This is a genomic window from Streptomyces sp. RPT161 (genome assembly GCF_027533845.1).
Classification (GTDB): domain Bacteria; phylum Actinomycetota; class Actinomycetes; order Streptomycetales; family Streptomycetaceae; genus Streptantibioticus_A; species Streptantibioticus_A silvisoli_A.
Map to the genome: position 1 here is coordinate 1 of NZ_JAPZVN010000004.1, position 57,671 is coordinate 57,671.

Annotated in this window: 46 protein-coding genes, 1 tRNA gene and 3 pseudogenes; 14 read left to right on the plus strand and 36 right to left on the minus strand. The window is 69.5% G+C overall.

Features of this window, described 5'->3' with window-relative positions; translation table 11 throughout:
* The 9 genes and pseudogenes from O5O46_RS11000 to O5O46_RS11040 all read right to left on the minus strand — a co-directional run.
* Positions 1–864: pseudogene (locus tag O5O46_RS11000) on the minus strand (IS256 family transposase); the annotation flags it as partial.
* Between the two features lie 287 nt (positions 865–1,151).
* A complete protein-coding gene (locus O5O46_RS11005) occupies positions 1,152–2,798 on the minus strand; it encodes a Shedu anti-phage system protein SduA domain-containing protein (RefSeq protein ID WP_269855168.1) in 1,647 nt (548 codons plus the stop codon).
* 147 nt (positions 2,799–2,945) lie between these two features.
* Entirely contained in the window at positions 2,946–3,173 is a 228-nt protein-coding gene (locus tag O5O46_RS11010; RefSeq protein ID WP_333482356.1) for a hypothetical protein, read from the minus strand.
* 132 nt (positions 3,174–3,305) lie between these two features.
* Entirely contained in the window at positions 3,306–3,836 is a 531-nt protein-coding gene (locus tag O5O46_RS11015) for a restriction endonuclease (RefSeq protein ID WP_269855169.1), read from the minus strand.
* Positions 3,833–4,717: a hypothetical protein gene (locus O5O46_RS11020; RefSeq protein ID WP_269855170.1), complete on the minus strand. Its 885-nt coding sequence runs from the start codon at positions 4,715–4,717 to the stop codon at positions 3,833–3,835. The genes O5O46_RS11015 and O5O46_RS11020 overlap by 4 nt, the downstream gene beginning before the upstream one ends.
* A gap of 999 nt (positions 4,718–5,716) precedes the next feature.
* Positions 5,717–6,406, minus strand: coding sequence for a pentapeptide repeat-containing protein (locus O5O46_RS11025; RefSeq protein ID WP_269855171.1), 690 nt, complete (start codon positions 6,404–6,406; stop codon positions 5,717–5,719).
* A 76-nt stretch (positions 6,407–6,482) separates the two neighbouring features.
* Positions 6,483–6,674 carry a multiple cyclophane-containing RiPP AmcA gene (amcA, locus tag O5O46_RS11030; RefSeq protein ID WP_269855172.1) on the minus strand — a complete coding sequence of 64 codons (192 nt, stop codon included), beginning with the start codon at positions 6,672–6,674 and terminating at the stop codon, positions 6,483–6,485.
* Entirely contained in the window at positions 6,671–7,828 is a 1,158-nt protein-coding gene (gene amcB, locus O5O46_RS11035) for a cyclophane-forming radical SAM peptide maturase AmcB (RefSeq protein ID WP_269855173.1), read from the minus strand. The genes amcA and amcB overlap by 4 nt, the downstream gene beginning before the upstream one ends.
* A gap of 197 nt (positions 7,829–8,025) precedes the next feature.
* Positions 8,026–8,250: a hypothetical protein gene (locus O5O46_RS11040; protein ID WP_269855174.1), complete on the minus strand. Its 225-nt coding sequence runs from the start codon at positions 8,248–8,250 to the stop codon at positions 8,026–8,028.
* 256 nt (positions 8,251–8,506) lie between these two features.
* Here O5O46_RS11040 and O5O46_RS11045 point away from each other — a divergent pair, with 256 nt between their 5' ends.
* From O5O46_RS11045 to O5O46_RS11060, 4 genes are all read left to right on the plus strand, one after another.
* On the plus strand, positions 8,507–9,772 hold the full coding sequence (locus O5O46_RS11045; RefSeq protein WP_269855175.1) for an XRE family transcriptional regulator: 1,266 nt from the start codon (positions 8,507–8,509) through the stop codon (positions 9,770–9,772).
* Positions 9,769–10,281, plus strand: coding sequence for an NUDIX domain-containing protein (locus O5O46_RS11050; RefSeq protein ID WP_269855176.1), 513 nt, complete (start codon positions 9,769–9,771; stop codon positions 10,279–10,281). Before O5O46_RS11045 ends, O5O46_RS11050 begins: the two co-directional genes overlap by 4 nt.
* A gap of 192 nt (positions 10,282–10,473) precedes the next feature.
* Positions 10,474–10,887 (plus strand): peptide deformylase, encoded by a 414-nt coding sequence (locus tag O5O46_RS11055; protein ID WP_269855177.1) that lies wholly within the window; start codon positions 10,474–10,476, stop codon positions 10,885–10,887.
* A 33-nt stretch (positions 10,888–10,920) separates the two neighbouring features.
* A complete protein-coding gene (locus O5O46_RS11060) occupies positions 10,921–11,415 on the plus strand; it encodes a GH25 family lysozyme (protein ID WP_269855557.1) in 495 nt (164 codons plus the stop codon).
* Positions 11,416–12,121: 706 nt separating this feature from the next.
* Here O5O46_RS11060 and O5O46_RS11065 read toward each other — a convergent pair.
* Positions 12,122–13,996: an ATP-dependent nuclease gene (locus tag O5O46_RS11065; RefSeq protein WP_269855178.1), complete on the minus strand. Its 1,875-nt coding sequence runs from the start codon at positions 13,994–13,996 to the stop codon at positions 12,122–12,124.
* A 322-nt stretch (positions 13,997–14,318) separates the two neighbouring features.
* Here O5O46_RS11065 and O5O46_RS11070 point away from each other — a divergent pair, with 322 nt between their 5' ends.
* The 3 genes from O5O46_RS11070 (at position 14,319) to O5O46_RS11080 (ending at position 17,365) form a co-directional block, all read left to right on the plus strand.
* Positions 14,319–15,212, plus strand: a complete 894-nt coding sequence (locus tag O5O46_RS11070) for a phosphorothioated DNA-binding restriction endonuclease (protein ID WP_269855179.1) — start codon at positions 14,319–14,321, stop codon at positions 15,210–15,212.
* 166 nt (positions 15,213–15,378) lie between these two features.
* Positions 15,379–16,137, plus strand: coding sequence for a DUF5131 family protein (locus O5O46_RS11075; protein ID WP_269855180.1), 759 nt, complete (start codon positions 15,379–15,381; stop codon positions 16,135–16,137).
* 100 nt (positions 16,138–16,237) lie between these two features.
* Positions 16,238–17,365 (plus strand): three-Cys-motif partner protein TcmP, encoded by a 1,128-nt coding sequence (locus O5O46_RS11080; RefSeq protein WP_269855181.1) that lies wholly within the window; start codon positions 16,238–16,240, stop codon positions 17,363–17,365.
* Here the strand turns inward: O5O46_RS11080 and O5O46_RS35465 are convergent.
* The 7 genes from O5O46_RS35465 to O5O46_RS11105 all read right to left on the minus strand — a co-directional run bounded on the left by O5O46_RS35465 (position 17,286) and on the right by O5O46_RS11105 (position 23,413).
* Complete coding sequence (locus O5O46_RS35465; RefSeq protein WP_443072461.1) at positions 17,286–17,654, minus strand: ADP-ribosylglycohydrolase family protein; 369 nt, start codon at positions 17,652–17,654, stop codon at positions 17,286–17,288. The two genes, O5O46_RS11080 and O5O46_RS35465, sit on opposite strands and share 80 nt — an antisense overlap.
* Before the next feature lie 19 nt (positions 17,655–17,673).
* A complete protein-coding gene (locus tag O5O46_RS11085) occupies positions 17,674–19,404 on the minus strand; it encodes a relaxase/mobilization nuclease domain-containing protein (protein ID WP_269855182.1) in 1,731 nt (576 codons plus the stop codon).
* An 8-nt stretch (positions 19,405–19,412) separates the two neighbouring features.
* Positions 19,413–19,577, minus strand: coding sequence for a MobC family plasmid mobilization relaxosome protein (locus O5O46_RS35300; RefSeq protein ID WP_333482357.1), 165 nt, complete (start codon positions 19,575–19,577; stop codon positions 19,413–19,415).
* Between the two features lie 53 nt (positions 19,578–19,630).
* Positions 19,631–19,969, minus strand: coding sequence for a hypothetical protein (locus O5O46_RS35305; protein WP_333482358.1), 339 nt, complete (start codon positions 19,967–19,969; stop codon positions 19,631–19,633).
* 408 nt (positions 19,970–20,377) lie between these two features.
* Positions 20,378–21,238 (minus strand): DUF2637 domain-containing protein, encoded by an 861-nt coding sequence (locus tag O5O46_RS11095; RefSeq protein ID WP_269855183.1) that lies wholly within the window; start codon positions 21,236–21,238, stop codon positions 20,378–20,380.
* A gap of 379 nt (positions 21,239–21,617) precedes the next feature.
* The gene (locus O5O46_RS11100; RefSeq protein WP_269855184.1) at positions 21,618–22,916 is read right to left on the minus strand and encodes a DUF3631 domain-containing protein; all 1,299 of its coding nucleotides are present in this window, start codon (positions 22,914–22,916) and stop codon (positions 21,618–21,620) included.
* Positions 22,917–23,182: 266 nt separating this feature from the next.
* Positions 23,183–23,413: a hypothetical protein gene (locus O5O46_RS11105; protein WP_269855185.1), complete on the minus strand. Its 231-nt coding sequence runs from the start codon at positions 23,411–23,413 to the stop codon at positions 23,183–23,185.
* A 94-nt stretch (positions 23,414–23,507) separates the two neighbouring features.
* Between O5O46_RS11105 and O5O46_RS11110 the strand changes: the two genes are divergently transcribed.
* Both O5O46_RS11110 and O5O46_RS11115 read left to right on the plus strand, forming a co-directional pair.
* Positions 23,508–24,188, plus strand: coding sequence for a helix-turn-helix domain-containing protein (locus tag O5O46_RS11110; protein WP_269855186.1), 681 nt, complete (start codon positions 23,508–23,510; stop codon positions 24,186–24,188).
* Positions 24,185–25,786: a tyrosine-type recombinase/integrase gene (locus tag O5O46_RS11115; protein WP_269855187.1), complete on the plus strand. Its 1,602-nt coding sequence runs from the start codon at positions 24,185–24,187 to the stop codon at positions 25,784–25,786. The genes O5O46_RS11110 and O5O46_RS11115 overlap by 4 nt, the downstream gene beginning before the upstream one ends.
* A 128-nt stretch (positions 25,787–25,914) precedes the next feature.
* Here O5O46_RS11115 and O5O46_RS11120 read toward each other — a convergent pair.
* A tRNA-Thr gene (locus tag O5O46_RS11120) sits at positions 25,915–25,988 on the minus strand.
* Positions 25,989–26,109: 121 nt separating this feature from the next.
* Between O5O46_RS11120 and O5O46_RS11125 the strand changes: the two genes are divergently transcribed.
* Complete coding sequence (locus tag O5O46_RS11125; RefSeq protein WP_269855558.1) at positions 26,110–27,585, plus strand: MFS transporter; 1,476 nt, start codon at positions 26,110–26,112, stop codon at positions 27,583–27,585.
* 11 nt (positions 27,586–27,596) lie between these two features.
* Here O5O46_RS11125 and O5O46_RS11130 read toward each other — a convergent pair whose 3' ends face one another.
* From O5O46_RS11130 to bldG, 10 genes are all read right to left on the minus strand, one after another.
* Positions 27,597–29,192 carry an alpha/beta hydrolase gene (locus tag O5O46_RS11130; RefSeq protein ID WP_269855188.1) on the minus strand — a complete coding sequence of 532 codons (1,596 nt, stop codon included), beginning with the start codon at positions 29,190–29,192 and terminating at the stop codon, positions 27,597–27,599.
* A gap of 118 nt (positions 29,193–29,310) precedes the next feature.
* Entirely contained in the window at positions 29,311–30,450 is a 1,140-nt protein-coding gene (locus O5O46_RS11135; protein WP_269855189.1) for a hypothetical protein, read from the minus strand.
* 147 nt (positions 30,451–30,597) lie between these two features.
* Positions 30,598–31,830 (minus strand): DNA polymerase III subunit delta', encoded by a 1,233-nt coding sequence (locus O5O46_RS11140; protein ID WP_269855190.1) that lies wholly within the window; start codon positions 31,828–31,830, stop codon positions 30,598–30,600.
* Positions 31,831–32,159: 329 nt separating this feature from the next.
* Entirely contained in the window at positions 32,160–35,225 is a 3,066-nt protein-coding gene (tmk, locus tag O5O46_RS11145; RefSeq protein WP_269855191.1) for a dTMP kinase, read from the minus strand.
* Between the two features lie 110 nt (positions 35,226–35,335).
* On the minus strand, positions 35,336–38,182 hold the full coding sequence (gene topA, locus O5O46_RS11150) for a type I DNA topoisomerase (RefSeq protein ID WP_269855192.1): 2,847 nt from the start codon (positions 38,180–38,182) through the stop codon (positions 35,336–35,338).
* Positions 38,183–38,360: 178 nt separating this feature from the next.
* Positions 38,361–39,992 (minus strand): DUF7059 domain-containing protein, encoded by a 1,632-nt coding sequence (locus O5O46_RS11155; RefSeq protein WP_269855193.1) that lies wholly within the window; start codon positions 39,990–39,992, stop codon positions 38,361–38,363.
* Between the two features lie 85 nt (positions 39,993–40,077).
* A complete protein-coding gene (locus O5O46_RS11160; RefSeq protein ID WP_269855194.1) occupies positions 40,078–40,791 on the minus strand; it encodes a small secreted protein in 714 nt (237 codons plus the stop codon).
* Positions 40,792–40,995: 204 nt separating this feature from the next.
* Positions 40,996–43,398 (minus strand): sodium-translocating pyrophosphatase, encoded by a 2,403-nt coding sequence (locus O5O46_RS11165; RefSeq protein WP_269855195.1) that lies wholly within the window; start codon positions 43,396–43,398, stop codon positions 40,996–40,998.
* A gap of 442 nt (positions 43,399–43,840) precedes the next feature.
* A complete protein-coding gene (locus O5O46_RS11170) occupies positions 43,841–44,308 on the minus strand; it encodes an ATP-binding protein (protein ID WP_269855196.1) in 468 nt (155 codons plus the stop codon).
* 118 nt (positions 44,309–44,426) lie between these two features.
* Positions 44,427–44,768, minus strand: a complete 342-nt coding sequence (bldG, locus tag O5O46_RS11175) for an anti-sigma factor antagonist BldG (protein ID WP_269855197.1) — start codon at positions 44,766–44,768, stop codon at positions 44,427–44,429.
* Positions 44,769–44,903: 135 nt separating this feature from the next.
* On the opposite strand from bldG, the gene O5O46_RS11180 reads away from it, so the two are divergent.
* Positions 44,904–47,267 carry a DEAD/DEAH box helicase gene (locus O5O46_RS11180; protein ID WP_269855198.1) on the plus strand — a complete coding sequence of 788 codons (2,364 nt, stop codon included), beginning with the start codon at positions 44,904–44,906 and terminating at the stop codon, positions 47,265–47,267.
* Here O5O46_RS11180 and O5O46_RS11185 read toward each other — a convergent pair.
* From O5O46_RS11185 to ssd, 7 genes and pseudogenes are all read right to left on the minus strand, one after another.
* A pseudogene (locus tag O5O46_RS11185) lies at positions 47,262–47,606 on the minus strand (Rv3654c family TadE-like protein); the annotation flags it as partial. The gene O5O46_RS11180 and the pseudogene O5O46_RS11185 sit on opposite strands and share 6 nt — an antisense overlap.
* A complete protein-coding gene (locus O5O46_RS11190; protein ID WP_269855199.1) occupies positions 47,603–47,986 on the minus strand; it encodes a TadE family type IV pilus minor pilin in 384 nt (127 codons plus the stop codon). The gene O5O46_RS11190 and the pseudogene O5O46_RS11185, both read right to left, overlap by 4 nt.
* Complete coding sequence (locus O5O46_RS11195; protein WP_269855200.1) at positions 47,973–48,206, minus strand: DUF4244 domain-containing protein; 234 nt, start codon at positions 48,204–48,206, stop codon at positions 47,973–47,975. Before O5O46_RS11195 ends, O5O46_RS11190 begins: the two co-directional genes overlap by 14 nt.
* A 120-nt stretch (positions 48,207–48,326) precedes the next feature.
* Complete coding sequence (locus O5O46_RS11200; RefSeq protein ID WP_269855201.1) at positions 48,327–49,109, minus strand: type II secretion system F family protein; 783 nt, start codon at positions 49,107–49,109, stop codon at positions 48,327–48,329.
* Positions 49,106–50,038, minus strand: coding sequence for a type II secretion system F family protein (locus tag O5O46_RS11205; RefSeq protein WP_269855202.1), 933 nt, complete (start codon positions 50,036–50,038; stop codon positions 49,106–49,108). The genes O5O46_RS11200 and O5O46_RS11205 overlap by 4 nt, the downstream gene beginning before the upstream one ends.
* A complete protein-coding gene (locus tag O5O46_RS11210; protein WP_269855203.1) occupies positions 50,035–51,231 on the minus strand; it encodes a TadA family conjugal transfer-associated ATPase in 1,197 nt (398 codons plus the stop codon). Before O5O46_RS11210 ends, O5O46_RS11205 begins: the two co-directional genes overlap by 4 nt.
* A complete protein-coding gene (ssd, locus tag O5O46_RS11215) occupies positions 51,228–52,277 on the minus strand; it encodes a septum site-determining protein Ssd (protein ID WP_269855559.1) in 1,050 nt (349 codons plus the stop codon). Before ssd ends, O5O46_RS11210 begins: the two co-directional genes overlap by 4 nt.
* A 1,062-nt stretch (positions 52,278–53,339) precedes the next feature.
* Between ssd and O5O46_RS11220 the strand changes: the two genes are divergently transcribed.
* On the plus strand, positions 53,340–54,164 hold the full coding sequence (locus O5O46_RS11220; RefSeq protein ID WP_269855204.1) for an HAD family hydrolase: 825 nt from the start codon (positions 53,340–53,342) through the stop codon (positions 54,162–54,164).
* Between the two features lie 502 nt (positions 54,165–54,666).
* Here the strand turns inward: O5O46_RS11220 and O5O46_RS11225 are convergent.
* Positions 54,667–55,524 (minus strand): oxidoreductase, encoded by an 858-nt coding sequence (locus tag O5O46_RS11225; RefSeq protein WP_269855205.1) that lies wholly within the window; start codon positions 55,522–55,524, stop codon positions 54,667–54,669.
* 101 nt (positions 55,525–55,625) lie between these two features.
* Here O5O46_RS11225 and O5O46_RS11230 point away from each other — a divergent pair, with 101 nt between their 5' ends.
* Both O5O46_RS11230 and O5O46_RS11235 read left to right on the plus strand, forming a co-directional pair.
* Positions 55,626–56,642 carry an ATP-binding protein gene (locus tag O5O46_RS11230; RefSeq protein ID WP_269855206.1) on the plus strand — a complete coding sequence of 339 codons (1,017 nt, stop codon included), beginning with the start codon at positions 55,626–55,628 and terminating at the stop codon, positions 56,640–56,642.
* Positions 56,643–56,868: 226 nt separating this feature from the next.
* Positions 56,869–57,636: pseudogene (locus O5O46_RS11235) on the plus strand (carbonic anhydrase); the annotation flags it as partial.
* Positions 57,637–57,671: the final 35 nt, after the last annotated feature.

Below are 57,671 nucleotides of genomic sequence, written 5' to 3' on the forward strand. Positions count from 1 at the left end.
TCGGTGTCGGGCTGTTCGAAGACGGTCCGCAGCAGCGTGGCCACCCAGGGCTGGGCCGTCTTGGGGACCTGGCTCAGCAGGTTCCTCGCGTAGTGGGTGCGGCATCGCTGCCACGATGCTCCGGGCAGCACCGCACCGATGGAGTCGACCAGGCCAGCGTGGGCGTCGGAAATGACCAGTTGGACGCCACCCAGGCCGCGGGCGATCAGTGAGCGCAGGAAGGCGAGCCATCCGGCGCCGTCCTCGGCGGTGGCGACGTCCAGGCCGAGGATCTCGCGGTGGCCGTCCGCGTTGACGCCGACCGCGATCAGTGCGTGGACGTTGATGATGCGGCCGCTTTTCACGGACCTTTTGGGTCAGCGCGTCGACCCAGACGAACGCATACGGCCCGGCGTCCAGCGGCCGGTTGCGGAAGGCTGCGACCTGCTCGTCCATGTGCCGGGCCATCGCGGAGACCTGGGACTTCGACAATTGAGTGACGCCGAGGGACTCGGCGAGCTTTTCGACCCGGCGGGTGGAGACACCGAGCAGGTAGGCGGTGGCGACCACCGAGATGAGGGCCTGCTCGGCCCGGCGGCGTCGTTCCAGGAGCCAGTGCGGGAAGTAACTGCCCTGCCGCAGCTTAGGGATGGCCAGCTCGACGGTGCCGGCGCGGGTGTCCCACTCGCGCGGACGGTAACCGTTGCGGTGGTTGACTCTCTCGTCGCTGACCTGCCCGTACTCGGCACCGCACAGAGCGTCGGCTTCTGCCGACATCAACGCTTCGGCGAACGTCTTGACCATCGCACGCAGCAGATCAGGACTCGCCACGGCCAGGTTGTCTTCCGCGAGGGCGTGCAGGGGCACACTGTCAGGTGCGGTCATCGTGCTGATCTCCTTCAAAGACTTGGTCGTCTTGAAAGATCAGCCGGTGGCCGTTCGTCTATGCGGGCCTCACCCCGACGCCGGAGCAAACCCCCGGATCAGGTCGAACCCGTACACCACTTCTCAGGACGCAACCTGACCTGCGGGAACGCGGCTTCCCGATTCAGCAGATGTTTGACGGTAGGGTTCGATCGACTCGACCGAGATGGCGCGAAACATCGTCGGCGCAGCGCCTCCATGCCGGGCGTGGCAACGATCGAGTCCCCGCCATCGCACCCACCCGCTCGCTAACTGCCTGCAGTTGTCAGGTCCAGTGCTCGCTGCGCATTGTTGATCAGCCAATCATAAGTGGTCACGCTCACCCGGGTCAGGTGGGAGTTGTAGGTGCGGACAGCCTCGTCGATCTCTGCTGGAGTGGCACCATTGGCGACGAACGCGCTGTGTCCGATTACCACTGTCATCGAGGCGCGGCGGGAGTCGATACCCAGGTCAACTAGTAACTGGGGCCGCTTCTCGTCCAACTCACGTAGGTAATTCATGGCCTGACCCACTGCCTTGTTGACCTCGTTGCCAACGACCAAGTGGTTTCGTTGTCCGATCACCAAGCGGTCGATGTTGGCCTTCTTGAGCTCGACGCCGTGCAGAGTGCCATCGGGCCGGAGCAGCGTCAGGTCGAGCTGGTCCCGGAGGGTGAGGTTGCGGCGGGCGGTGCCTGGAAGGAAATGGCCGCCGAAGATCCAGGTCATGCGCTGGATGAGCTTTTGCAAGTCGCCTTCACTGCTCTTGGGGTCCTCGACCGCCGCTCGGAGCGCCGCCAAGTCCGCTTGGCGGCGGGCACGTTGGACCAGCGCGGCGAGTAGCTGTGCCTCGCCTAGTCCGTTCAGCGAGGCGGCGATTGCGGGATTGCTCTCCAGCATGGTCAGCAACCCACGGATTGTCGTGGCGACTGGCTGGTCACTGGCAGGGTGCAGGCTGAGGCTGATCCGGGGAGCGCCTTGGAAGGCGTCGGTGTGGTCCATGTCGGCTCGCGTGCCGTTTAGAAGGCAGAGCCGGAAGATTGGCGTCTGCACATCCCAACAGAGCTCGTGGTCCAAGACGTGACATTCCCGCTTGCCGGTCACCACCCAGCGCTCAATCGGCTGCTCGGGATCGATCGCGAACTCACCGACGTAGAGGCATTCGACACCTCTCATCATGAAGACCCGTACCGGTATGCCGCGCCGCAGGTGGGCGAGCACTGCCAGATTCTCCAGGGACACCGAGTCCCCATATTGCCCCTGCCCGGGAGCCAGCAGTACGGACCCACTCCAGCGAGGTGCGAGCTCTCGCGTGCGGCTGGTATCAAGAAAGAGAAGCGCGTTCGGCGTCTTCGCGCTGGAGCCAACAACAAGCCTCGGATTGCCGCCGTAGACCTCATGCAACTCAGAGCGCTTCACTACAGAACCAGGCGGGATGTTCCACATCGCGGGCCAGTTGGTTGGCGGATCCGCCTGGTCGGCAAGTTGGACCAACATCTGCCACTGATCGCCCGTCAGCCCGAGCATCACGAGTTTGCGATTACCGCCGGCCGATCGCGCCCGCTTCACTATTTGTCCGAGGCCCACCGCACGAAGCCGGTCGGCCGAGATCGGGTTGGCCAGCATGAGATTCTGGAGGTCCACGAGGAATCTCATCCGGGCAGGAGCTGAACCATCTTCATCCTCCTGTGTTCGGGCGAAGCCAAGCAGGCGGCTCGTGGGTGTGCCGGTCTTGCTGGCAATCTTTCCCATAGCCACAACACCACTGCCGCGTCCGCTGCGCCACAACAGGACGGTGTCACCCACCTCGGCCTCGGGACCGGCGATCGCGGACACGGACGATTTCCAGCCCTCCAGACTTCGCGCTACCTCGGACGAAGCCGCTTTGTCCTCGGCGATCAGCACCCAGTACTTCACAAGCCTTCCCCTCCTCATCCCGTGCGCCGCCATGATGCCCGAGGGCTCTGACAGAACTGTCAACAGCAGCAAGGGATACGAGAGCCTATGGGTGTGATGTGAGAGAAGGCTGACCGGACGGCAGCTATGTGAGTACTCTCCGGCCGTTCAGCTCAGCTGATCCAGGACCTCAGTGACGATGCGTTCGAAGACGGTGAGGTCGGAGTCGAAGGGGGCGGGGATGGGCCAGTGCGGGACGATCTCGGTGATGCCCAGTTCCCGGCTGCGCCCGGCGTAGTCGGCGAAGGCGCCCAGGAGTTCAGCGGCTGCTCCTGGGTAGACCCCGAGAGCAATACCTTCGCCAGCTCGGCCGGGGCGTGGCCGATGTCGGCGCATGCCTTGGCCCGCTTTTCTTGCCCGGGTCAACGGGTACGTCGAGGTTCTGGGCCGGATCGCCCTCGACAAGGAGCACGTCGGCGCAGGCTCCCCCACGAGCTGTGCGGACGTGCCAGGACACGGAGCACCTGGTCACAGGTGACCGGCCCCCACGGTGTTCAGTAGGCGATCACGGAGAAGGACTTCGAAGTCCTCTGTCGTCTTCACTTGCCGCAGATGGTCGAGTGTCACGACGACGATGCGGCGGCCCTTCGACTGTTGCACCTCGATGATGTGGTGGGCCGATGCCAAGTCCTCTTTGTCGCCGGTGATCCCATTTGCAGCAACGAGGACGCCCAGCTCGACGTATCGCATCTCCAGCTTGCCGGCGAACGCGAGCACGCTCTGGCTGTTGACTGGCTTGTCCCAGTTCTTGCACTCGACGAGGAAAAATGTTGGATACGTCTTAAGCCATCGGGCCTCCCGGATGTTCGCGACGACAAGGTCGACTTCACAGCTCTTGAAGCGGTCGACTACCTTGCGGTTCGCAGTCACCCCGGGCAGCGCTTCCAACAGGTAGCAGAAGAGGTCTTCAAGCGCGTCGCCGCGGGCCTGGGCTGTCAGGCTCTTGTCGAGGCCCTTGGCGATGCATCCCTGGATCTCTGTGGCCGAGTAGTCGGTCACGAGGCCACCGATCCGCGCTGGGCGACAGCGAAAGCGATGACCTCCGGGAGGCTGCGGGTACCGAGTTGTTCGATCAAGTCCTCTAGCCGCAGTCGGACGACCGCCGCCCCGGTTGTATACCGAGCCGGGAAGCCACGGCCTTTGAGGTCGTAGTAAATCAGAACGCCCAGCTGGGCGCGGCTGGCGTCGACACGTCCCTGCAGCCGGACCTCGGCCGCGACCAACTGGTCCTCAGTCAGTTTGCCAGCTTTCACCTCTATCAGCATGACGGCGGAGGAGTCTTCCGATGGGATGAACGCCAGATCGGTCTGCGGTGGGGGCTTGAGGAGAGCAGCACCGGCCTCCTGGAAGAGTTTCGCCACCAGTGACTCAACACCCAGATAGAACCCTCCTGTCGACTCGCGGGGGATGCCCTCAAGGCGGCGCAGGAATGATGTTGGGTCGATCCGACGTTCCAGTGCCACTTTCTCTGGGGCGCTCGGTTCCTCGGTGGCACGGACCGTGGACGCAAAAGCCCACACGTGGTCTGCGAGCGCTTCTCGCTGGTCCAGTGGGCAATGCGCTACGACCGTGCCTGCGACCGGCGAGGCTACGTGCAGTGGAGGGGGAGCGATGATCAGCGTTGGTAGGCCGCGCCCGGCGGACTGACCGGCGCGCATCATCACGTCCAGGTTGGTGAACCCCTTGGGGCTCGGGTCTGTGCGCTCGATGTTCTCTGGGTCCAGGACGCAGATGATCAGGTCTGGCCGGGGTTCGTCGAACATGAACCTGTCGCCAGCGGCGTTTCCAAGTACCCAGGCATCGCTGACGCCCGTGCCCTTGAGCGTGTCCAGCAGGATCCTCAGGTCCATCCCGCTCGCAGCTACCACGGTGGCATGCATGGCTGCACGCTACTCCGTACGGCCGACACTGCGGGCCCCACAGCTGAGACGCGGCGACTGAGCTGTGGCTCATAGGCGCTGCCCGTGATTGCGACCGTTGCTGGGCCGGCCGTCAGTCTCGCATAGAGGAGTGACAGTAGATCTAGACGCTTATCGGCCCTCGGGGGGCTTCCCTTCAGCTCCTTTGTGGCTACTTTGCGGCCAGCGACAGTTTTAGAGAGGCGACCCGAGGCGGATCAGCCGTCGTTGGTCCGAGGCCAGTGCCCGAGCCAGAAGGCGGCCTTTGACGGTAGGGGCTGGCCTTCGGTTGATCCGTCGTGGGGTATCAGCTCTGTGGGGGCGATGTATCCCTCACCAGGGGCCAGGTGTATGCGTAGGCATCGGAGCGGGCGGCCTTCGGCGACGTAGCGTCGTACGTCGTCAGTGTGCGGGTAATGGTGTTCGTGATCTTGGTGGATCGCCTGACTGATGCCTCGCGTGTCGCGGTCTCCGAGCAGCAGGTAGCGGCTGCCGGGGCCGAGGTTAAGGCAGAGTCGGCGGCGGGATTGGTGTCTGGTCCCGCAGGGCAGGCGGTCCCAGTTGTCGATGTGGAGGCCGATGCGCCGTTGGCTCGCTGGATTGACCGTGGTGGTCAGTGTCTCTGGTGGGCTTGCGACGTAGCCCAGGTACTGGACGTCACTGCGGCCTGGGAAGTGACCAGGGCGCAGTGCGGAGACGGGGACGTCAGCAACTTCGTCTCGGGCGGGTAGCTCGTCGGTTGGGAGCTGGACCAGCTCGACCAAGCTGCTGTCCGGTGTCGATGCTGTCGGTTTTAGTCGCTCCGCCAAGCCGGGGTCGAGTGGACGCCAGTCTCCGACGGGGACGACTGCTCCCTCTTCGTATTGGGATTCTCGGGTGGCTACGCGTGTGCTGCCGACCTCGCAGCGTTCGTGGAGGTCGAGGTACTCCCGGAAGGCGATGTGCAGGTTCACGACGGTTCCTCCCCCTCTCTGGCCTGTCTTACCTGCGGCCGTCCAGGTCTTCGCCGTAGGTGACATCCAGCTCGGCGGTGAGCGCCTCGGCAAGTTGCGCCTGCTGGGCACGGTCGATGATGACCCTTCGTAGCTCGGCGACACCACGGACCGCGGAGAGGTCGTTGCCGCGCAGGTCGCAGTCCTGGTATGTGCCACGTGCGAACTCCGTGAGCCGCAGGGTGCAGTCGTCGAAGACAACGCGGCTCAAGTCGCAGTTGGTGAAGGTGGCTTCGGACAGTACGCACTTGGAGAAGACGAGGGGGCCGGTGGCCCGGATGTCGTTGAAGGTGGCGTAGTCGAGCTTGCTGTTGTCGAGCAGGACGTTCTCTGCGGCGATGCTGCTCAGGGCGGCGCCCATGAGCTTGCAGTTGCGGAAGACCACTCGTGACAGCTTGCTGTCGGTCCACTGCATCGGGCCGAAGTCGCTGCTGTCGAATTCGACTGAGTCAACCCGCACGTCGTGAAAGCGGGTCCGCTGGGCGCGCAAGCCCGTCACCCGGCCGGAGAGGAGCCGGGCGTTCGACAGGTCCAGTTCGCGTAGGTCTGCGTTCGCGTAGTGGAAGTCTTGGACGGTGCCCCTGCCGCCTTCGAGTGAGGTGACGTTGGACAGGTAGACGCCTGGCTCGCCGAGGCTCGGAAGGATGACGTCGATCTGACCGAAGGTGCGGGTTTCCATGGGTCTCCGTTTCATCGTGTGGAGGGGGTTGGGAGGGGCGCGCCCGATGGCGGACGCGCCCCGAGGGCACTAGGGCTTACCTCTTCTTGTTCCAGTTGTCCCAGGTGGGCTGGTTGTTCCACGGATTGGCGGGGGCCTTGTTCCAGTTGTCCCAGGTCGGCTGGTTGCCCCAGTCCGAACGGACCGGTTGGGCCTGTGGCGCGTGGGTTGCTATGAGGTCGGCGATGACGGGTGCGTCGGTGGATGCGAGTTGTTCCAGCAGCGTCATGCGGCGTGTTCCTTCCTCGCGGTATCGGACAGGGCCATGACCAGGGCTTGTTGGGAGACGCGGCAGTAGTTCGTCTCGGTCGTGGCCAGGCTGCCGTTTTCGAAGTAGCGATTCCCCGCCTGCGCTCCTCGGCAGAAGTCGAAGAACGCACAGGTGGCCTCGCACTCGTCCAGGCCGGTCAGGAACTCCCGCACGTACCGGAGCCGGTGCGCCCGGTCCAGCATGGCGGGGATGGACTCCTCCAGCACGTTTCCGGCCCGGAAGTCCTCGTACGTCGGGGCGGTGGTGTCGGCCAGCTCGGGTGAGAGCAGCACGACCTCTCCGCTCACGGAGATGGTGGGGATGGGATCGATCCGGCGTTCTTGCCAACGGGCGCGCTGACCACTGCGGACCAGGTGCAGATAGTCGCCCAGCCGGTCCAGCTCCCGGATCGTCGCGCCATCGGGATGACGGCGGCTCCAGTCGATGGTGCGCCGCCAGAATTCGATGGCCTGCTCGCGGGTGGGCGGCTGTCGCTTGGTGTTGACGCCCTCGGCTTCCTCGATGTTCAGGCCGATGGATTCGCAGCCCAGGTCGGAGAGGAAGTCGAGGAGCACCTCGGGCTGGTCGATGCTGTCCTGGTTGACGACCGCGATGACCGAGAAGGGGATGCTCCGGCTGCGTAGCCGGTCGATGCCATTCATGGTCCGACGGAAGGCAGGTTGGCCTCGGCGGTTGATGCGCTGCGAGTTCAGTGCGGCCGGTCCGTCGATGCTTACTGCGATCCGGAAGTCATGCTCGAAAAGCAGTTCGCACCATTCGTCGGTGACGAGCGTGGCATTGGTCTGCATGTAGTGGCGCAGCAGCCCTGCCTCCAGCAGCGGCTCGAAGGGGGCAAGCAGGCTGGTGAAGCGGCGGACTCCGAGCGCCATCGGCTCGCCTGCGTGCCAGACGAGGCCCAGGGGCTGGCTGCCGTCCTCCCTGACCACCTGTGCGGCCGAGCGCGCCACCGCACGGGCGACCTCGATCGGCATATGGCTGCGCTGGTCCCGGTCGCGGAGATAGCAGTAGGTGCAGTCGAGATTGCAGAACTTGGTGGGCTGGACGACGAACGTCGAGGGCCGGGTTGCGATGCGCTCTGCGTATCGCGCAGGCCAATCGTGATCGTGCAACATCTCAGCGACTTCCTTGTCGTCTCTGGGGCTTCCGGGCCGCGATACCTTTCGCGCGTGCCCCGCCTCCGGAGCAGGCTCAGGACTCATCGCGGGGTAGTCCGTGGAAGGCGGCGGGGCACTCGGAGCGGCCCGCGCCTGGAAGGGGCGACCACTCGCTTGTGGCGCCGGGCGATGGGTGTTGCGGGGCTGCCGGAGCACTACTCCACGGGTACGTCGGCGTCTGCTGCGGTGACGGGCACATTCGGTGTCGCGGCGTGCGCCGGCTGCTCCAGCGCGCTGACTCCGAGCAGGCCAACAGCGACGATGTTGCCGAGCACCCACACCACGCCGAGAAATGTCCCGACACGGTCTGCCTTCAGAAGCAGCGGCTGGATCGTCGTCGTGTTGCCTGTGCGTTGGGCCGGGTGTCGCGCTTGATTCATCGGAATCTCCTTCGGCTCAAGAGCGGCACCGCCCTGGGTGGGAGAGGACGGTGCCGCCGACCTTGGCTCGGCCGCTCGGAGCTCGCGTGCAGGTGGGGGAACCCCTGCTTCCGTGGCCTGCGGGCTCCGAGCGGCTGACAGCAAGTCAACGAGCGGCAGCGGCCCGAAGGGGACCCCAGAAGGTGACCTCAAGATGGAGTCACCCTGTGATCAGCGGGCGTAGCATCGAGTCACGCCGCCCCGGGGGGAGCCGTTGATGGACCGCCAGTCGCAGGACCCGCGCCAGGTCACTGCAGGGCTGCTCAACGACGAGCGTTTCCTCGCCGCTTGTCAGCAGCGGGACATGGGAGCCCTCTTCCGGCTGCTGAATCACCGGGGAGTCAGCACACGCCGTATCGCCGCTGCCGTAGAGATCAGCCAAGGGCGCCTGTACGACTACATGAACCGCCGAACACGAGTGGAAAAGCTCGTGCTGTTCGAGCAGATCGCCGACGCCTTCCACATCCCCGGTCACCTGCTAGGACTCGCCCGCCGTGCATGGGAGCCACAGATCACCGAACGACATGACAAGCCGGGTACGTGCCCGCGCGTCGATGGTGATGATCTGGCGGCCATGGATGCGTTTCGCAGCGCCGACCGGCAAACCGGGGGAAGCCGGTTGTACGGCGCGGTGGTTCGCCATCTCGGGGAGAAGGTGGCGCCCCGTCTGGTCGACACGGCCAGTGGACTTCAGATCTTCGCGACCGCGGCGGTCCTGACGGAGATGGCGGGCTGGATGGCACACGACTCAGGCCGCGATGGCCTGGGAGCGCAGCACTTCGCTCGCGCCTTACCGTTGGCGCGCACCTCGGGTGACTTACCCCTGGCCGCCAACATCGCGGCCAGCAGAAGCCACCTCGCCCTCCACACCGGTGATCCCGCGTCTGCCGCGCATTGGGCACACATGGGCCTGTCCCTCGCGGGCAAGGGTCCTCGCATCGCCACGCTCACGGCGCGGCTCCATGCGATGCAAGCCCGGGCCTTGGCGGCGGGCGGTCAGCACACAGCCGCACGTCGGGCGCTGGACGCGGCGCACAGCGCTCTCGAAGCCCCCTCGGACGCCGATCACCCGTGGCTCAGCCCGTTCGACGCCGCCTCTCTGGCCAGCGAGTCGGCCCTCGTCATGCGGGACCTCCAGCAGTACGAGGCCGCCCTGCATCATGCCGAGGGCGCCATCGCACTGCGCGAGGACGCCCGGGCGCGCTCATTGGCCTTCAGCCGGATCACCCTTGTACGCATCCACGCACAGCGTGGCGATCTCGAAGCCGCCGTTCACGTGGGCCGCGAACTCCTCAATACGAGCCCAACCCTCGGTTCGGTTCGAGTCATTCACCAACTTGACGACCTACGCAGGCTGTTGGAGTCGTACCGTGCGCATGCGCCAGTGCGGGACTACCTGGCGCACTTCGACGCCGCCATAAGGTCCAGAATGCTGCTGCTTGCCGACATCATCACGTCGTCCCGGGGAGGCACGCCGACATGAGGCCCACACCCGCTGATCCGGTCGCTTGGAACGCGTATCTCGCCGAAGGCAACGCGACACAGGCACGCAAGCGCGTCTCCGCCGATGTCCTGCTGCGCGACCCGTCCGGCCGCGTGCTACTGGTCAAGCCGACGTACAAGCCCGGCTGGGACCTACCGGGCGGGATGGCCGAAGCCAACGAACCCCCGCACGAAGCTGCAACACGCGAGCTGAAGGAGGAACTGGGCCTCGCAGTGGCCCTCCACGACGTACTGATCGTCGACTGGGTCGCCCCTCACGGACCCTGGGACGACCAGATTGCCTTCATCTTCGACGGCGGCACCCTCAACGAGGCCCAGGCTGCTGACATTCGGCCGCACGACGAAGAGTTGTCCGAGGTGGCGTTCCTCTCCGCGGACCGGGCCGGTGAACTTCTAAGGTCACGGCTACACGACCGGTTCCAAACCGCGATACAGGCGCTGACCGACGGACGCCCAAGGTACCTCCACGACACACGGCCCATCTGGTAGGCGAGTCCGCGGTAGCCAGTCCTCCAATAGATGGTGCAATCAACGGAATCGGCACAGGCCAAGGGGAGTTCAGGTGATCGACCTGCGACCCAGCCAACGCATGCGTGACCTCGGCGTCGTCCGCGCCGACGTACTCGGCACCCCCGCCCGCGCTTTCGACCTGCCACCGAGCGGGAAGAGGCCGAACACATCGTGGACGAGCTGTTCGCCGCCATCGAACGGATCGGGCAGGTCCACCCCTTCGCCAAAGGCATGGGCATCGCGGCCCCGCGGATCGGCATCGCACGGTCTGCCGCCGTCGTCCAACCGCCCGGCGACGCGCCCGCCACCGTCCTGCTCAACCCGCGCATCACCGAACGCTCCGACGAGATGGACGAGCAGTATGAGGGCTGCCTGTCGTTCTTGGTGCTCGGTCCGCTGGAGATCAGGGTCGAGACCACGATGCTGACCGGCGAGACCGCGACCACCGTGCACGAACGCGGCCTCGCCCGCCTCGTCCACCACGAGATCGACCACCTCGACGGACTGCTGGGGCCGTATCCCATTCACGGGGTGGATACCTCCCACCGCGATCACGACGACCACGGCGGTCGGCCCTTCGACTAGTCCGCTCTCTCCGCCCATAAGCAGTTCATCTCGATCAAGGCGACTCAGGGCGAGCACCACGAAGACTCGTGGCTGGGGAGGGACCTAGCCGCTGCCTCCTCTACCGGAATGATCCACACCGTCTTCCATTGGCTCGACGCGAGCGAGTCCGGCACCAGCCAGGCCGAGTTCTTCCTCAAGACCGTCCACCGCTATGGATTCACCGGCACCCATTCTGGAGAGCTGGCACCGGAACTGAATGTGGAGGAATGCGTACGGGACGGGCAACATCTGACCGTGCAGCAAGTGAGCGACTTCATGGAACGGGCCCGTGCCGACACCGGAGAAGCGCCGACCCTGTACATCCGGCGGCCTTTCGTCGAAGAGTGCCTGGGCGGCACCAGGGCCCTGGCCAAGTATCCGGTACGCTCGCCCGCTACCGCTCCGGCTCCGCCGAACCAGACCCGCTCCCTGGCGGCAGTGGCTGGGACTTCTGGCAGTACAGGGAGGACGGCGCCGTCGACGGTATCGGCAGGGGGTATGCCTTGACGTCTTCCACGACGACCTCGCCGCGCTCAAGCGTCCTGCGCACCTGCCCGGCCGCTGAAAGGTTCGCCGCCGTCTCCGCCGTATAAAGCCCGGCGTCTTCGCGCACCGGCTCGGCGATGGGTACCCCACCCCTGCCCTGCCTCCTTCGCCACACGCCCCCTTTCGAGCTCTTAGAGCTGACAGCGAACTCGGCATCCTTGCCGAAGAGACCGAAAGCGGGCTGACGATGCTCATGGTTCCCATGCACCCACGCACCGGCCACCCTGGCATCTGACCCGTTTCCGCCTGAGGGACGGTGCACGAAGGACAGCCGACACGCAGTGCGATGCAGCTGAGACCGAACGAGCACTGTCAATGCCGCGCAGATAACAGGCTCGGTTCCGGTAGCCCACCCATTTCACCCGGTTTAGCATGGAATACACACCGCTCTTCAGATAGGGGTGATGTCAGTGCCATAGGGAAGACTCTGAGTGTGGGGGAGGGAGACTCATGACTGACCAGCAAAATGGCTCTGACCAGCGCATACCTGCTCCGAATGGTTGCCGATGGTGTGGGCTTGAGGCGCGGGAGCATGCGCAGCGCTGGAAGCCTCCGGTGGGCTGGCACAAGTGGGAACCGCCGACATTAGAACAACGCAAGGAACGCATGCTCGCACGGCGGCGGCGCTGCGGCGGTACAAGTGAGACTAGGTCAGCGCTGCGCGCTCTTACCCTGCGGCCAGCTTTCTGATCTCGCCGAAGATCTCCCGCAGCTGTGCGGGCACCTGATCAGGGCTGGTGAGCATGCTCACCAGCCCGAACATCATGTCGGGTTTGCCGCTGGGCCCGTTCGGGCTGTCGTTGCGGAGCATGTTCAGCACTTCCTTGCTGAACTTCTTGCCGCGCCGAGCGGTGAAGTCGTCCGTGGTCCACAGCGCACCGTCCTTCGGCCAGAGTTCGTTGGCGGTCGCGGCCCACAGGTCGTCCGGGAACAGTTCCTCCAGCTCATTGAAGGCGTCTGGCTCGCCCACGAAACGGACAACGTCGCTGAAAGCACTGCCAAAGAACTGCTGGAGTCGGGCTTCCTTGAACAGCCCCTTGGGTAAGGTGCGACTGTCGGCGTCCACCATGAGCATCACGGAGCGGCCATGCACGACCAGGTAGTGAGCGAGGTGCAAGGCCCCCTCATTGTTGAAGCACGCCCACAAGGCGATGCCGGCTGACTGGAGAGACTGGCCCTCCGACAGCCGGAACAGCATGGGGATCACCCGCTGTTCGGTGTCGCCCTCGACAGCCAGAAAGCAACGCTCATGCAACAGAACGGAGTTGCGAAGGCCAACCGCTGCGGCCATGCGCCCAAGGTGCACGTCGATGTCGTCGTGGGTGTCGGCCCCCAGCCGCTCGATCACCGTCCGTCCGTGCTCCAGTCGCAGATGCACGACGTCGGCGATGTCGACACCGTCGATAAGGTTCATGGAGTGGGTGGCGACGATTACGTTCACGTGGGGCAGCGCGCTCTGGTCACGGATGAGCTGCATGATCTTGCGCTGGTGCCCGTAGTCGAGGTGCGTGTCCGGCTCGTCGTAGATCACGATCGTATGTACCGGAGGCGGGACATCGGCGGTGGCCTCAGGGTCAGCTGAGGAGTCGACGTCGGCGAACTCCTCGCGCGTGAGCAGCTGGCTGTTCCACTCCCAGATCGCCAGGGAGATACGGCGTGCGCTGCCTAGGCCGGAACGATCCAGGCCCACGGTCTCGCCCTTCATACGGGCAATTCGCAGCGGCGCACCCCGGAAACCGTGAGTGAACGAGACCACAGGCTCGACATCAACGTCAGTGAGGTCGTCGCAACGGCTCTGAATGTGCTCGCACAGAGACCGGGCGTCGTCCTGAAGTCGCTCCTTGATCCCGGCCTCGATCGACTGCAACTGGCCTTCAAGCATGGGGTCCGCCATATGGGCCTGATAGCGGCCCATCAGCGCGGTTTTCACCGCAGCGTCGGGATCGGCCGACTTCCCGTCGAACGGCATCAGCCGGGGCATGCGGCGCTCCATCTCCTTGGGAGCAGGAACCCAGCCCGACGTTGAGGCGTGGACCATGCCATACCTGCATAGGGCTGGCTCGATGTCGCCGCGCTTTATGGACGACAGCTCAGGGAGCAACTGCTTGGCGAGGGCTCTCACCTCGTTGAGGGACAGTTTGGAAGGGTCACGCAGTCGTTCGTCGTCCGCGAGCGGCGCCCAGCACTCAAGGACGGGGTCCTCATCGTTGACAGCACGCCGCCGTACGCGCAACTCCTCGGTCGGGAAGCCGAATGTTTCCAACTCCCAAGAGTCGAGGGTGAACTGCCCCTCCACCCATGTGGTCGAACACCGCAGGAGAGGCGCCGAGTCATCGACGTCCACGCCATCGGAAGAGCCGAGCTCGTACGTACGATCGTCCTCGGTCAACTGCTCATTGCCCACGAGGAACGTCAGCGCGGCAAGCACTGCGCTCTTACCGCCGTCGTTCTGGCCGGCGAGGATGGTCGGTGCGCTGACCGGTATGTCACGGACGTCCTTGAGGGATCGGAATCCGCACACGGTGAAGCTGTGCAGGTGCACCGTTCTCAGCCGCTCCGTTCCCTAGCGCCTCGGGGCAGGCGCAAGCCATAAGAGGCGCCTCGCCCCAGACTTTGACCCGGGCAACAGCCAACCCAGACGCATCATCATATGTCTTGCGAAGACAACCTGTTGGCGCCGTGAACGGATCTGATCGATTCAGACCGACACCGAGCGAAGCCTGCCTGCCTCGGGCTCAACGTCACGGCTGACGGCACCTTCATCGCCCACGAACCGCACCACGCGCGCGTCCTGTTCCCAGGCATGCAGATGTCCTGAGCAGTGTCCACACGTGTGCGGGCAGGCCCGTCTACGATCAGCCGCCATGGACTGGCTGGAGCGGATCGCGAAGCTAAGGCAGTGGACCAGGAGCGGTACCCGCGCTCCACACAAGCCGTTGCTGCTCCTATACGCCCTCGGCCGATTCCAGGATGATGCCGACGACGGCCTGGGATACACCGCGGTGGAACAGGACCTGCAGCGCCTGCTGACCGAGTACGGCCCACCCCACAAGACGACACCCGCTTATCCCTTCCACCACCTGGTCAGCGACGGCGTGTGGGAAGTGCACACCGATCGCGGACCGGGCAGCCCCGGCAGCGGAGTACGGGACCTCCGCGAGACGGGCGCCACCGGGCAGCTCGCGCCGGACTTGAGAGCCGCCCTGCGCCGTGAACCGGACCTGCTCGGCAGAATCGCGCGGCTGTTGCTCGACCTGCACTTCCCACCCTCACTGCACAGCGAACTATGCGAAGCCGTCGGCCTGGAACTCGAGCCGGCGGAGGCCGAGCAGTTGTCTGCAACGCGCAGGCAGCGGGATCCACGGATGCGGGAGCTGGTCCTGACCGCCTACGAGTACCGGTGCGCCTTCTGCGGATACGACGGCAGAATCGGCGCGGTACCGGTCGGGCTGGAGGCCGCCCACGTGCGCTGGAGGGCGTTCGGAGGACCCGACGAGATCGAGAACGGACTGTGCCTGTGCTCGCTGCACCACAAGCTCTTCGACAAGGGCGTGCTCGGCGTGGGGGACGACCAACGCATCCTGGTCTCGCAACGCTTTGTCGGTCACAGCCCCGTCGCCCGCGAGCACGTCATAGCCCTCGCAGGCCGCCCGCTCGTCGGCCCACAGCCCGGCGCACGCCCTGTTGCCGCAGCTCACCGCGACTGGCACGCCCGACAGGTCTTCCACAGCGAACCGCGCCCTGCCACGGCTGCCTGACCCCGACAGCCACCCACGAGACACCCCCTTCACAGAACGTGCGTTCGGCCTGAAAGATGGGCACGGTCGCGTGCCAGTTCGGTACGTCGCTCGTTAGGCAGCGCAGTCGAAACGCAGAGTGGGCAAGCGCTGGTGGGCCTTGCCCAACTGCTACCGGAGGGGACCCATGGGCGATCGCAGCACCATCGAGTGGACTGAGGCGACCTGGAATCCCACCACCGGTTGCGATCGCATCTCTCCCGGGTGCGACAACTGCTACGCCCTGACGTTATCCAGACGCCTCAAGGCGATGGGGGTGGCGAAGTACCAAGCCGACGGTGATCCCAGGACATCTGGTCCCGGCTTCGGCCTCACCTTCCATCCGGACACGCTGGCCATCCCACGTCAGTGGAAGACCCCCCGCATGGTCTTCGTCGACTCAATGAGCGACTTGTTCCACGCGAAGGTGCCCTTGGACTTCATAGAGCAGGTCTTCCAGGTAATCGCCGACACCCCACAGCACACCTATCAACTACTGACGAAGAGGGCCCGCAGGCTCCGGCGGCTGGGAGGCCAACTCGACTGGCCTCCCAACCTCTGGATGGGCGTCTCCGTCGAGAACGCGGATCACCTCGATCGCATTGACGACCTGCGGCAAGTGCCAGCCGCAGTGCGGTTCTTGTCTTGCGAACCACTGCTCGGCCCTCTGACAGGTTTGCGCCTGGACGGCATCGGCTGGGTGATCGCAGGTGGCGAATCCGGCCCCCAGCACCGCCCCGTGCAAGAGGGATGGCTGGTCGAGATCCGCGATGCCTGCAATAGCGCCGACGTGCCGTTCTTCTTCAAGCAGTGGGGGGGCCGCACTCCCAAGTCCGGAGGCCGTGAACTCGCCGGCATCACGTGGGACCAGATGCCACCCCGGCTGCGCGTGGCAGCAGCGCAGTAACGGCCAATCTCCGACGGGAGCCGTACGCGCTCTGGTGGCATATGGCAACGGTGTGTGACCCTCTCCCCAGCGGGGTCGTATTGGAGCAGGGGGAGCGGTCATGGCCGTACCGAAGGATGCCGTGTGGGAACGCGATCCGCACACGGCCGCCAAACACGACTTACTCAAGCGGTACTTGGAAGCGTGGGCGCCGATTCTGCTGTCGCGGAACGACGTGATCACCTACGCGGAAGGGTTCGCGGGCGCCGGCGTCTACAAGCAGGGCGAGCCCGGATCTCCCGTCGTCGCCTACGAGGTCTTCGCCCGCGCTCTGCACCGTTTTCCGAAGCGCGTGCGTCTGATCCTCATGGAGGAAGACCATCGACGGGTAGAAGAATTGCAGCGCCGGATGGCCCTCGCTCAATCGAGGCACGCGGACGACATCACTGCACGTCTGTCGGTCGACATCGGACAAGGAGACTTCCACCCGGCCCTCCTGAGGAAGCTGCAGAGTACCGGCAGGCTGGGCAAGCCCCTCTTCGTCCTCTTGGACAGCTTCGGTGGGCCCGACGTCCCATACTCGCTCCTGCATGAACTCGGTCGCTACCGAAGCACGGAAGTCATGGTGACCTTCGAGCCCGCCTTCCTCACTCGGTTCGCCGAGAGACACGACGGCCACCGGCAACTCGGCGACGAAGCCTTCGGCGGCCAGGAGTGGCAAGACGTATTCCGGCAGCCTCCCTCGCACAAGTTCACGTTCCTGCGCGAGCAATACCGGGCCACGCTGCGCCAGGCCGGTTTCACGCACACGCTGTACTTCGAGATGGTCGACGAGGGCGGCAGGAAGCTCTACCTGATCTTCGGTACCCAACACGAGCGGGGACTGGAGAAGATGAAGGACGCTATGTGGAAGGTAGACCCTTCCTACGGCGTCCGTTACCGCGACCCCAGGGACACCGAACAGCAGGTGCTGGATCTCGTATTCGAACCGGATACGGCTGCGCTACGACGGATACTGTACGACTTCCTTGCCGAAGCGCCCAAGGGGCGAACCGTCGGGGAACTCCAGCGCTACACCCTCTTGGAGACCGTCTACCGGCCCGCCCAAGTGATCACGGCTGTCCGACAGCTACGTGAATCGGGTGCCGTGGCGGCGGAATCTCGTGCCATCAACACCAAGACCCGAGTGAGCGCGGCGGCGATCCCGCCCTCTGCCGGTGCGTCAGCCGAGCAGGGTGCCCTCTGGTGAGAAGCCCGAGGATGGTCCACAGGGCGTACGCATGTACCAACGCACCCAGCAGCGCTCGTGGGTGCCCATGTGTCGTCGTGGCGTCACGGACCACGTCGGTAGCCAGGTCACCAAAGGAACCCTCGTGGTGGACTATGACGTGCGGCGCGACGCGCATGGCCGCGCCGTTGGCCTCGGTACTGAAGCACTTCTCCTGGTCATCGGCCCTCTTGCCCCAGGCCGATTCATGCCTGAGGCACCATAGATGTGTTCGGCGATGTCGACGGGGACTCTGTCGTTGATCTGCCACAGGGCCCCGCCTGACGCTGCTATCGACGCTGTCGGTTCTGCTGTCCGGTGGACGTCGTGGCCGCAGGAGGCCGGGGAGTTTGTACGTGCTGGGCGGGGACTCCGACGGCGAGCGTCGAGCGTAGGCGGGCGGCTTCGGCACGGCGGTTGGTCACCGGGTTGCGGGCCGTGTGTTGGATGCGGGTGAGGAGGACCCGAGCCGGGAGTCGGGCGGTGTCGAGTTCACGTTGTGAAGCGGCCTCGTTGAGGAGTTGGTGGGGTGTGTGGCCGCCTGCTTCGGCGTCGGCGAGGACGGTGGCGAGGGCGGGCCAGTTGGGGTCGGCGAGAATGCGGGCCGCATGGTCCGGAACGGCGGCTTTGACGTCGGCTGCGAGGGTGTTGCGGGTTTCCTGCCTGGGTTGGCGGCGGGTGAGTTCGGCCAGTTGCTCGGCTGTGGCCTGGTCGTAGGCGGTCTGAAGGTGCTGGACGGCCTGGTGGGCGGCTGCGCTTTGCTGGGCGTGGCTGCGGGCTTGGTGCCAGCGTTCGGCGAGGACGACCGACCAGATCATGGCTTCGAGGAGCACGGCGAGGGCACTGCCGTCCTTGCCGGTGCCCGCATAGACGATGTCGCGGGCGGCGGTGCGCAGGCTGGCCGCCGCTGCGTTCTCTGCGCGGATCTGGGAGCGCTGGGCTCGGGCGAAGGCTCGTGTCGCTGCCTGGAGTTCGGCGCGGACGTGGTTGGGTGCGGTTTGGGCGGTGGCCTCGATCAGCTCTCCCAGCGCGGCGATGTGCGCTTGGGCCGTCGCGTCACCGCCGCCGTCGTCGGTGTCGGTGAGGTGGATGGTGAGGGTGTCGAGGGTTTCGGTGGCGCGTTGCCAGGGGGTGCTGGGCCGGTTGCGGTGGGCGGTGGGGTACTCCTCGGGCGGTGTGGTGGCCAGGCGGTCGCGGAGCTTGGGCAGGGACAAATCGGGGGCGATCTTTCCGCCGGGGTGGTAGATCTGCTGGCCGTTGTCGTTGACGTCGCCGGGCCGACCGACGGCGTAGCCCAGGAGGTCACCGGACGGTCCGCGGCGGGCCTTGACCTCGACGCCGTCGGCTTCGAGATAGGCGAGGAGTTCCGCAACGGTGGCGGCGTGCGGGATGGCGGCCCGGATGCGGTCCTGGAGCCATTCGCGACTGGTTTGCTCCCAGCCGAGGCGTTCGGCCTTGTGCATCTCGCCCTGCGTGGGGCGCCTTGTGGCGGTGCCGTCGCCGGGGTTGAGTTGGCGTAGGCCGTAGTGCTTTTCGATCTGGCGGCATTCCTCCCCGGCGCGGACGCCGCTGTTGTGGAGTTTGGGGCGGCGGCCGTCCTCGCGGACGGTGGTGGCCAGGATGTGGATGTGGTCGTCGGCATGGCGGACGGCGATCCAGCGGCAGGCCAGGTCGTCGCCTTCGGGGGCGATTCCGGTTGTTTGGACGATGCGCTCGGCGATCTCGGCCCACTCGGCGTCGGACAGGTAACGGTCTTCGGGTGCGGCGCGCACGGGGCAGTGCCAGACGTGGTCGGTGAGTTGCTTGCCCGCTTCGCTGATGCGCAGCCGGACCGGTTCATCCAGGTAGCGGGCGAGTTCGGTGAGGGTGGCGCTCTCGATACGGCCGGGGTCGGGCATGCCGAGCATGGCAAATCCGGCGACGATGTGGGGGTCGTGGTGTTCGTCGTGGCGGCCGGGGCCGTAGAGGTAGGCGAGCAGTCCGCGGGTGTTGGAGCCGGGCTTCTTGATGGCGGCGATCACGAGGTCGTTCAGGCTTCCTGGTCAGCGGGCTGGCGGAGGGCTTCGGCGATCTGCGTGAGCAGGTGGTGGAGTTCGTCCACGGTGTGGCGGATGTCGGCGGCCGGTTCGTAGCCCCCGTTGAGAGCGCGGGCGATCTGGTTGATGTTGTTGGCGATGCCGTTGAGCTGTCGCATGACCTTGGCGCGGAACTCGTGTGTGAGGCGTCGTTCTTCCGCGAGGGGCAGGTCTATGAAGAACCAGCCGTCGATGAAGGCCAGGACGACGTCGGCGGCGAACCCGGACAGACCTCGGTAGCCGTTGGCGGCAGCAGCTCACTCAGCCGGGGATGCTCCTCGGGCTCGAACCGCAAAGGCCCGACCCGCTCCGCGCGCTTGACGCCAGTGAAGCGGCGGTTCTTCAGCTCGTCGCCCTCGTTGGCGACAGGGCCACTGTCGTCGGTGGCCTCGGTCGGGCGGAGGCTGTCGAGGATCTGCTTCTGGACGGCGTGGAGTTCATCCGGGTCGGGGCCGCCCTCGGCCACGGCCTTCTGGTCCGGCGCGCCCTCGCGCTGAGCCGTCTCCGCCACCCCTGGGGCGGAGACTCCCCGAATCCGGCCGCGAGTCGGACTCGGGGTACTACTGGCTGCGAAGTTGAGCGCCCGCCGCAAACGCTCCTTCCAGCCGCCGGACTTCGCAGGCGGCTCGGTGCCTCCGTCGGCGCTGGATGCGGGGTGCGGGCTGGTGCTCACGACATTGTCTCCGGATGGGGGTCGGTGGTGTAGATCGGCGGCTGGCTGTCACCCGCGAGGTACAGGCGTGGTGACCAGGACTGGACGGGTTTGGTCGGGCCGGATACGGGTGTGTGAGGAGCGGCTGACCGGATTCGCGGAAGCCCGTGACGACTGACCGGACTTCCGCGAAAGGGAAGTTGAGAGCGGGAGCGACCGGTCACCAGGCCAGGCGGCGGACGGGTAGCACCTGTCCCGAGGGCGCGGTCACTCGTGGGCAGGGTGCTCGCGCGCTTCCTCATCCCGCAGGTCAGCCGATTCCGCCAGTTCGGCGCGCAGAAGGTTCATCAGCTGGGTGAAGCGAGCGCTGCCGATGGGGAGGCTGGCTTCCCGGATGGCCTGCTGCACCGCGGCGACCGTCACACCGTGCTCGGCGACGGCCGGTCGGGCGACCGCCAGAAGCTGGTCCATGCTGGCCCCAGGCGGACGGCCCGTGCGCTTCCGCCGGGCTGCGGCCTCCCGGTCAGCTTGCGGTTCCAGCGACTGGGCCCGAGTGCCATCGTCTGTGTCATCAGAGTCTGGACCGGTCTGGGTCGTACCGGTCGGCAAGGTAGGCCCACTCGCTGCGTGGTCGTTGACCGCGTCGGTCCAGTCGTTGGCGCCAGCATCGGGTGCCGGGACAGCCGTGTGGCGGGCGATGAGGATGCCGAGGTGGACGGCTCCGGCCAGGGCGAGTGGGGCGATCATCGACAGAGCGCCGACGGCAGTATCACCGAGGTGCAGTCCCGATCGGATCGGGGTCTGGTCGTTGAGTCGGACGGCATGCAGGGTGTTGGCCCAGACGCTGGCGGCGGTGGAGGCCAGGAAGAGAGTCCAGACGTAGGCGCGGGCGGTGAAGGCCGCCCCGCGCAGGATCAGCAGTGCACGGACGCCGTAGGCGATGAACCCATCGATGACCAGCGGAAAGAGATAGGTCAGGGCTCCCCGGACGTGGATGGCCTCGGCGGTCTGCCGCAACGCGTCGTACGACAAGGCGAATCCGGCTGCGGCCAGGCCGATGATGGCGGCGCGATCCCAGGCGGTTACGCGGCTGGCTGGTATGCCGCAGGGCGGTGTGGTCGTGGACATGGTGGAGCGGTCTCCGTGGCTGGTGTGGGGATTGGTCTGGGGTTCCGTCTTTGCCGTCTTAGGCGTTGCAGCCGCAGGTCAAGGCGGTCACGGCAGGAGGTGGCGGGACGGCACCGGCATCCGTCTTGGCTGCAGGTGCCGTCTTGCGGAGACGTCCGGTGACCTGTGGTTTTACGGCTGGGACGGCATGGACGGCACAAGACGGATGTGGGTGCCGTCCCAGCCCCGCCCGCCTGCACGGCGGTCGCTGCGCTTGCAGGTAGGCGGGCCGGTCTCGGACTGTGTGCCGTCTTCCGTCTGGTTGCCGTCTTGGCCGCAGCCCGTCTGAGCTGCGCGATCACGGCAGGGACGCCAGGGACGGCAACCAGGCGGCGGCCGTTCAGCCTGCGGCGCGTTCGGCGGCGTCCAGGGGGTGGATGGTGGGGCAGTACCGCCGCCAGGCGTCGGCGAACTTGTTGCGCGTGTAGCCCTTGCGCTGGATCTCGCCGACTCGTACGTTGCCCGGCCGGATGCCGTACCCGCGTAGCATCGCGCCAAGTCCACGGGCGGTCAGGCCGCTTCGCCCCGACTCGCCCCATGGTGCCTCGGGGTCGTTGTTGAGGGCGTACAGCAGGTCGTCGGTGCACAGGCTGTCGACGTCGCCCCGGGTGAAGAAGATCCGCCGGATGTCGGCCAGGATTCGCGCGCCGCCGGGGTTGTCCTCCTCGGTCTGGATCTCGGAGGCGACCATGCGAGCGCACGCCTGCCGGGCCAGTCGTGGCCAGGGGCCGCCTGCCAGGTCAGCCACGATGATCAGGGGCTCCCATGTGTCGGCGGCCCGGTCCTCCACCGGCATCTGAGGCTCCAGATGCAGGGCCTGGTCCAACAGGGGCTTGGTCCAGGCGGCCAGCCTGGACCGGATCGCGTGCAGGGCCGGGGTGTCCCGCTTGGAGCGGAACGGCGAGACCCGCTCGCCTTCGGCGCGGCGCCGCATGCGGATGACCACCGACCGGTCCATGATCGTGTCCGGCAGGTCCCCGATGCCCGCGATGGCAGCCATGGCGAAGGTGTGGAACTGACGGGGCGTGTGATCGTTGCCCACTACTCGCAGCACATACCGGCCGCGCTGGTGGCCGGCGTTGAGTAGGCCGCGCATCTCCTCGTTCTTCTCCGCCATCTTCGGCGTGCCAAAGATCGTGTCCGCCTCATCCACCAGCAGCGTCGGCGGCTCCTCGCCGATCGAGCGGAACACAGCCGCCGGGGTGGAGTTGACCGTGATGACCGGGTCGTGCACCGTCTCGGTCAGCACGTCCAGCAGCCGCGACTTGCCGCACCGCTTCGCCGGGCCGACCACCGCAAGACGCGGCGCGTGCTGCCACGCGGGCTGTAGATGCGTCGCCGCCACCCACAAGGTGACCGCGTCCAATGCCTCCTCGGACGGCAGGATCACGAACCTGGCGATCAGCCCTTTGAGCTGGGTCAGCAGGTCGGCTCCCTCTGTAGGCGGAGCGTCTGGCATGACGTCGATCTCCGTCGGTCCGCCAGGCTCGACAAGAGCGGCGGCCTCTCCTTCTCCACAGGCTGTGGATTCGACGATGCGCCGACCCGACTGACACTGGCCGGGCTGACCGGGCACCGCGACCGGCGGCCAGATCGTCTTGGCGGGTGCGGAATTTGTATCGGGTGTCGTAGGTTGCATGAGGCAGCTCCTCGTCTGGCGGTTACGGGCTTGCCCGCCCTTGCCGCCGGGTTGGTTCACATGAAGCCGTGCAGGGGTGTTGCTCGGGCCTCCGGCGTTGCCCCGCCGGAGGCTCGCTGTGTTCAGAGACTGAACGCTCGCTCTGTCTCGTGTCGGAACGCTCGCTCTGTTCCCTGAGGGAACACGGACAGTACGTCCACGCCCGGCGACAGTCCAGCGCTTCTGTGTCAGCTCAGCGCAGAAACGTCTGCCATAGTGCCCTACCTTCACGCCGCCAGGCCCAGCAGTTCCAGCAGGTCCGCCGTCACCACGCGGTAGGCGTTGCCCAGCCGCAGCACCCGGCACGGATACGCGCCCCGCTTCGCCAGCTCATAGCCCTTGCTCCGCCCCAGTCCGAGTGCCCGGTTGCCTGTCTCCAGGTCAACGGCAGCAGGGAGGGCGAGAAGCTCCTCCCGGCTCATCCCCTTCACTCGCTCAGTCGTCGCGTCTCCGCGCATGCGGCACCCCTTTCGATACAGCCCATGGCGAACGTGCCCATCACGTCCGGCTCCAGGCGTCTACCAACCAGGATGGCCAAGCTAATGTGTCTGCATGACACAACGCCGTTTCGATGATGAAGAGGACGACTTCCCGGAATGGGTGGATCGGATCAAGGCCAACGTGGCTGGCGAAGTCCGGCGCAGAAGGAAGGAGATGGGGTGGAGCGCACAGGATCTGGCGGACAAGTGCGAGCAACTCGGGCATCCCATCCCGCGCAACGTGATCGCCAACATGGAGTCCGGCCGCCGGGCCAACCTTCCGCTGGTGGACGTCATGGTCCTGGCCGCAGCCCTGGAGACGTATCCGGTCTGCCTGATCTTCCCGGTCGGGTACGTCGACCAGACCCAGGAACTCCCGTTCCAGCACCTCGTACCCACCTGGGACGCCCTACGGCGCTTCACCGGCGAGGAAGAAGTACCGATGTACGACGCCGGGCTGGTCCCCGACTTCGAACTTCACGCCAGCCTCGTGCGCACCGCCCTGGCCTGCCTCGAAGAGGAAGAACGGGCGCGGTTCACAGCCAAGACGGCAACCAGCCGCGCCCAGCAGGAAGAAGCCGAACGGAAGCGGACCGAGTACGCCGACCAGGCCATCTCCGCCAAGTACAACCTCCGCCAACTCCGCCGGGAGATCCGCGAGGAGGGAGCCACCCCACCAGAGCTGCCACCCGCACTGGGCGATGTCGACGTAACCGAATCCGACACCAACACCACCCCGGAGAAACACCTTTGAAGGGTTCCACCCACCGCCGCTGCTACTGCCGCGACCCCAAGACCGGCAAACCGCTCGGCAAGTCCTGTCCCAAGCTGGCCAGCCGCAAGCACGGCTCGTACTCCATACGCCAGGAACTCCCGCCCCGCGAGGAAGGCTCCCGCCGCTCCTTCAGCCGCGCGGGCTACGAGAGCCTCAAAGCCGCCCAGGCTGACCTCGACCACGTCCGCGCGCTTCTCGGCCTCGCCGACGCCGACGATCCGGAAGGCGTCGCGTTGATCGCTGCCATGTTGGAAGAAGTCGGCGCCGAGAAGACACCTTTGCCTGACGTCGAGGAGACGCGGCGGCGCCTCAAGTCCGGCCAAGACCTGATCGGCCGCCTGACGGTCGGCGAATGGCTCGACCAGTGGCTCGCCGCCAAGCGCATCCGCAAGTCGGGGGTGAGCCGTTACGAGACGGACATCCGGATCCACCTCAAGCCGCGCATCGGCCACCTCCGGATCGATCGGTTGCGCGTCAGCCACCTCAGCGAGATGTTCACGGCCATCGCCGAGGCGAACACGGTCATCCTGGACGAGAACGCGCAACGGCAGGCACTGATCGATGAGTTGGCCACGGTACCGTGGAAGGGTGCGGAGAACCGCGCGCGCCGCAAGATCATGCGTGAGGCACTCGACTCGATGCCGCCGTTCCGGCGCGTCACCGGTGCCGCCACCCGCCAGCGGATCCGGGGCACGCTGCGGGCCGCGCTCAACGACGCCATCGCCCAGCAGATCATCACCTTCAACCCTGCGGCCCACGTCGAACTCGACCCGATACGCAAGCCCAAGGCGCTGGTGTGGACGGACGAGCGAGTGGCCAAGTGGCGCGAGAGCGGCGAGAAACCGTCGTCCGTTATGGTCTGGACGCCCAAGCAGACCGGCGCCTTCCTCGACCATGTCGCGGACGACCGGCTGTACGCGATGTGGCACCTCATTGCCTTCCGCGGCCTGCGCCGAGGCGAGGCGTGCGGGCAACCCTGGTCCGAGACCGATCTCGCCAACCACACCCTCACGGTGACAACCCAACTCGTGCAGGACGGCTGGGAGGTGGAGACCTCCGACCCCAAAACCGACAGCGGCTTCCGCGTCGTCGCGCTCGACGACGACACGGTCGGGGTCCTGGAGCGGCACCGCAAGCAGCAGGAGGCTGATCGCGCGGCGTGGGACTCGGCGTGGGTGGAGACCGGCCACGTCTTCACCCAGGAGGACGGTTCCTGGCTGCACCCCGGCAAGGTCACCGACTACTTCGAACGGCTCGTCGCCTCGTCCGGCCTCCCGCCGATCCGGCTCCACGATCTGCGGCACGGTGCGGCGACGCTGATGCTCGCGGCCGGGGTCGACGTGACGGTGGTGTCCGACACCCTCGGACACAGCGACACCCGGATCACGCGCGACATCTACCAGAGCGTCTTCCCCGAGGTCGCCAAGGACGCGGCCGAGGCCACCGCGAAGTTGGTTCCACTTCAGCGGAAGACCGAGGCGGAGGAGGCCCGCAAAGCCGCCAAGAAGGCGAAGGACAAGGCGAAAGCCGAGGCCAGGGCGGAGAGGAAGGGCAAGCGGAAGAAGCTCAAGAAGTAGGGCGCCGGGCCGCTCCGCTCACGCATCGCTCACGCAAGCCACCCCACAGCACCCCGGCCGTGTGACGCGTCATGCCCCGAGCAACACAAAAGGCCAGGTCACGGGCTATGTGACCTGGCCTTTGCCGGAGCCGCCTAAGGGAATCGAACCCTTGACCTACGCATTACGAGTGCGTCGCTCTGGCCGACTGAGCTAAGGCGGCGTGTTGCAACGGCGCTAAGTCTACACAGTGCGTGGGGGTGCTCCGCACGTGGATGAATGGTGCGTATCGTTACGTAGCGTAGCGAAAGAGATGAGGTGGGTGTGGGGTCGGCGCGGTGGGGATGTTGGCCGTGTTGTGTACGAGTCTGCTGCTGGTGGCGATGGACGCCACGATCCTCAACGTGGCGCTGCCGTCGTTGATCGACCAGTTGCGGCCGGGGGTGCTTCAGCAGTTGTGGATCATCGACATCTACGGGCTGGTGCTCGGCGGGCTGCTGGTGTCCACCGGCGCGCTGGGTGACCGGTACGGGCGCAAGGCGCTGTTCCTGGCGGGGTTCGGGCTGTTCGGGGTGGCCTCGGTGGTGGCCGCGACGGCGGGCGGCTCGTGGCAGCTGATCGCGGGACGGGTGCTGTTGGGGCTGGGCGGGGCGCTGGTGATGCCGTCCACGCTCTCGCTGATCCGGAACATCTTCACCGACCCGCGGGAGCGCACCCTGGCCATCGGGATCTGGGCGGCCGTAGCGGGGGCCGGCGCCTCGATCGGGCCGCTGGTGGGCGGGGTGCTGGTGGAGCGGTACGGGTGGTCGGCGGCGTTCTGGGTGAACGTTCCGGTGGTCGTGGCGGCGGTGGCGGCCGGAGTGTGGCTGCTGCCGGAGTACAAGGATCCGCATCCTGGCCGGTTCGACTGGCCGGGGGCGTGCCTTTCCGTAGTCGGCATCGTGGCCCTCGCCTGGGGCATCAAGCACGTCGCCAAGGGCTCCCCCTCTCCGGCCGATCTGCTGGTCCTGCTGCTCGGCCTGTTGGCCCTGTCGGCGTTCGCCGGGCGGCAGTTGAGGCTGCCCGATCCGCTGCTGGACGTAAGGCTGTTCACCAAGCCGGCCTTCGTGGCCGCGGCGCTCGCCACGCTGATGGCGATGCTGGCGATCGGGGCGGCGCTGTATCTGATCTCGTTGTGGTTGCAGTACGTGCACGGGTATCCGCCGTTCCAGGCGAGGCTGCGGACGCTGCCCGCGGCGCTCGCCACGCTCACCGGTGCGCTGTCCGCGCCGTGGCTGATGCACCACCTGGGCGTGCGGGTGCTGCTGGGCGGCAGCCTGCTGGCGCTGGCCGTCGGGTTCGCGGTGCTCGCGGTGGTGCCTGAGCCCACCACGTATCCGGTGGTCGCCGTGGTCCTCGTGGCGCTGGGGCTCGGGGACGGGCTGGCGATCACCACCGGGGCGGCGGTGTTGGTCTCGACGGTCCCGGCGGCGCGGGCCGGGCAGGCCGGTGCCGTCTCTGAGACCTGCTACGAGCTGGGGGGCGGACTCGGGGTGGCGCTGCTGGGCAGCATCCACGCCGCCGTCTACCACGGGCGGTTCCGGCAACTACCTTTGGGCGCACGGTACTTGGAGACGGCGCGGCAGTCGGTCGGCGGCGCGGCCGAGGTCGCCCGGCAGGTGGGCGGGGCCGCCAGGGCGAGCGTACTGGCCACCGCGCGGGCCGCGTTCGACAGCGCGCTCACCACCACTGCGTACGTCTCCGCGGGCATCGTGCTCGCCGCTGCCGTACTGGCCACCGTTCTCGTGCCGCGCGGCTTCACCGTGACCGCCGCGCACTGAGCGCACGGCCGTCACGCGCAGGTCTTGCCGCTCGGCGGAACGCTTCCCTCCAGCAGGTAGCGGTTGACGGCGGTGTCGACGCAGTCGCTGCCGCTGGCGTAGGCCGTGTGCCCGTCGCCCTGGTAGGTCAGCAGCCGCCCGGAGGAGAGCTGTCCGGCGAGCGACCGCGCCCACTCGTACGGGGTCGCCGGGTCGCGGGTGGTGCCGACGACGACGATGGGCGCGGCGCCCTTGGCCTCGATCCGCATCGGCCGCCCGGTCGCCTTGACCGGCCAGGAGGCACAGCTCAGGCTCATCCAGGCGAAGTCGGGACCGAGGTGCGGTGAGGCCTTGCGGAAGGCGGGCAGCACGGCCTGCACATCGGCCGCGCTACGGGTGGCGGGCGGCAGGTCGAGGCAGTTGACGGCGGCGTTGGCGTACATCAGGTTCGAGTACGAGCCGTCGGTGGAGCGCTCGTAGTACTGGTCGGACAGGGTGAGCAGCGGGCCGCCGTCGCCCCGGTTGGCGGCGGACAGCGCCACCCGCAGCACCGGCCACAGCTGCTTGGCGTACATCGCCTCGATCAGCCCGGAGGTGCCCAGCGACTCGCCGAGCTGACGGCTCTGGCCGGTGGGCAGCGGATGCGCGTCGAGGTTGCTGAGGAACCTGACGATGTACCGGCCCGCGGCGTCGGTGGTCTGGCCCAAGGGGCAACCGGTGTGCCGCACGCAGTCCTTGGCGAACGCCTGGAACGCGGTCTCGAAGCCCTCGGCCTGGGTGCGGCTCTCGTCGAGGGCGGACAGCGAGGGGTCCATCGCGCCGTCGAGTACGAGTCGGCCCACCCGGGACGGGAACAGGCCCGCGTAGGTGGCGCCGAGCATGGTGCCGTAGGACTTGCCGAGGTAGTTGAGCTTGGCGTCGCCGAGCAGTGCCCGCAGGATGTCCATGTCGCGAGCCGCCTCGATGGTGCTCACGTGCGAGAGCAGCTTCGCGGAGTGCTGCTCGCAGCCGTCCGCGAAGCGCTGATTGGCGGCGCTGATCGCGTTGATCTCGGACTGGTTGTGCGGGTCGTTGTCGACCTGGGTGAACGCGTCCATCTGCTGGTCCGTCAGGCAGACGACGGGCTCGCTGCGGGCGACGCCGCGCGGGTCCATGCCGACGATGTCGTAGCGGGCGCGCACCGGTGCCGGGTAGCGGGCGGCGGCGATCTGCGCGTAGTCGACCGCGGAGCCGCCGGGTCCGCCTGGGTTGACCAGCAGCGAGCCGATCCGCTGGCCGGGGCCCGTGGCCTTCTTGCGGGTGACGGAGAGGGCGAGGTCCTCGGCGGCGACCGGGTGGTCGTAGTCGAGCGGGGCCTTCATCGTGGTGCACTGGAAGCCCGCGGAACCGCAGTCGTGCCAGACCAACTTCTGCGCGTAGTACGGCTTGAGGGCGTCGGGGACCGCGGTGGGCAGCGGGGCCAGGGGGGCGGCCGCCCGGCTGGCGGACGTCGTGTCCGACGCGGCGACGGTGCCGGTGGGCGTCGAGGCGGCGGCGCTGTGTCCGGTTCCGGCCGAGCAACCGGACAGCAGCAGGCCCGCGACGGCGAGCACGGTCGTGGAGGTACGGAGCAGGCGTGCGGTGTCCATGGGTGCCACAGGTCCTCCCGTCGGGTTTCGCGAGCCTATCCACACCGTGGTCCGGTATGCGTACTTCCGCGAGTTCTTATGAGTGATTGCGCGTGCGGGTTTTCGACCGGACCTGTGGTCAGCGGGTCCGCCGGACGGTGTCCGGCCAGGAGGCACGGAGGGCCGCCATCCGGGTGAGCCAGTGCCTTCGGCGACCGTACGCCAGACGGTGCCGAGACGGATGCCGGTACTGGTACGGGTGGCGGTGCCGGTACGGATGCCGGTGCCGGTAGGCGTGCGGGTGCAGTTCCTCGGTGAGGTAGCCGGAGACCAGGGCGAGCAGATGGCGCCGGGCGTCGCCGCCGAGGGCCGGATCGCGGGTGACCTCGTCGAGGAACCGGGCCCGCACCCCGCTTCGGCGCAGCTCGGTCCGCAGCCGCAGCCCGGAGGCCCGCTGACGTGACTCGTCCACGGCGGCGGCGAGCAGCAGCCGTGGTCGGGGCCCGGGCCTCCCGCGCGGGACCGCGATGCCCGCGCTCTCGTAGGTGCCGGAGACGCCGGCCGCCGCGCGGTACCGCTCGGGGTGGGCCAGTTCGGCGCGCACCGCGCACCGCGCGCCGTCCCCGAGGCCGAGGACCGCGCGTGCGGCGCGGCCCCGGGCGGTGCGGTAGTGGCGGGCGACGGCGTCGAGGGCTGCGGACGGGTCGGTGCCGCAGTCGCGCGGCTGAACGACGATCATTGGGTCGGCCAGCCCGTGGGCGATCGAGCCCGCCAGCGCGGCGTACAGCCGCCCGCCGTCCCGTTCATCCGGCAGATAGGCGGCGACCAGCGGAAATTCCTCTGCGCCCGGGCGGTCGTACTGTGCGGGCAGCCAGACCCGGGTGCCGTCCGGCAGCTCCTGGAGGGTCCCGTCGGCCGGATGCGCCACGGTGCGCGGCTGCTGGGGAGCCGGGTGCGGTACGGGGTGGGGTGCCGGGTGCGCGGGACGGTTCGCCAGTGGGCGTACGGCGGCGGGGCGCCGGGCGGACGTGGCATCGGCGGCCTGGGCGGTGCTGGGGCGGGTCCCGGTGTGCGGCAGCTGGATCGCGTAGCCGATGGCGGTGACCAGCACCAGCAGCGCGGCGGCGGCGCGGAGCGCGACCGGGCGGTAGTCGGTGGGGAGTTCGTAGACCCGGCCGCTGCGCTCGGCGGACCAGCGCAGCACGGCGGCGCGGGCGAGCAGCGCCGCCACGACGGCGAGTGCCGCGAGCGGCGCCGTACGCAGCAGGGCAGAAACCACGGACGCACCAACCTGGGGGGACGACATCGGGCCGTCCGGCCCGGGGCTGCGTGCAAGGCTTCCCCCCGACCGGCGCGCCGCCAACCGCGCGGTACCCGAGGATCACCCGAAGGCACCAACCGCTGACGGCCGCCCGGGTCACCCCGGTCAGCCCGCGCGCAGCGCCATCGCCATCGCCTCCACCGCGAGCAGCGGCGCCACATTGCCGTCCAGCGCCTCGCGGCAGGCCAGTACCGCCTCTATGCGGCGCAGGGTGTTCTCCGGTCGGCCGGACGCCGCCAGGCGGTTGACGGCGTCGCTCACCTCGGCGTTGGCGATCGGCGTCGACGTGCCCAACTGGACGGTCAGCACGTCACGGTAGAAACCGGCGAGGTCGGTCAGCGCCTGGTCCAGGGTGTCCCGCTGGGTGCGGGTGGCACGGCGCTTCTGACGGTCGGCCAGCTCCTTCATGACGCCCGCCGTGCCGCGCGGCATCCGGCCGCCGCTACCAGCCGCGGCGCCCAGCGCGGCGCGCAGCTCCTCGGTCTCCTTGGCGTCGACTTCCTCGGCGACCTGCTTGGCGTCCTCGGTGGCCGAGTCCACGAGCATCTGCGCGGCCTTCAGACAGCCGCCTATGTCGTCGAGTTGGAGCGGCAGCCGCAGCACGGCGGCCCTGCGCTCCCGAGCCCGTTCGTCGGTCGCCAGCCGCCGCGCCCGGTCGATGTGGCCCTGGGTGGCGCGGGCGACGCTCGCGGCCAGCTGGGGCTCGATGCCGTCGCGGCGCACCAGCACGTCGGCCACGGCGTCCACCGGTGGAGTGCGCAGGTTCAGGTGGCGGCAGCGGGAGCGGATGGTCGGCAGTACGTCCTCGATCGACGGTGCGCACAGCAGCCACACCGTGCGGGGGGCGGGCTCCTCGACCGCCTTGAGCAGGACGTTGCCCGCGCCCTCGGTCAGGCGGTCGGCGTCCGCCAGGACGATCACCTGCCAGCGGCCGTTGGCCGGGGACATGGAGGAGCGGCGCACCAGGTCGCGGGTGTCCTTCACGCCGATCGACAGCTGGTCGGTGGCGACGACCTCCACGTCGGCGTGCGTACCGACCAGGGTCGTGTGGCACCCGTCGCAGAATCCGCAGCCGGGCGCGCCACCGAGCGCGCGGTCCGGGCTGACGCACTGCAGGGCGGCGGCGAAGGCGCGGGCGGCGGTGGCACGGCCCGAGCCGGGGGGGCCGGTGAACAGCCAGGCGTGCGTCATCTTGGATGACGCACGCGGTGCGGGCACGGCACCCGTGGTGCCCGTGGCGGTCTCGGCAGCGGTGACCAGCGCGTCGGCGTCGCGCGCGGCGGCGGTGAGCTGCGCTACGACGGGGTCCTGGCCGATCAGGTCGTCCCAGACTGCCATGGGGGTGCCTTTCCCTGTGGTGCGTGGGTCTCATTCTGGGGGATGGGTCTGACAGGGGCTCCTGCCATCCGCCCGCGCCCCTTTCCGGTGAGGCCTCTTTCCGGGTGGCGCCGCCTTCCGGAGGGCCGCCTTCCGGTGGGGCGCCTTTCCGGTTGGGCGCCTTTCCGTGGGACCGGCGGGGCCGCCTCTCCGGTGGGGCCGCGGTCCGGGCACCCCGCTGGCAGGGGGCATCCCAGGGGCCGGGGGACGCGCCACAGACCCTTCTCCGGGGCCGCGCGTCCCAAGCCCCGGCCCCACACGCGCACCGATGGAGCGCCGCCGGAGGCGGCCTACCTCTTGCCGCGGCCCCGTCGGTCGTCGGAGTCCTCGTCGCGCGGGCTCAGCAGTTCGTCGGCCAGCGTGGGCAGGTCGTCCAGCGGGGTCTCCTCTGCCCAGCTGGGGCGAGGGCGCTTGCGGGGCTGGGGGTCCACCTGGGGGAGTTCGCGGGTGCGCTCCTCGTCGCGGAAAAGCCACGGCGGAACGCGGTCCGCGGGGTTCGCCTCGGGGCGTACCGGAGGCAGCACCGCGGTCTCGTCCTGCGCGGAATCGGGGCGCACCGGGGGCAGTACCGCCGTCTCCTCGGCCTCCGAAGGCCGTACCGGCGGCAGTACCGCCGTCTCCTCGGCGTCCGCCGGGCGGGGGACCTCGACGGTGCGGGTGTTCTCCGCCTCCGGCGGGGTGGCGCGCGGGGTCTCCACCGTCTGCGTGGTGTCGTTCGGCTCGGCCACCGTCGGGGTCTCGACCGTCTGCTCGGCGGCGGCCGCCGCCTCCGCGGCCTGTCGGGCCTGCTCCGCGCGCAGCAGGGCCTCCTCGGCCTGGCGCTGCCTCTCCAGACGGCGCTCCTCCGCTTCGGCGCGCAGCCGGTCCTGCTCGGCCTTCTGACGGCGCAGCCGCTCCTGCTCCTCGGCCTGGGCGCGCTCCTCGGCCCGCTTGCGGGCCTCCTCCGCCTGGCGCTCGGCCTCCTTGCGGGCGGCCTCCTCCTCGGCCCGCTTGCGGGCCTCCTCGGCCTGGCGCTCGGCCTCCTCGCGGCGGCGCTGCTCCTCGGCGAGGCGCTTGCGCTCCTCCTCCTCGGCACGCAGCCGGGCGAGCTGCTCCTGGCGTTCGCGCTCCTGGCGCTCCTCCTCGGCCTTGCGGGCGGCCTCCTCCTCGGCCCGCTTGCGGGCCTCTTCCGCCGCCTTGCGCTCGGCCTCCGCGCGGGCCTCGATCTCCTGCTCGGACAGCGGCAGCAGCTGGTCGAGCCGGTGCCGGATGATCCGCGTCACCGCCTCCGGTTCCTGGCCGGCGTCGACCACCAGGTACCGCGACGGGTCGGCCGCGGCCAGCGTCAGGAAGCCCTTGCGCACCCGCTCGTGGAACTCCACGGGCTCGGACTCCAGCCGGTCCGGCGCCTCCGTGAACCGTTCCCGCGCGGTCTCCGGCGAGACGTCCAGCAGCACCGTCAGATGCGGCACCAGCCCGTTGGTGGCCCACCGGGAGATCCGGGCGATCTCGGTCGGCGACAGGTCGCGCCCAGCGCCCTGGTAGGCCACCGAGGAGTCGATGTACCGGTCGGAGATCACGACTCCGCCGCGCTCCAGTGCCGGGCGGACGACGGTGTCGACGTGCTCGGCGCGGTCCGCGGCGTACAGCAGGGCCTCGGCACGGTGCGAGATGCCGGTGCTGGAGACGTCCAGCAGGATCGACCGCAGTCGCTTGCCGATGGCGGTGGCGCCGGGCTCGCGGGTGATCACGACCTCGTGGCCCTTGCCTCGGATCCACTCGGCGAGCGCCTCCACCTGGGTGGACTTGCCCGCGCCGTCGCCGCCCTCGACCACCAGGAAGAAGCCGCTGGCGCCCGACGTCTGCTCCGGCTCACCGCCCCGCAGCGCCTCCCGCAGGTCGCGCCGGAGCGACACGCCCTGCCGGTCGTCGAGCTTGCCCAGCACCAGCGCGGCCACCGGCAGCAGCAGCGCGCCCACCAGCATGAGGGTGTACGCCGCACCGCCGTGGTCGAAGGTGAAGTGCCCGGTGACCACCCGGTGCGGCCCGATCGCGCCCGCGACCAGCGGTGCGACGACCGCGGCGGCGCCCACCGCGACCCGTACCACCGCGTGCAGGTGCTCGGTGGTGCGGGCCCGGCGCGGCTCCTCGGCCTCCTGGTCGATCAGCGCGTGGCCGGTGTTGGCGGCGACCCCGGCCGCGTAGCCCGCGAGCAGCGCGAGCAGCAGCACCGTGGTGGCGTCCGGCACCAGTCCGACGAGCAGCAGCGCGATGCCGCAGACCGCGATGGCCAGGCCGAGCAGTCGGCGCCGGGAGAGGCCGGGCAGCACCCGGGTCGCGGTGCGTACGCCTAGTACCGGCGCCGCGGTGAGCGCCAGCACCAGCAGCCCGAACTCGACCGGTCCGCCGTCGAGGTCGGCGGCGTGCAGCACGGTGAGCGACACCGCCGCCGCTACGGCCCCGGCGACCGCGCCGCAGGCCAGCACGAGGGTGGGCAGCGCGCCGGTACGGCCGCGCTCCTGGCCCGCGGGCCCCTTGGGCAGCCGCAGGCCCTCCAGCGGCGAACGCGGCCGGGGCGTGCTGGTGCCCGGCAGTTCGAGGAAGTACAGCACCGCGATGGACGCGGCGAACAGCCCGGCCGCGACGTACGAGGAGAGCGCGACGGGGTGCAGGGAGAACCATTCGACGCCGACCGCCAGCACGTTGTTGACGAGCGTGACGACGACCAGGCCGGCCGCGGCGACCGGCAGCGCGACGAATCCGGTGCGCAGGTTCAACCGGCGCAGCGCGTCGAGGTGGTCGGGGGCGGGCCGCACCGCGCCGCCGTCGGCCGGTGGGGCGGGCAGCAGCGCCGGGGCGGCGCCGTCCTTGGCGACCTTCCAGAAGCGCTCCGCGACCCCGGTGACGAAGACCGTCACCAGCAGCCAGGCCAGCGCGCTGTTCGGCAGCCACTCCACCCACAGCGGGGCGACGACGAACAGCGCGAGCCGTACCCCGTCCGCGCCGATCATCGTCCAGCGGCGGTCCAGCACCCCGGAGGGCGCGGTGAGCGCCGACAGCGGTCCGAGCAGCACCGCGCCGAAGACGAGGGTGGACAGCAGCCGCAGCCCGAAGACGGCGGACAGCGCGAAGGCCACCGCGCGGTAGCCGCCGCCGAAGCTCTGCGCCTCGTCGGCCGCCTGGACCGCCAGCACCAGCAGCACCAGCAGTCCGAGTCGGTCGCCGACCGCGCCGGTGAACTGGGCGGTCCACAGCTTTCGCAGGGTCGGAATACGCAACAGCGAGGACACGGCACGCTCGCGGGAGTCCGCGGCGAGTGCTTCCGTGAAGTCGGTGGAACCGTGGGCCTCGCCCGTTGGCTGCTCGGCACGCGTCATCCTGCCAGCCTAACCGCAGGGGCCCCGCGCGAACCGCCCCGGCCGAGAGGTCGTCCGGGGCGGTTGCCGAGTCGTGACGGAACGATCATCCGCCGATCAAATCGGCCCGGTTACTCGGGCTGCTCCGCGACGGCCGCCTTCTTCGCCGCGGTGGTCTTGGCGGCGGCCTTCTTGGTGGTCGTCTTCTTGGCGGTGGTCTTCTTGGCCGCCGTGGTCTTCTTCGCGGTGGTCGTCTTCTTGGCCGCCGTCTTCTTGGCGGCGGCCTTCTTCGCCGGAGCCTTCTTGGCGGTCTTCTTCGCCGGTCCCTTGGCGCGCTTCTCCGCGAGCAGCTCGAAACCGCGGTCCGGCGTGATCGTCTCCACGTCGTCCTCGCGGCGCAGCGTCGCGTTGGTCTCGCCGTCGGTGACGTAGGGGCCGAACCGGCCGTCCTTGACCACGACCGGGCGTCCGCTGGTCGGGTCGGTGCCCAGTTCCTTCAGCGGCGGCTTGGCGGCGGCGCGGCCACGCTGCTTGGGCTGCGCGTAGATGGCCAGCGCCTCGTCCAGGGTGATGGTGAAGAGCTGCTCCTCGCTCTCCAGCGAGCGCGAGTCGGTGCCCTTCTTCAGGTACGGGCCATAGCGGCCGTTCTGCGCGGTGATCTCGGTGCCGGACTCCGGGTCGGTGCCCACGACGCGCGGCAGCGACATCAGCTTCAGCGCGTCCTCAAGCGTCACGGTGTCCAGCGACATCGACTTGAACAGCGAGGCGGTGCGCGGCTTCACCGCGTTCTTGCCGGTCTTCGGGGTGTCCTCGGGCAGCACCTCGGTGACGTACGGCCCGTAGCGGCCGTCCTTGGCCACGATCATCCGGCCGGTCTGCGGGTCGGTGCCCAGCTCGAACTCGCCGCTGGGCTTGGCCAGCAGCTGTTCGGCGTACTCGACGGTCAGCTCGTCCGGCGGCAGGTCGGCGGGCACGTCGGCGCGCTGGCTGCCCTCCTCGCCCTTCGCGCCCCGCTCGACGTAGGGGCCGTACCGGCCGACGCGCAGCACGATGCCGTCGCCGACCGGGAAGGACGAGACCTCACGGGCGTCGATCGCGCCGAGGTCGGTGACGAGCTCCTTCAGGCCGCCGAGGTGGTCGCCGTCGCCGTTGCCCGCGTCGGCGGCGCCGCCCGCGGTGCCCTCGCCGAAGTAGAAGCGCCTCAGCCACGGCACGGCCTGGGCCTCGCCGCGGGCGATGCGGTCGAGGTCGTCCTCCATCTTGGCGGTGAAGTCGTAGTCGACCAGTCGGCCGAAGTGCTTCTCCAGCAGGCCGACCACGGCGAAGCTCAGGAACGACGGGACGAGGGCGGTGCCCTTCTTGAAGACGTAGCCGCGGTCCAGGATGGTGCCGATGATCGACGCGTAGGTGGACGGGCGGCCGATCTCGCGGTCTTCCAGCTCCTTGACCAGCGACGCCTCGGTGTAGCGGGCCGGGGGCTTGGTGGCGTGCCCGTCGGCCTCGATCCCCTCGGCGGTCAGCGGGTCGCCTTCGGCGACCTGCGGCAGCCGGCGCTCACGGTCGTCCAGCTCGGCGTTGGGGTCGTCGGCGCCCTCGACGTAGGCCTTCATGAAGCCGTGGAACGTGATGATCTTGCCGGAGGCGGAGAACTCGGCGTCCCGGCCGTCGGACGACCGGCCGCCCACCTTGACGGTGACCGACTGGCCGACCGCGTCCTTCATCTGGGAGGCGACGGTGCGCATCCAGATCAGCTCGTACAGCCGGAACTGGTCGCCGGTCAGCCTGGTCTCGGCGGGGGTGCGGAAGCGGTCGCCGGAGGGGCGGATCGCCTCGTGCGCCTCCTGGGCGTTCTTGACCTTGGAGGCGTAGGTGCGCGGCTTGTCCGGCAGGTAGTCGGCGCCGTACAGCTCGGTGACCTGGGAGCGGGCGGCGGCGATCGCGGTGTCCGACAGCGTGGTGGAGTCGGTTCGCATGTAGGTGATGAAGCCGTTCTCGTACAGCTTCTGCGCCACCTGCATGGTCACCTTGGCGCCCATGCCCAGCTTCCGGCTGGCTTCCTGCTGCAGCGTGGTGGTGCGGAACGGGGCGTACGGGGACCGGCGGTACGGCTTGGACTCGACGGACCGCACGGAGAACCGGCTGTCCGCCAGCCCGGCGGCGAGTGACCGGGCGCCTGCCTCGTCCAGGTGGAGCACGTCGGCGCCGGGCTTGAGCCTGCCGTTCGGGCCGAAGTCGCGGCCCTGGGCGACTCTTCGGCCGTCCACGCTGGTCAGCCGGGCGCCGAAGGTGCCGGGGTCGGTCTGGTCGCCGCCGCGGCCGGTGCCGAAGGTGCCGGTGAGGTCCCAGTACTCGGCGGAGCTGAAGGCGATCCGCTCCCGCTCGCGCTCGACCACCAGACGGGTGGCGACCGACTGCACCCGGCCCGCCGAAAGCCGCGGCATGACCTTCTTCCACAGCACCGGGGAGACCTCGTAGCCGTACAGCCGGTCGAGGATGCGGCGGGTCTCCTGGGCGTCGACCAGGCGCTGGTTCAGCTCGCGCGGGTTGGCCACCGCCTCCTGGATCGCGTGCTTGGTGATCTCGTGGAAGACCATCCGGCGCACCGGAACCTTGGGCTTGAGGACCTCCTGGAGGTGCCAGGCGATGGCCTCGCCCTCGCGGTCCTCATCGGTGGCCAGCAGGAGTTCGTCGGCCTCGGCGAGGAGTTCCTTGAGCTTCTTGACCTGGCTCTTCTTGTCGCTGTTCACGACGTAGATCGGCTGGAAGTCGTGCTCGACGTCGACACCGAGGCGGCGGACCTCGCCGGTGTACTTGTCGGGCACCTCGGCGGCGCCGTTCGGCAGGTCGCGAATGTGCCCCACGCTCGCCTCAACCACGTAGCCGGGACCGAGGTAGCCCTTGATCGTCTTCGCCTTGGCGGGCGACTCGACGATGACTAGGCGGTGGCCGCCCTGCGTGGTGTCGGTGGTCGGGGACAACTTGGGCTCTCTCTCCGGATCGAAAGGGTGACGCTGCGGAGTGTGACCGTAACCCAGCCCCCCGTGTCAAACGGGAAAAGTCCGCAACGCCACTCGAACGGTAACCCGACAGTCGGGCTTTCTGCCCCACGGCCCACCCGGCCGGTTACCTTCCGGCCGTGCCACCGCGCCGCCCCGGTCAGTCCACCGGTTCGATAAATCCCTGTTCAACGAGGAGGCGGATGGCGGCCGGGGTGCGGTCGCGGAGCACGACCGGGTCCTCGCCGAGCAGCTGCGCGATCGCGTCCAGAATGCGACCGGCGGTCAGCGTCCCGTCACAGACCCCGGCGAAACCGGCGCCGACCGTGTCCACCTTGGTCGCCCGACGCATACCCCGGTTCGAGCGGAGCACAACATGCTCGGGGTCCTCCGAGCCGGGCAGTCCGACCTGCTCCTGCACCACCTCGTCGGCCAGCCGGAAGCGGGCAGCGAGCAGCGCCGCGTCGTCGTGGGCGCGCAGGAAGTCCTGGCGTTCGAACCACTTCCCGATCTCCGGCCCCAGCGGCTGCTCCACCGGGTGCGGCCACTCCTCCGCTGTGACGGACGGCATAGCGGAACCGGAGTTCCGCAGCGTGATCCACCCGAATCCGATGCCCTTGACCCGGCGGCGTTCGAATTCTTCCAGCCATTCGTCGTACCGGGCCGCGTAGCTGGCCGGATCGGAACGGTGGTCGCCGCCGTCGCGCAGCCACAGTTCCGCGTACTGCGCCGGATCCTGCACCTCACGCTGGACGATCCACGCGTCACAGCCGGACGGCACCCAGGAGGTGACGCGCTCCCGCCAGTCCTCGCCGTCCACGTGCTCCCAGTTGGCGAGCAGCTGGCAGTAGCCGCCCTCGGTGAGGTGGTCGGCCGCCTGGTGCACCAGGGTGCGGCACAGGTCGTCGCCCGCCATCCCGCCGTCGCGGTAGACGAAGCGCTCGCCGGGGGAGATCACGAACGGCGGGTTGGAGACGATCAGATCGAACCGCTCGTCACCCACCGGTTCGAACAGGCTGCCCTGCCGCAGGTCCGCCTCGCGCACCCCGGACAGCGCGAGGGTGAGCCGGGCGAACTGCAGGGCGCGCGGGTTGACGTCGGTCGCGGTGACCTGGGAGGCGTGCGGGGAGGCGTGCAGCGCCTGGACACCGGATCCGGTGCCCAGGTCCAGGACGCGGGAGACGGGGTTGCGGATGGTGATGCCGGCGAGCGTGGTGGAGGCGCCACCGACACCCAGCACCAGCTCGGACCGGCTGGCCGTGGACATTCCGCCCGCGCCGCCCTCGTCGGTGGCGCCGCGCGCCGCCGCCGCGCCCGCGGCGCCACCCACCGCGCAGCCGAGGTCGGAGACGATCCACCAGTCCTCGCCTGACTCGCCCGCCCGTCGCCCGGCATCGCCCTCGTCGCGGGCGCCGGGCGCCGCCGCCACACCCGCGAACGGCCGTACGTCCACGGTGGCCCACACGGTGTCGCCGTCCCCGGCGCGCAGCCAGCCGTCGGCGAGGGCGTCGTCCAGCGGAAGCGCCGCGCGGGCCTGGTCCCTGGTGGCCGGGCGCTGCAACAGGAACAGCCGGATCAGGGTCTCCAACGGGCTGCCGCCGCGGGTGGCGCGCAGTGCCGGAACGGTCTCGCTGCGGGAGAGCGCCGCGTACGCCGTGGCGCCCAGCAGGTCCAGGCACCCGTCGGCGGTGAAGTCGGCGGCGCGCAGCGCGTCGCGCAGCCGCGCGGTGCGGTCGGGGTCCGCGGTGGGAAGGCCGGGGACGCTGATGGTGCTCGGGCTGTTCTGGCTCACGGGGTCATTCTCCCGGACTCGGGCCCGGCCGGGCGCCCCCTGATCGGGTCACCCGGCCGGGCCGAGGTCAGGCCGCGCTCGGCCCTCAGCTCGACTTGGACGGCGACGGGGAGGCCGAGCCCGAGGGCTTCGCGGACGGCTTCGCCGAGTCGCTCGCGGACGGGCGGGCGGACGAGCCGCCCGACGGTTGGGCCGACGGCGGCTGGGAGGCGCCGGGGTTGCCCGCCGCGCCGGACGGCGACTGCGGGTTCGCCGGGGACGGCTTCTGGCAGCCGGGCTGCTTGGCCATCGCCTTGCCGACATCGCCGGACTGCAACTTGTTCAGCGCGTCGTCGCCGCTCCTGCCGACGTTGGTGAGCTGGCCGACGACACTCTTGAGGCCGTCCGCGAACTTCCCCTGGTCGCTGGTGTTCAGGCCGTCGACCGCCTTCTTGAGGTTGTCGTACGAGCCCGCCGTGTCGTTCAGCTGCTTGACCGCGTTCTGCTGCAGCGTCGCTCCGTTGTTGACGGGCGGTGCGCCCGCCTTGTTCACCGCGTCGGCCAGCGCCTTGTAGGCGCCGGAAATCTGCCCGAACGCCGTGGAGTCGGTGTTCTTCACGTCCTCTGGCTTGTGGTCGCCGCTGGAGACCGACGCGATGGAGTTGCTGGCGTCCTGAATCTTCTTCAGCTGCGGCTGCACCTGGTCGCAGACCGACTTGGCGTACGCGTCGACCTTGTCGTTCGAGCTGCTGCTGCACCCCGCGAGCGCCAGCGTCAAAGTCGCCGCACCGGTCGTCACGGCCATGAGCTTCTTGTTCACCGGGTGAGTCCCTTCCGTGGCTCTACGGCCCCGGAACATACACGGAGAACCGGGAGCGTTCGCGAGTCGATCAACCGGTACGACCGGGAATTGGGCCAATTGCACCACGTCACAGCCACCAAGTGACACTTCTCGCACAGGGGCGGGCGGCGCGCCCAACGCGCGCCGCCCGCCCATGTGTTGACGCTGTGCCGGATCCCCCGGTTACGACACCACCGCCGGGTCGGCTGATCGGGCCGCCTTCTCGCTGTTGTCTTCATCACCCACGGCGATACCGCGCCGCTTGGACGCGTAGACCGCGCCGACGATCACGAGCAGCGCGAGCGCCGCCACACCGATGCGCAGCGGCAGGCTCGCCTTGTCTCCGTAGGAGTAGGTGACGATGGCCTGCGCGATCAGCAGTGAGACCAGGTTCATCACCTTCAGCAGCGGGTTGATGGCCGGTCCCGCGGTGTCCTTGAACGGGTCGCCGACGGTGTCGCCGATCACCGTGGCGGCGTGGGCGTCGCTGCCCTTGCCGCCGTGGTGGCCGTCCTCCACCAGCTTCTTGGCGTTGTCCCAGGCACCACCGGAGTTGGCCAGGAAGACCGCCATCAGCGTGCCGGTGCCGATCGCGCCAGCGAGGTACGAACCGAGCGCGCCCACACCGAGCGCGAAGCCGACGGCGATCGGCGCCAGCACCGCCAGCAGGCCAGGCGTGGCCAGTTCGCGCAGCGCGTCCTTGGTGCAGATGTCCACCACCCGGCCGTACTCGGGCTTCTCGCTGTAGTCCATGATCCCCGGGTGCTCCCGGAACTGGCGGCGCACCTCGAAGACCACCGAACCCGCCGACCGGGAAACCGCGTTGATGGCCAGTCCGGAGAACAGGAAGACCACCGCCGCGCCGAGCAGCAGCCCGACCAGGTTGTTCGGCTGCGAGATGTCCAGGCTCAGGGCCAGCCCGTGGGCGGCCGGGCCGACGCTGGCCTTCGCCGCGCTGATGGCGTCGGTGAACGAGCCGAACAACGCGGTGGCGGCGAGCACCGCGGTGGCGATGGCGATGCCCTTGGTGATGGCCTTGGTGGTGTTGCCGACCGCGTCGAGGTTGGTGAGCACCTGGGCGCCCTCGCCCTCGACGTCACCGGACATCTCGGCGATGCCCTGCGCGTTGTCGGAGACCGGGCCGAAGGTGTCCATCGCGACGATCACGCCGACGGTGGTGAGCAGACCGGTACCGGCCAGCGCCACCGCGAACAGCGCGAGCGTCAGCGAGCCGCTGCCGAGCAGGAACGCGCCGTAGACGGCCAGGCCGATCAGCACCGCCGAGTAGACCGCGGACTCCAGGCCCAGCGAGACGCCGGAGAGCACCACGGTGGCCGGGCCGGTGAGCGAGGTCTTGCCCACGTCCCGGACGGGGCGCCGGTTGGTCTCGGTGAAGTAGCCGGTGAGCTGCTGGATGAGGGCGGCGAGCACGATGCCGATGGCCACCGCGACCAGAGCCATGATCCGCGGGTTGCCGCTGTGGCTGGTGATCGACGCGGGAACGCCCTTCAGGTCGGCGTAGCGCGCGGGCAGGTAGACGAATACCGCGGCCACCACGAGAGCCAGGGAGATCGTCGCGGAGACGAAGAATCCGCGATTGATCGCGGTCATTCCACTGCGATCACGACGGCGCGGCGCGACCGCGAAGATTCCGATCATCGCAGTGATCACACCGATCGCCGGGACGAGCAGCGGAAACGCCAGTCCTGAATTGCCGAAGGCGGCCTTGCCGAGGATCAGCGCGGCGACCAGGGTCACCGCGTAACTCTCGAACAGGTCGGCCGCCATACCGGCGCAGTCGCCCACGTTGTCGCCCACGTTGTCCGCGATCGTCGCGGCATTGCGCGGGTCGTCCTCCGGGATGCCCTGCTCGACCTTTCCGACCAGGTCGGCGCCCACGTCGGCGGCCTTGGTGAAGATGCCGCCGCCGACCCTCATGAACATCGCGAGCAGCGCGGCGCCGAAGCCGAAGCCCTCCAGCACCTTCGGGGCGTCCGCCTTGTAGACGAGCACCACCACGGACGCGCCGAGCAGGCCGAGGCCCACGGTGCACATGCCGACGACTCCGCCGGTGCGGAAGGCGATCTTCATCGCCCGGTGCGACACGGTCGTCAGATCGGCCGCGGGTGCGTCGGGGCCCGGTGTAGCGGCCCGGGCGGCAGCGGCCACGCGGACGTTGCTGCGTACCGCGAGCCACATGCCGAGGTAGCCGGTGGCCGCCGAGAAGACCGCGCCCACCAGGAAGAACACCGAACGCCCGATGCGCTGCGTCCAGTTGTCCGCGGGCAGCAGCATCAGCAGGAAGAAGACCACCACGGCGAACACGCCGAGGGTGCGCAACTGCCGCTTGAGGTAGGCGTTCGCGCCCTCCTGCACGGCGGCGCCGATCCGCTTCATGGCCTCGGTGCCCTCGTCGGCGGCGAGCACCTGGCGGACCAGGACGATCGCGACGAGCAGCGCGGCAACGGCGACGGCGGCGATGACGAGTACGAGGGCGCGGTTGCCGCCGGTCAGCACGGCCGCCGCTGCGAGCGGTTGGTGAAGCTGGGTTGGGTCCTGCACGTGAGGGGTGAGAGGCCCCGCCATTCGTCCTCCTTGACGTTTGGCACGTGGGCGCGCGGCTTCTGCGACTGCAACGGCCGCGACGCTCAGGCTGCTTGAGCTAACTGAGCAAAGATGGACGGATTGTAGGTAGCGGGAACGGATCAAAACAGGGCGCAGGAACGAGAATTCGCCGGTGACATGCGTACGGAACGGGCTGACAAATTCCAGGACCGTTCCAGAAATCACCGTTTACGGTGAACGGCGAGGCGCGCGGTAGACCCCGAATTGATCATTGGCATTGATCAAGGAGTTGACCACGGAGATCACCTGGACACCTTGGGCCGTGTGATTCCCGAGGTCCGTGGGGTTTTTGGTACACCACGATCCCTGGGCGCGCGAGGTGTCGGCGCGTGTGGCTCCGGGCACATGGAAAAGGCGCCCCGCGGGGCGCCTGAAGATCAAAAGGTTGGGCTGGGCCGCCGGGCTACGGCAGCTCGACCGTCGGCGTGGTCGGCCAGCTCATCCGGATGACGCCGCCGCCCGGACCGGAGGTGACCTCTACGTCGTCCACCAGTCCGCTGATCACCGCGAGGCCCATCGTGCCCTCGTCCTCGGCCTCCTCGGCCCCGGGCTCCCCGGCAGCCGGGGCGGGGTGCCCGGCGGCCTCGTCACCGGTCCGCGAGCCGGGGCCGGAGGAGGTCTCCGGCACCTCGTCCCCGACCTCGATGGAGAACTTCTTCTCCTCCTCGGTCAGCACCACGCGCACCGGCATGTCGACACCGTTGCTGCGGTGCAGTCCAACGGCGCGCGTGCAGGCCTCACCCACGGCGAGCCTGACCTCGTCGAGCACGGCCTCGTCCACCCCCGCGCGGCGCGCCACCGCGGCCGCCACCAGGCGGGCGGTGCGGACGTGCTCGGGCAGGGCGCTGAAGCGCAGTTCGACGGTGGCCATGGCCTCCCCCTCGGGCGAACGCGGGCGTGCTTGACAGGGGTCCGGGCTACTGCGAGACCCGGTACCCCCGTACTCGGTCAATCACGGAGATCACACTGACGACGCTACGCCGCCAGGCTCAGTCCGTGGCGTTGACAGCCTCTTCCACCGAGGTGTGGATCGGGAACACCTTGGTCAGACCGGTAATACGGAAAATCTTCAAAATGCGCTCCTGGTTGCACACCAGTCGCAGCGAGCCCTCATGGGCGCGCACCCGCTTGAGCCCACCGACAAGCACACCAAGGCCGGTGGAGTCGAGGAAGTCCACGCTCTCCATGTCCACGACCAAGTGGTAGCTGCCGTCGTTGACGAGCTCGACCAGCTGCTCGCGCAGCTTGGGCGCGGTGTATACATCAATCTCGCCACCGACCTCGACGACCGTACGGTCGCCAACGGTCCGGGTCGACAGGGACAGGTCCACGGATCCTCCAGCACCTTGCATCGAGCGGTCGCCCCCCATGGATCGGCAGCCGCGATGGCATTCAATCACTTACCACCGGGCCAAGACGACGCCTTGAAGCGATTGTCCGTCATGCCGGTGACACACTGAGTGCCGATGGCCCACGATGATCCACCGCAGTCCGCGCACGGTCGCCCTACCCCAGCCACGGTCCTGCACCGAATCGCAGCGGGGGCGGGCCGCGCCGCGCGTGTCACTCATACGGAGCACTTGCCCCCTAGAACCGGTCGGCATGCCGATTGGCCTGATCAGATCCGCTCCGAGGTGGTCGACGCGATCCGCGCGGCCGGGATCGCCCGCCCGTGGGAGCACCAGGCCCAGGCCGCCCGACTCGCCCTGCGCGGCGAATCCGTGGTGGTCGCCACCGGAACCGCGTCCGGAAAGTCACTGGGCTATCTGGCCCCCGTTCTCAGCACGCTGCTGACCGGATCCGAAGCGCCCAACGGGCGGGGCGCCACCGCGCTGTACCTCGCCCCCACCAAGGCGCTCGCCGCCGACCAGCGGCGCGCCGTGGCCGAGCTGGCCGCCCCGCTCGGCACCGCCATCCGGCCCGCGGTCTACGACGGCGACACGCCGTTCGAGGAACGCGAATGGGTGCGCCAGTACGCGACCTATGTGCTCACCAACCCCGACATGCTGCACCGCGGCATCCTGCCCGGCCACCCCCGCTGGGCCTCCTTCCTGCGTCAACTGGCGTACGTGGTGATCGACGAGTGCCACACCTACCGCGGCGTCTTCGGCTCGCACGTCGCCCAGGTGCTGCGGCGGCTGCGCCGGGTGTGCGCCCGTTACGGCGCGAATCCGGTCTTCCTGCTCGCCTCGGCCACGGCCGCCGACCCGGCGGCCGCCGCTGGTCGGCTCACCGGCGTGTCGGTGACCGAGATCACCGAGGACGCCTCGCCGCGCGGCGAACTGGTCTTCGCGCTGTGGGAGCCGCCGCTGACCGAGCTGAGCGGGGAGCGCGGCGCCCCGGTGCGCCGCACCGCGACCGCCGAGTCGGCCGACCTGCTGACCGACCTGGTGGTCCAGGGCACCCGCACCGTGGCCTTCGTACGCTCCCGGCGTGCCGCCGAGCTGATCGCGCTGCTCGCCCAGGACAAGCTCGCCGCCGTCGACCGCTCGCTGCCCGGCCGGGTCGGCGCCTATCGCGGTGGTTATCTGCCGGAGGAGCGCCGGGCGATCGAGCGAGAGCTGCACAGCGGCCGCCTGCTCGGCCTCGCCTCGACCACCGCCCTGGAGCTTGGTGTGGACATCTCCGGCCTCGACGCGGTGCTGCTGGCCGGGTACCCGGGCACCCGGGCCTCGCTGTGGCAGCAGGCGGGACGGGCCGGACGCGCGGGCCAGGGCGCGCTGGCGGTGCTCATCGCCCGCGACGACCCGCTGGACACCTTCCTCGTGCACCATCCCGAGGCGCTGTTCGACCGGCCGGTCGAGTCCACCGTCCTGGACCCGGACAACCCCTATGTCCTCGCGCCCCACTTGTGCGCGGCCGCCGCCGAACTCCCGCTCACCGAGGCCGATCTGGCGCTGTTCGGCCCCGAAGCGCCTGATCTCATACCCCAGCTGGAAAAGCGCGGCCTGCTGCGCCGTCGCCGGGACTCCTGGTACTGGACCAGGCGGGAGCGCGCCGCCGACCTCACCGACATCCGGGGCGAGGGCGGCCGTCCCATCCAGGTGGTCGAGGCCGCGACCGGGCGGCTGCTGGGCACCGTGGACCAGTCCGCCGCGCACGCCACCGTCCACGACGGCGCGGTCCACCTCCACCAGGGCCGCACCTACCTGGTGAGCCACCTGGACCTGGACGACAACGTGGCGCTGGTCGAGGAGGCCGATCCGCCGTACTCCACGATGGCCCGCGACACCACCGCCATCACCATCCTCGGTACGGAGACCGAGCAGCCGTGGGGCGAGGCCCGGCTGTGCTTCGGCTCGGTCGAGGTGACCCACCAGGTCGTCTCGTACCTGCGCCGCAAGCTGATCACTGGTGAGGTGCTCGGGGAGACCAAGCTCGATCTGCCGCCGCGCACGCTGCGCACCCGGGCGGTGTGGTGGACCCTGACCGACGACCAGCTGGAGCAGGCCCGTATCCACCCGGAGGAGCTGGCCGGGGCGCTGCACGCCGCCGAACACGCCTCCATCGGCATCCTGCCGCTGTTCGCGACCTGCGACCGCTGGGACATCGGCGGGGTCTCCTTCCCGCTGCACCCCGACACGGGCCTGCCCACCGTGTTCGTCTACGACGGCCACCCGGGCGGTGCGGGCTTCGCCGAGCGCGCCTACCGCACCGCCCGGGCCTGGCTCACGGCGACGCGCGAGGCGATCGCGGCGTGTGAATGCGATTTCGGCTGCCCCTCGTGCATCCAGTCCCCCAAGTGCGGGAACGGCAACGACCCGCTGGACAAGCTGGCCGCGGTCCGTCTGCTGGACTGCCTGCTGGCCGCCGGTACCGGCGACGGCTGACGGCGGCCCGGCGCGGGCCCGCACCCGGGCCGGTCCCATCGGCAGCAGTGGCCCACCGCCCGACACCTCCGCCACCACGTCGGCCACCTCGCCCCGCACCGAGCAGGACACCAGCCGCGCGCCCTGCGCCTCGGCGACCCGCGCACCGCACCGGCACGCGGCCTCCTGGCCGTCCAGCGCGTGGTCCGCTGCGGCGAGAGCTGCCAAGTCGGCGGCGCCGCCCGCCCGGTGGCGCACCATGACCGCCTGGCCCAGCGCGAGCAGAGCGGCGAAGACCGTGCACAGCGCTCCGATGAGCACCAGCGCCCAGATCGTGGCCGACCCGCGGTCCCGGCTCATCGGACCGCGTCCTCTGCCAGCGCCGCCGCCTCGGCGTGGACCGTCGCTGACAGCATCCCGGCCAGCCGTCCCGGTCCCAGTGAACGTGCGGTCACCCACACGCGCACCAGGTCGCCCTCGCGCCGCAGGTCGACAACGGCCCCGCGCGGAGCGGCAGTCGCCGCCGCGGCGAGCGCGGTGGCCCGCGGCTCGGATCGCGCGGCGGCCCGTGCCCCGGCCCTGGCGGCGTCCACGCAGCGGATCTGCGCGACCGCCGTCATCAGGCCCCACAGCAGCATCGTGGTGACCACCACCAGCACCGGGACCACCACCGCCGCCTCGGCGGTCACATAGCCGCCGTCCGCGCGGCCCCGGCACACGGCTGGTTCAGAAGGAGACATCGAGCGCCCTCTTGATCATCCCGCTGAGCGCCGAGCTCACCGCGCCACTGGTGACGACCTTGTACAAGACGGCGGCGAAGGCGCAGGCGGCCAACGTCCCCACGGCGTATTCCGCGGTGCTCATCCCGGCATCGGCGGCGCCTGCCCGTACCGCGCGCCATCGGCCGCGCAGCCGATCGGCGAGGCCTGCTTTCTCCGCTGTGTGTTTCGTCGCGAACATCTTTCCCCCTGAGGTGAGTTGTGTTGTGTGTGGTGAATGAGCCCTGCGGGAACGGCGTTTCGCCCCTGCTCCCCGACGGCCCGTGAGATGTGGTCCGGTGCCCGGTCCGCTCGTTGGGCGTCACCTCGCCCGTGTCATCGCTTCCGCCAGCCCGATGACCACCGGAACCACGCCGATCACCAGGAAGGCCGGAAGGAAGCACAGGCCCAGTGGTGCCGTCGCCAGCACCCCGGCGCGGCGCGCCCTACCGTTGGCCGAGCGGGTCCGTTCGGCGCGGTACTCGGCGGCCAGCCGTGAGACGGCGGCCACGGGCGGCACTCCGGTGGTGGCGGCACGGGCCATCCAGCGCCCAAGTCCATCCGCTCCGGGGTGTGTTCCCAGCCGTGTCCAGCACTGGACCGGGTCCGCCCCGAGCCGCAGTTCCGCCGCGACCCTTCGCATCGCCTCGCCCAGCGGCCCGTCGAGGGTGCGGCCCACGGCGTCGGCGGCGTCCGCCGGGGTGGCCCCCGCCATCAGGCAGGCGGCCAGCAGATCCGCCGCGAGCGGCAGTTGGCGGCCCGCGCCGGGCGTTTCCTGCCCGGCCGAGGGCCTGGGCCTTCGCCGCCATCGGCGTATGCCGTACGCCCCGGCGAGTCCGACCACTCCCCCGGCCGCGCCGCCCACCAGCACACTCAGCCCGATTCCGGTGGCCACCGGCGGCGCCCACTCCCGCAGCCCGCGCCGGGCGGCCAGGCGCAGGCCGGGCCACCGCTCACGCCGTACCGGCTCGATGCCGAGCAACCACTCGCGGCGTCGTCTGGCCGTGCGCTGCCCGTGCGCCGACACCAGCGCCACCACTGTGCACAGGAGGGCCACCGCGAGCGCTCCCGCCATCCCCAGCCTGTGGACAACGTTCCCGCTCATGTCGCCTCCTGTGCGGCGCTGACGATACGAGCGGTCCATGCCAGCCCGGCCCACTCCAACGCACCGCCGACCAGCAGGCAGCCGAGCCCGGCGGGGGTGCGCAGCAGCACCCGCAGCGGATCGGCGCCGAGTGTGGCACCCAGGACCACCCCGAAGGCCGGAAGCAGTGCGAGCATCGCGGCGGTGGAACGCGGCCCCGCCAACTGGGCGCGCAGGTCCTCGCGTTGGTCGCGCTCGGCCCGCAGGACGGCGGCCACCCGGTCGAGGCCGTCGGCGAGTCCGGCGCCGCCGTTCACCGACACCTCCCAGCACGCCGCGACACCGGCCAGCCCCTCCGCACCCGGTCTGGCGGCCACCCGCCTGAGCGCGCCCGGCACATCCCCGCCGAAGCGGGCCGCCGCCAGCAGCGGCGTCACGCACTCCGACCCGTCGGGGCCGTCCGGGCCGCGCAGCCGTTCCACGCCCTCGGCCAGCGCGACATCCGGCGGTCGGCCCGCGCGCAGGTCTCCGGCGACCGCCGCGCACAGACCGGCCACGGCCTCCTGCCATCGCTCGGCCCTCCGGCGCCGATCCCGGGCCCGCAGCACGCGGCGCACATACGGGGTGGCGAGCGCGCCGACCAGCGCCGGGACCGGCGAGTGCGCGAGCAGCGCCAGCACCGTCCCGGCCACCGGGCACCACATCTCGCGGCCGAACCGGATCCCCAAGCGGCCCTCGACACGCGCCCTGCCCCGCCGCAGCACGTCCCGCACCTGCCCGCCGTACGCCCGCCAGCGCGGCGCGCCCGCAGGTGCCTCGCCGGCCCGAACCCCGTCCGCGAGCATCAACCGGGCCCTGCGTACCGCCTCGTCCTGCCGGTGCAGCCGCCACACGGCGCCCGCCGCGCACACCGCCGCACACCACACCGTGAGCAGTTCCGCGTTCCTCATCGGGCACCTCGCTCGCACAGCGCGGCCAACCGCGGCCAGCCGCGCTCCCGCCCATAGCGGCCGTCCGTGCCGCGCACCACGGCCGGAACGGTGCCGACCAGCCCGCCGCCGTCCCGCTCCAGCACATGGATCTCGGCGACCCGGCGCCGCCCCGAGCGGTCCCTGGCCAGATGGACGACGACCGACAGCGCGGCGGCGAGCTGGCTGTGCAGCGCGGCGCGCCCCAGCCCGGCCGTTGACCCCAGCGCCTCCAGCCTGGCCGGCACATCGCAGGCCGCGTTGGCGTGCAAAGTGCCGCAGCCCCCCTCGTGGCCGGTGTTGAGCGCGGCGAGCAGGTCCAGCACCTCGGGTCCGCGCACCTCGCCGACCACCAGGCGGTCCGGCCGCATCCGCAGTGCCTGCCGGACGAGGTCCCGCAACGTCACGGTGCCGACGCCCTCTTGGTTGGCGGGTCGGGTCTCCAGCCGCACCACATGCGGGTGTTCGGGACGCAGTTCCGCGGAGTCCTCGGCGAGCACGATCCGTTCGCCCGTGCCGACCAGTCCGAGCAGCGTGCTCAGCAGCGTCGTCTTGCCGCAGCCGGTACCACCGCTGACGAGGAAGGACAGCCGGGCGTCGACCACCGCCCGCAGCAGCCGTGCCAGTTCGGCGTCCACGCTGCCCGCCTCGACCAGTTCGGCGAGGGTGAAGGCGCGGGTCCGCACCACCCGCAGGGACAGGCAGGGCGCACCGATCGCCACGGGTGGCAGCACCGCGTGCAGCCGGGTGCCGTCCGGAAGCCGCGCGTCGACCCAGGGCCGGGCGTCGTCCAGCCGGCGACCGGCGGCGGTCGCCAGACGCTGGGCGAGCTTGCGGACGGCCGCGGCGTCGCGGAAGCGGATACCGGTCCGCTCCAGGCCCGAGCCACGGTCCACCCACACCTCGTCCGGTCCGTTGACCAGGACGTCGGTCACCCCGGGTTCGGCCAGCAGCGGCTCAAGCAAACCGGCTCCGACCATCTCCGAGCGCAGTGCCCTGACCACGCCGAGCACGGCGGTGTCGCCGAGCAGCCGTCCCTGAGCGCGCAGCGCGGCGGCGACCGCGGATGCCGTTGGCTCGCTCCCGGTCTCGGCCAGGGTGAGCCGTACCGCGTCGAGCAGCGCCGCGCGGTCGGCCGGATCGGTGCGCGGGCGACGGGTGTCCACGGCGTTCATACGGCAACACTCCCGCCACTGGGCAGCGCCTCGGCGAGGAACGCCGTGCAGAACCTGGCAAGTGGCCCACGGCCGTTGCCACCGGGCGGCCTGCCGCCGTTGACGGCCTCCAACAGCCCCTGTTCCGGCGGGAGTTCACCCGCCAGCCGCAGCCTCAGCAGCCGGGCGATCTCCTGGTCGTCGAGGCCGGAGGGATAGGGGCCGCGGGCCACCACCCGCAGGTCGGGCAGGATCATGCCGATCCTGGACGCCACCCGGTCCGCCGCCGCGACGGCCCGCAGCTCGGCCGGGACGACGACCAGTCCGATGTCGATCTGGGACAGCGCCTCCACCACGCTGTCGTCCACCCGGCGCGGCAGGTCCACCACGACCACCCCGCCGCGCCGCCGGGCGGCGCCGAGCACCGAGCGCATCGCCTCCGGGGTGATGACCACCGAGTCGCCGCGATCCCAGCTCAGGACGCTGAGATCATGCAGCCGGGGCAGGGACTCCTCCAACGCGCCGCTGCTGACCCGGCCCTGGGACTCGGCGAGGTCGGGCCAGCGCAGGCCCGCGGAGCGCTCGCCGCCGAGCAGTACGTCCAGTCCGCCGCCCAGGGGATCACCGTCGATCAGCATCGTGCGGCGGCCACCGCGGGCCGCGGTCACGGCGAGCGCGCAGGCGAGCGTGCTGGCACCGGCGCCGCCCCTGCCACCGACCACGCCGATGGTCAGTGCCGGTTCCCCGACGCCCTCCGCGGCGTCGGCGATCCGGTCCACCAGCCAGGTCTCGGCGTCGGGCAGGAACAGCACATGGTCGGCGCCGATGCCCACGGCCCGTCGCCACACGTCCTGGTCGTCGAGGTCGCGTCCGATCAGCAGGACGCCGGAGCGCCGCTGCATGCCCCGTAGGGCCGCCGAGCGGTCGTCACCGACCAGGACCAGCGGTGCCGCCTCCCAACTGCCGGGGCTGGTCGGCGGCCCGTAGGTGACCTCGGGCTCCACACCCGCGGCGGCGCACAGCCGCAGCAGATCGTCCAACAGGTCCTCGTCCTCGGTGACGATCAGCGGGGCGCCCGCCCTTTGAGTCCGGGCGACACGGCCCGGCCGAGGTTCCGGTCCCGCGCCCCCGGCCCGGACGCTCCGGCCGCTGTGCCGCGCCGCCGGTTCCGCCGCCGGCTCCCGCTCGCCGCCGGGCTCTGACCCCCGGCCTGGCGGCGCGGTGTCCCGTCCCCAGCCCTCGGGACCGCCGCTCGGCCCGCCGTCTGCCTGGCCGGGGCCGCGCGGTACCAGGCCCGGAGCCCGGTCCTGCGGCCCTCCGCCGAGAGTCTGCGCCTCCCGGTCCCGACCAGGTGCCGGGCCCGAGCCTTCGTTCTCGGCTTCGTCGCCCGGGCCTGCGTCCTGCCAGCCCCAGCCGCGCGACTGCGCGCCCGAGGCGGACCCGTCCGGTTCCCCACCCGGGTCTTGTGCCCTCCGCGCCCAGCTGGGCGGCACCGCGACAGGGTTCGGCTCCCCCGACTCCCCTTTCAGCTGCCGAGCCTGCCGGGGCCGCCCCCGGCAGACGCCCTCACGCGAGTCAGGGCGCTTTTCCTTTGCCGTTTGGCCCGGCTGTCCAGTCCGCCCGTTCCTGCCGGGCCGTCCTGGAGTACCCGGTGAGATGGATTCGGTCATGGCCCCCTCACTTCCCTCGCTGATACCGCGTCCCTCGCGGGCCTTCTTGCCTCGCGGTTCTTCACGGTGGAGGAAGACCAGGAATCGAGTGGATCTTGGTCAAAAGCAGGGGATAACTCGACGGTTGTGGATAACTCCGCCACTCACACGGGTGACTTCTCATCGATAGCGCAACGATTACGCACCGTCACGCGTCGTATGTGTCATCCACGAGTAAGGGGCAGGCAAATGATCTTGGAAAGGGTGGCGGAGCAACCGGCCAGGGGGTACGAAATACATCCGGACATGCGACGACCCCCGCCGGGGGGGAGAGCGGGGGTCGTCCCCACGGCCGACTCGGGGGGGGAGGAGCCGGACCGGGTTAGCACGGTCGCGAACGATCCGTGACTTCCATGGTGTACCCGAAGGCCTTCTCAGGCAAACCCACGCGCCTGAGCTTACGCCGAATGGTGGGTGCCTATGCTCGTCATCGTGGAAAACCACTCCTTGCCGCGAACAGCCGCCTTCTTCGATCTCGACAAGACGGTCATCGCGAAGTCGAGCACCCTGGCCTTCAGCAAGTCCTTCTATCAAGGTGGACTGATCAACCGTCGGGCCGTGCTGCGCACTGCTTATGCCCAGTTCGTCTATCTGCTCGGCGGTGCGGACCACGATCAAATGGAACGTATGCGGGAGTATCTGTCGGCTCTCTGCCGGGGCTGGAACGTCCAGCAGGTCCGGGAGATCGTCGCGGAGACCCTGCACGACCTGATCGATCCGCTCATCTACGACGAGGCCGCCTCGCTGATCGAGGAGCACCACGCCGCAGGCCGTGACGTGGTCATCGTCAGCACCTCGGGCGCCGAGGTCGTGGAGCCGATCGGAGCGATCCTCGGCGCCGATCATGTGGTCGCCACCCGCATGGTGGTCGAGGACGGCCGCTACACCGGGGAGATCGAGTACTACGCCTACGCCGACACGAAGGCGAAGGCGGTCGCCGAGCTGGCGGAGACCGAAGGGTACGACCTCTCCCGCTGCTATGCGTACAGCGACTCGGCGACCGACATTCCGATGCTGGAGTCGGTGGGGCATCCGTACGCGGTCAACCCGGACCGTGCGCTGCGCCGCGAGGCGATCGCGCGGGAATGGCCGGTGCTGACGTTCAGCCGACCGGTCCGGCTGCGTCAGCGCATTCCGGCGATGCCGAGCCGTCCGGTACTCGCGGTGGCGGCCGGGATGGCAGCCGTCGCCACCGCGGGCCTCGTCTGGTACGTGTCCCGCCGCCGTAGACCCGTAATGTCCTGAGGCACGCCATTAGTTGTTGATTGAGGCTAAAAGTAAAGAGTTGCGGTCAGGGGTTCCGGTTGCCGGGGCCGCGGAGTAAAAAGGACTTGACGGCCCGCGAGACCACGGACATCCGAGAGGAACCCCGTTGAATCAGGCCCCACGGACCGAAGCACGCACGCCGAGCACCCACGCGAAGCCAGCCCGCTGACCGGGCCAGCAGCACCAGGTGACGGGCAAAGCACCCGACCTGATGCGCCAAGAGAGTGCACGCATGGTCACCCGGCGGACGTGCCAGCGGTGGCACCCGCGGGTGCCACCGCATTTTTTGTCCGCGTGCCGCAAAGCGGCGCCGCCCCGCGGCCCTTCGGCCACGCCCGCTGACGCCTTCCGGCGGATTCCAGCTCATCGCCTCGAAGCTTGGTGCGCCGAATCGGAGGCCCCCCGGGATGCCGCGGCATCGCCCCGCACCGGAGCAAGCCCTGGCCCTGGACCGACGGCAAGCCCCGCCGAGGCGTGCCCCTCAGGCCGCCCCGCGCTGGAGCGCCTCGCAGACCGCCGTGCTCTCCCGTACACCGAGCCGCACGGCGTCCGCGCAGTGCGCGATCCACTGCGCCATGCCCTGCGGGGTCCCCGACATGTACGCCTCCAGGCCCTTGAGGTACTCGGCACGGCCGAGTTCCGCGTGCCCCACCTCCGCCGGGCAGACCGACTTCGGGTCGAGCCCGCTGCCGATCAGGACGACGCGTTGTGCCGCCCGCGCCACCAGTCCGTTGCAGGAGCCGAAGGGGCGCAGGGCCAGCAACTCGCCGTGCACCACGGCGGCCACCACCAGTGCGGGCGCTGTGCTTCCGGCGAGCAGCAGGCCGGCCAGTCCGTCCAGTCGCGCCACGACCTCCGCCGCGTCGGGGAGCGGCAGTTCGGCCAACTGCTCCTCGGCCACCGGCTCACCCGCCCGGCGCGGACGGCCCACGGTGTCGTCCGGTACCGCACCGCCCGCCGCGACCAGGTGCAGCCGCGCCAGCGCCTGGAGCGGTGACTGCCGCCAGACGCTGAGGAGTTGACCGGACTCGGCGGTCAGCCGCAGCGCCGCGCCGACCGTACGGGACTCCTCGTCGGCCCCGAAGTCGCTGCGCCGCCGCACCTCTTCCAGCGGCCAGTCGGCCCCGGCCAGCGCGGCGGAAGCGCGCGCACCGCGCAGTGCCGCCTCCGAGGTGACCTCGTTGGAGCGGCGGCGCATCACCCGGTGCCCGTACACCCGGTCCACGGCCTGGCGTACCGAGTCCACCGAGTCGGGCACCCCGGGCAGCGTGCCCAGCACGGCAAGCGGATCGGAGGACACCGGGGTTCCGGGGGCCGCCCCCCGGGAGAACGCAGTCATGCGTACGACCCTACGCACCCGTGGCCGGATACCCCTCGTTGGAGTGGTGTTCTTCACTTCGGTGAGGGGCGGGGACCGCACCTGCCGCTATCTTGTTGAATATGAAGATCGCTTTCGCTGGGAAGGGCGGGAGCGGCAAGACCACGCTCTCCTCCCTGTTCATCCGGCACCTCGCCGCAGCCGGGCTCCCGGTCATCGCCGTGGACGCGGACATCAACCAGCACCTGGGCCCGGCCCTTGGTCTCGACGAGGCGGAGGCCGCGGCGCTTCCGGCGATGGGCGCCCATCTGCCGGAGATCAAGCAGTACCTGCGCGGGGCCAATCCGCGGATCCCCTCGGCCGAGACCATGATCAAGACGACTCCGCCAGGCCATGGTTCGCGGCTGTTGCGGGTGACGGAGGAGAACCCGGTCTACGCGGCGTGCGCGCGGACCGTGGAACTCGACGGCAGCGCGGTGCGGCTGATGGTGACCGGTCCGTTCAACGAGTCGGACCTGGGTGTCGCCTGCTACCACTCCAAGGTCGGCGCGGTCGAGCTCTGCCTGAACCACCTGGTCGACGGGCGCCACGAGTACGTCGTGGTCGATATGACGGCGGGCAGCGACTCGTTCGCGTCAGGCATGTTCACCCGCTTCGACATGACGTTCCTGGTGGCCGAGCCGACCCGCAAGGGCGTCGCGGTGTACCGCCAATACAAGGAGTACGCACGGGACTTCGAGGTCGACCTGCGCGTGGTGGGCAACAAGGTGCAAAGCCAGGACGATGTTTCGTTCCTGCGCGACGAGGTGGGCGACGACCTGTTCACCACCGTCGGCCACTCCGACTGGGTGCGCGCGATGGAGAAGGGCCGCCCACCCCGCTTCGAGCTGCTTGAGCAGCCCAACCGCCAAGCGCTGCAAGCACTTCACCAGGCCGCGGACGCGTCCTATGAGCGGCGTGACTGGCAGCGCTACACCCGCCAGATGGTGCAGTTCCACCTGAAGAACGCGGAGAGTTGGGGCAACGAGAAGACCGGTGCCGACCTCGCCGCCCAGATCGACCCGTCCTTCACGCTGAGCGAGGACGCGCTCGTCGCGCGGTCGCTGCCTGAGTACGCCACGGCGGCGAGCAGCTTCTGACGTGGTGTCGCACCCGCGGTGTGGCAGACCAGCCATACCGCGGGCGCCGATTCAAGGTTTTCCGGCTGGCTTCACTCGATGGAGGCAAATGCGGTCGGTTCGGCCTGCCCGGTCTTCCCAGGCCGTTGAGGACCCATTACTCTCCATTGACCGATCCTTGAAGTAACGGAGTCATCACACTCCGCGACCGACGCTTGCCGGCCTGCTGGAGACGCACATGCCCGAATCCCATGCCTGCTCCCCCTGGACGCCCTGGCGCCACCACCGCTGCACCCACCCGCGGCCCGCCCCGTACGGCACGAGTCAACTCCTCGGTGGCGTAAGCGCGTTCCAGAGCCATACGGCACCCCTGGTACGGGACGAGCTGGCCCGGCTCGCCCGTGAAGGACAGCGCCCCACCCACACCTTCCTGACCTGTGCGGACTCCCGCCTGGTCACCAGCATGATCACCTCAAGCGGCCCCGGGGACCTGTTCACCGTGCGCAACGTCGGCAACCTGGTCCCGCCGCCGGGCACCGAGGGCGCCTGCGACTCGGTGGCCGCCGCCATCGAGTACGCGGTGGAGGTGCTGCGGGTCGACTCCATCACGGTCTGCGGCCACTCCGGCTGCGGAGCGATGCAGGCACTCCTCGCCTCGGCCACGACCGGGGCGTCACCGGAACCGGGCGAACCGCCGAGCGGGCAGACCCCGTTGACCCGCTGGCTGCGGCACGGACGGCCGAGCCTGGACCGCCTGGCGGCGGGACCGCACGAACCGCTCGCCGACCGGGCGGTGGCCGACGAGACGGAGCGGCTCTGCCTCGTCAACATCACACAGCAGTTGGATCACCTGATCGCGCACAGTTGCGTGGCGCGTCGCGTGGAAGAGGGAGGGCTGCGGCTGTACGGGATGTACTTCCATGTCGGCGAGGCTCAGGCGTACCTGCTCGACAGCGGGTCTGGGGTCTTCCGCGCCGTACGACCCGAGGCACGGCCGCAAACCGCACAGGTCTAAACCAATATCCGGCCGGTAACCCTTGTCAGCGCGTC

Bases quoted from the DNA above. Each gene is read 5' to 3' on its own strand.
- O5O46_RS11100 (WP_269855184.1), bottom strand. From the start codon at position 22,916: ATGCAACCTACGACACCCGATACAAATTCCGCACCCGCCAAGACGATC.
- O5O46_RS11130 (WP_269855188.1), bottom strand. From the start codon at position 29,192: ATGGACACCGCACGCCTGCTCCGTACCTCCACGACCGTGCTCGCCGTC.
- O5O46_RS11070 (WP_269855179.1), top strand. From the start codon at position 14,319: ATGGACTGGCTGGAGCGGATCGCGAAGCTAAGGCAGTGGACCAGGAGC.
- O5O46_RS11045 (WP_269855175.1), top strand. From the start codon at position 8,507: ATGGACCGCCAGTCGCAGGACCCGCGCCAGGTCACTGCAGGGCTGCTC.
- O5O46_RS11170 (WP_269855196.1), bottom strand. From the start codon at position 44,308: ATGGCCACCGTCGAACTGCGCTTCAGCGCCCTGCCCGAGCACGTCCGC.
- O5O46_RS11110 (WP_269855186.1), top strand. From the start codon at position 23,508: ATGACACAACGCCGTTTCGATGATGAAGAGGACGACTTCCCGGAATGG.
- O5O46_RS11200 (WP_269855201.1), bottom strand. From the start codon at position 49,109: ATGAGCGGGAACGTTGTCCACAGGCTGGGGATGGCGGGAGCGCTCGCG.
- O5O46_RS11125 (WP_269855558.1), top strand. From the start codon at position 26,110: ATGTTGGCCGTGTTGTGTACGAGTCTGCTGCTGGTGGCGATGGACGCC.
- O5O46_RS11105 (WP_269855185.1), bottom strand. From the start codon at position 23,413: ATGCGCGGAGACGCGACGACTGAGCGAGTGAAGGGGATGAGCCGGGAG.
- O5O46_RS35300 (WP_333482357.1), bottom strand. From the start codon at position 19,577: ATGCGACAGCTCAACGGCATCGCCAACAACATCAACCAGATCGCCCGC.
- O5O46_RS11010 (WP_333482356.1), bottom strand. From the start codon at position 3,173: ATGCGCCGACATCGGCCACGCCCCGGCCGAGCTGGCGAAGGTATTGCT.
- O5O46_RS11180 (WP_269855198.1), top strand. From the start codon at position 44,904: ATGGCCCACGATGATCCACCGCAGTCCGCGCACGGTCGCCCTACCCCA.
- O5O46_RS11210 (WP_269855203.1), bottom strand. From the start codon at position 51,231: ATGAACGCCGTGGACACCCGTCGCCCGCGCACCGATCCGGCCGACCGC.
- O5O46_RS11220 (WP_269855204.1), top strand. From the start codon at position 53,340: ATGCTCGTCATCGTGGAAAACCACTCCTTGCCGCGAACAGCCGCCTTC.
- O5O46_RS11230 (WP_269855206.1), top strand. From the start codon at position 55,626: ATGAAGATCGCTTTCGCTGGGAAGGGCGGGAGCGGCAAGACCACGCTC.
- tmk (WP_269855191.1), bottom strand. From the start codon at position 35,225: ATGACGCGTGCCGAGCAGCCAACGGGCGAGGCCCACGGTTCCACCGAC.
- O5O46_RS11140 (WP_269855190.1), bottom strand. From the start codon at position 31,830: ATGGCAGTCTGGGACGACCTGATCGGCCAGGACCCCGTCGTAGCGCAG.
- O5O46_RS11050 (WP_269855176.1), top strand. From the start codon at position 9,769: ATGAGGCCCACACCCGCTGATCCGGTCGCTTGGAACGCGTATCTCGCC.
- amcA (WP_269855172.1), bottom strand. From the start codon at position 6,674: ATGACGCTGCTGGAACAACTCGCATCCACCGACGCACCCGTCATCGCC.
- O5O46_RS11165 (WP_269855195.1), bottom strand. From the start codon at position 43,398: ATGGCGGGGCCTCTCACCCCTCACGTGCAGGACCCAACCCAGCTTCAC.
- amcB (WP_269855173.1), bottom strand. From the start codon at position 7,828: ATGTTGCACGATCACGATTGGCCTGCGCGATACGCAGAGCGCATCGCA.
- O5O46_RS11075 (WP_269855180.1), top strand. From the start codon at position 15,379: ATGGGCGATCGCAGCACCATCGAGTGGACTGAGGCGACCTGGAATCCC.
- O5O46_RS11025 (WP_269855171.1), bottom strand. From the start codon at position 6,406: ATGGAAACCCGCACCTTCGGTCAGATCGACGTCATCCTTCCGAGCCTC.
- O5O46_RS11225 (WP_269855205.1), bottom strand. From the start codon at position 55,524: ATGACTGCGTTCTCCCGGGGGGCGGCCCCCGGAACCCCGGTGTCCTCC.
- O5O46_RS11095 (WP_269855183.1), bottom strand. From the start codon at position 21,238: ATGTCCACGACCACACCGCCCTGCGGCATACCAGCCAGCCGCGTAACC.
- O5O46_RS11205 (WP_269855202.1), bottom strand. From the start codon at position 50,038: ATGAGGAACGCGGAACTGCTCACGGTGTGGTGTGCGGCGGTGTGCGCG.
- O5O46_RS11020 (WP_269855170.1), bottom strand. From the start codon at position 4,717: ATGCATGCCACCGTGGTAGCTGCGAGCGGGATGGACCTGAGGATCCTG.
- O5O46_RS11040 (WP_269855174.1), bottom strand. From the start codon at position 8,250: ATGAATCAAGCGCGACACCCGGCCCAACGCACAGGCAACACGACGACG.
- O5O46_RS11195 (WP_269855200.1), bottom strand. From the start codon at position 48,206: ATGTTCGCGACGAAACACACAGCGGAGAAAGCAGGCCTCGCCGATCGG.
- O5O46_RS11080 (WP_269855181.1), top strand. From the start codon at position 16,238: ATGGCCGTACCGAAGGATGCCGTGTGGGAACGCGATCCGCACACGGCC.
- O5O46_RS11190 (WP_269855199.1), bottom strand. From the start codon at position 47,986: ATGTCTCCTTCTGAACCAGCCGTGTGCCGGGGCCGCGCGGACGGCGGC.